The sequence below is a fragment of the Paenibacillus barcinonensis genome (genome assembly GCF_003217495.1).
Classification (GTDB): domain Bacteria; phylum Bacillota; class Bacilli; order Paenibacillales; family Paenibacillaceae; genus Paenibacillus; species Paenibacillus barcinonensis.
In genome coordinates this window covers 54274-111944 of sequence record NZ_QJSW01000009.1, presented here as the reverse complement: position 1 = coordinate 111944, position 57671 = coordinate 54274, and the positions used below count along the sequence as shown (strand labels likewise).

Sequence of the window (57671 nt, the reverse complement as noted above, 5' to 3'; positions counted from 1 at the left end):
ATGACCAGAAACAAAAAGACCATCGCTACACCGCTCTGGATCACATAACCGAGATAAGGCAGAATTCCATTCCAGAAACCTGTCCGACGTTGTTTCCATAACAGCTTGAGATCCATGTTAGTCCCTGCCTTGCACGAGGGAGTAGAACATGTGCTCCAGCGGTGTATCCGACTCCCCGAACTTGGCACGCAGCTCACTCAGTGTTCCTTGTGCAATAACATGTCCGCGATGCAGTACAACAAAGCGGTCACAATAGTTTTCGATGGTGGACAAAATATGGGAGCTCAGCAGAATGGAAGCTCCCGCTGCTTTCATCTCCAGCATGAAATCCAGCAGGGAACGGATACCCAGCGGATCAAGCCCCAGAAAAGGTTCATCAATAATGTAGAGTGGGGGCCCGGCCACAAACGCACACATGATCATGACCTTTTGCCGCATGCCTTTGGACAGATGTGTTGACAGACTTGTGCTCTTTTCATTCATGCGAAACAGATTCAGCAGCTTCTCTGTCCGCTGCTTGAAATCTGCCTCCGACACATTGTAAGCTCGCGCTGTAAACTCCAGATGCTCCATAACGGTCATCTCGTCATATAATTCGGGGGATTCCGGCACAAATGCCATCGCGGACTGATAGATCTGTGCATCCTCTTCCCGCTTTTTGCCCATCACTCGAACTTCTCCCTGTTGCGGAGTCATCAGGCCGAGAATATGCTTCATCGTTGTACTCTTGCCAGCACCGTTTAATCCGATCAGCCCGACCATTTCTCCGCGTCCCACTTCCAGGTTAATGCCGTGCAGCACGGGCCTTTTGGCACTGTACCCACCACTAAGCCCACTGATTTGCAGCACAGGCGATTGAACGTTCTCCATCTATCCCTGCACCCCTTTCATCCGATTATTCCTCAGAGCGCGGCGCTCTGTCTTTACTCCACTTGGGTGCACCCTTGCTTTTGCGATCCTGGTCGCGCTCTGTACGACCGCCGTTGCTTGCATTTTTGCCGCTTGCAGGACGCTGACCTGAATTTGAGATGGTCGCTTTCGCGCCCGGCTTCCGGCTGCCCTGACCTGGTTTGCGGTCACGGGACTGCCCCGGTTTACGAGAGAAGGAATGCCCTTCCGGACGAGTATCCGGCCTTGGATCAGCTTCCAACACTTTGCCGCCAAACAGAACACGCTCCTGCAGCTCAATGCCAAGTTCCCGAGCGAATTTGCGCATAATGAAGATCTGTGTCTCATCTACAATAGAGAGCACGATACCTGAACGCCCCATGCGGCCTGTCCGGCCTGCACGGTGAACGTAGTGCTCGGAGTCAAAGGCCGGATCATAGTTAATAACCATCGGTAAGCCTTCAATATCCAGACCTCTTGCTGCTACCTCGGAGGCAATCAGCAATTGAATTTTACCATTGCGAAACGCTGCCAGTACGTTGGTACGAGTCACCTTGTCCGCATCTCCGTAAAGCGCAGCTGCGGACAGCCCCAGATGATTCATTTTTGCTTCAACTTCACCAATGTCCTCGGTTGCATTGACAAATACAATGGCCCGATCCGGGTTATATTGTCTCACCAGACGGCGCAGCAGATCAATCTTGTTGCGTTCCTCTTCCACGAAGTAGAAATGCTCAAGTCCTGCTGCTGTTGCACGATCCGGTTCAATGCCGATATGCACGGGCTCTTTCATCTCGCGCTTCGCCAGCGCAGCCGTATGCTCATCAATTGTTGCCGAGAGGAAAATCAACTGACGGTCACGCAAAGCACTTTTCAGCACAAATTCCACATCACTTACGCCACCAAGCTGAAATACCTGATCCGCTTCGTCGATCACAATGGTGGATACGTTGTGCATTTTCAGCTTTTTGAGTGTAATCAGTTCCTTCAACCGTCCTGGCGTACCCACAACGAGCTCTGGATGCTCACGCAGCTTCTCGATCTGACGTTTCACAGCTGCACCACCAATCAGACCTTGAACACCAATGCCACGCTCCGCCCCATAACGCTGTGCCTCACGCACAATTTGCATGGCCAGCTCTTGCGTCGGAGCTATAATCAGTTTCTGCGTGCCTTTGATGTCAGTCTTGATAGATTGCAGCAGTGGTAGCAAATAGGCCAGCGTTTTACCAGTTCCCGTCTGCGATTTGGATACAACATCCCGACCTTCCAAAACGACCGGAATCGTCTGCGCCTGTACCGGGGATGGCTCGTTAATGCCATGCTGAGCCAGCAGCGCCTCCAAATCTTGTGCTACGCCTATTGATGCAAAAGTTTGATTCGTCATGTATTCCATCCTTTAAATTTATTCGTTTTGATGATTTATAGGCTGTGCTATTTCTGTTACACCAGACACTCCGATTGCAGAACAAGCTTCCGATGTAGCTTTCTTTAGAAAGCTGTCAGGCGACCGCACCGCTGCTTCAGCTTCTTTCTGCTCTCTTCGCTATCGTGTAAATATATCATTTCACCTATAATACCTGCTCGTACGCATAAAACAAAAACCTGTCATCACATTATCTTTCATTATATGCGAAAAAAGCCTGTGTACCAAATCTTATTCTGAAAACGTGCAAATCTGCGAAAAAAAAAGAAAAGCCCCTCGGCGGAGCCCTTCTTCATCCGATATATGGTGCTTGCTTGTTACATTCTACTTCTGATTCATCACACCGTGTGACAGTCGATCGGCAAGCCGCGGGAATAACTGATATAGCCATATGCCAACGGATGCCAGCCGCGGCAAATTAACTTCTTCCTTGCGTTTCTTCATTGCCCGAATCATATGGCCTGCTACACTCTGTGGTGTCAGCATCAGCCAGCGCACATTGTTCACATAATGTCCCGAAGGATCTGCGCGATCGAAAAATGGTGTATCAATCGGACCTGGATTAATCGTTGTGACCGTAATCCCCGTCTTGCGCAGCTCCTGACGCAACGCGTTGCTAAATCCAAGCACCGCATGCTTTGTAGCTGTATAAGAAGCCGATTTGGCCGTCCCAATCTTGCCAGCCATTGAAGCAACATTCACAATCTGTCCTTTGCCCCGTTCCAGCATATGTGGAAGCACCGCTTTGGTACACCGCACTATCCCCATATAATTCACGTCCATCATCTCGTCAAATTCCTGTACAGACATGTCCGTCATAGCGGCAAATTTCCCATAACCGGCGTTATTCAGCAGAATATCAATTCTTCCGTATTTATGTAACATCGCATCCACAGCCGTCTGAACCTGCTCACTGTCCGTAACGTCCAGCGTGAGCAATTCATGCCGTCCCTGCAGTGAAGCACCAATCTGTTCCAGCTTGTCCCTTGAGCGGGCAGCCAGAATCGGGATGGCTCCTTCCTCGATCAGCATTTGTGCGCAAAGTGCACCGATTCCGCTCGATGCGCCTGTAATAAAAACAACCTGATCTTTCAACATGGTTGATGTCCTCCCGTAATGAACACATTCGCCTCATGAAGGCTGTGCTTCTATTTTACGAGATCATCACCTGAATATCCATCTCGCCAATACCATCCATCAGCAGAGGAATACTTAGCGCTTTCGTTGCACTAAATGCCGTTAAATGCTCCGATTGCATCACTTGAGGCGGTGTAATATCCACAACGACGCCCTGGTTGGACAGAATTGTGCTGGCATTGCCACTGATCATATTCCCCAGCTCGGAGATTGCACTTTTACTCATATCATCCATCTCGGTGATCACAAAACCACCCATCATGGCCGAAACAATTTTCAAAGCAACCGTTTCCTGTATACCAAAAACAATATTTCCGCTCAGCTGCCCCGTCATTCCAATTACAATCCAGACATGGTCAGCAATGTACTCTACATTCTTCACGCCAAGATTCCCGGTGGAAGGCGAAACCTGGATGAGCTGTTCAAATACGTTACGTGCCGATTCCAGGAATGGATTTATCACTTCCGCTTTCACTTTCTATGTCCTCCTCACACTGGGTTATTGGTCACACACCAAAAGTCCCATATTGATTAAATTTATTATACTTTATCATGTACGAGAATTCATTAAGAATTCAGCAAATCAGGTGCACTATAATTTATCGTCATTCGAATAGCAAATGTTTATAGCTGTTTTTGTCCTTATTTCATTTCTTTGGAAAATTATTTCATTACATTCAAGCTACTAAAGGCTTGTAGGACTTTTATACCGATTTCAGATTTATGTAAAATTTAAAATAAAAGCTTTTCTTATGTTTGCAAGTCTGTTGAACTAGTTTCAATATCCCCCTTCCCCTTCATTGCTCTGATGCCCGTAATCCCCTATAATTTAATATAAGAAACTGTACCCGTCACGGACTTTTACAGCACGACACATGACATACAGAGACATTTAGCTGCAAGGAGGCCGTATATGAACATCAGCCAACTGGAAACGCTGATCACCATTTCCAAAACGATGAGTTTCCGCAAAGCGGGTGAACTCCTTAACCTGACCCAGCCGGCTGTATCAGCCCAGATCAAAAGCCTTGAGGACGAATTCAACACCGTGCTTGTTGATCGGAACCAGCCCGTAACGCTGACGGATCGCGGACAGGTTTTTCTGGAGCATGCAGAACGGATGCTTGATATTGTGGACGAGTTAAAACAGAAGCTGTCCGATCTTGATGAAACACCACAAGGACGTATTGTGCTCGGCACAACAACGTCCATTGCCATTCAGATTTTGCCAAGGGTGTTATCCTACTTTCAGGATCAATTTCCGCTCATCAAAACCAGCATTCAATCCTTGCCCTCTTCACAGATCTATACACAGGTCGAGAACGGTCTGGTGGACATCGGGATTGGATACCTGACCGAACGTAATCCGAACCTCAGTACCTCTGTGCTGTACTATGATACGTTTGAGCTGGTCGTCTCTCCTGCTCATCCACTCGCGAAGAAAAAACATGCAGCCGTGGACGTGCTGCGAAGCACACCTCTGATTCTCCTGTCGCCCGATACGGTAGGTCGCCGGTTTACAGAAGCTGTTTTCAAGAAATACAATATCGAGCCGAACGTTGTGATGGAGCTGTCCAGCAGCGAGGAAGTAAAACGTATGGTTGAGATTGATCTCGGGGCTGCCATCATCTCCAAACAATCCGTAGCACATGAGCTGCGGCAGGGGACACTGCGAATGATTCCTTTAAGTGAACTGGAGGTCAGTCATCCTGTAGGCGTCATCTACAAATCCAGTCGGTATCTCAACTCGGCGATGCATCAATTTCTGAGTGACCTCAAGGGCATGCCGGAAACTCAATTCATCAGCTCGGAATAAAAACAGACAAAAAAGAAAGGGCAGGGATTCCATATGAAATTTGATCTTCATACGCACCATTTCCGCTGTGGTCATGCAGATGGCAACATCAGAGATTACATTGAAGCAGGCATTGAGGCGGGACTTCAGGCCATCGGAATTTCTGATCATACCCCTTACTTTGGCAGTGAGCTGGAGCAGGCGCACCCTCGAATTGCAATGGGTAAATCTGAATTACAGCATTATGTTGCTGAAGTGCTCTCGCTTAAAGAAGAATATGCCGGGAAAATCGACGTCCTGCTGGGCATAGAATCTGATTATTTCCCAGTCCATGCCGAATTATATCGTTCGACGCTGGGACAATATCCGTTTGACTATATTATCGGGTCGGTTCATCACACCGAGGATATCAGTATTTTCAACAAGACACGCTGGAACGGATTATCCACTGCTCGCAAAATCGAAGTGAAGGAAGCATATTACAAGTTAATCGCACAGTCGGCCCGCAGCGGCATCTTCCAGATTCTTGGACATATTGATGCGATGAAAGGTAACTATCCCCCATTCTCCGAGATTGTGGCAGACGATGCTATTGATGCAACGCTTCAGGTGATTGCCGAGGCCAACGTTGCGATTGAAATCAACACCTCGGGCAAAACCAAGCTCAGCGGCGGCTGGTACCCGTCCGATGCCATTCTGGAACGTGCCCGGCATTACGGGGTAAACGTCACCTTCGGTTCGGATGCACATATCCCTGGAAGGGTAGCCGATGAGCTTGAGCAGGTGCGTACACGTTTGAAGGAAATTGGTTTCACCGAATGGGTTTATTTTAAGCAGAAGCAAATGCAGATGGTTCCCCTGTAAATCATAGCTGTCGAAATAAAAAGACCCTCACGTGAGGGTCTTTTTATTTCATTATCATATGCTGCTGGACTCATGAAACTTTACTGTACAAAAAAAATGAACCCGCTCATCGCGGGTCCCAACAGCATTATCTATTATCAAAAAGGGGGTCATGAGATCAGTTTACCCTCTGTCTGTTAGAGTTCAATTGCAGCTATATTTCAATTGTGTAACAAATGATTGAAGTTCGTTCCAGCCCTTGTTTCCTGTTATACTCTATGATATTTCAGGGTTGTCCCATGCTGCCGAATGTGAAGGTTTCGTGTCTATAGCCGATTGAAACTGTGCACGGCACATTCCGTACACCTTGACGTCCATGGAGATGGGGCCTTCACCAATTCCGTCGTCCTCTTCATTCAGCCCGAAGGCTGGAAGACTGCGCTCATAGAGCATGCCCATTTTAAGCAGCACCCTTTCTGAGGATCGGTTTGCCTCATAGCAGCGTGCTTCAATCCTCCACAGGTGGAGTTCGTCAAATCCGAATGTTAACAAGCGATGCACCGCTTCTGTTGCCAAGCCTTTGCCCCAGTATAATTTGTTGAGGATGTATCCAATCTGGGCTGTGCCTTTTTGATCATTCCAGTGCTGGAAGGACACAATACCAATAACCTGCTCGCTGCCTTTGCGGCAGATCCCGTAATGCAGGGAATCCAGCTTGGCACTGCTGCTTCGAATCTGGTTCAGCAATTTTCTCGCACGGACTGGGGGGGACTGGCTGCCCCGGTTCACGTATCGTATCACTTGCGGGTCGGACAAAAGCTCGGATAAGATATTGTAATCACTTTGACGTAATGAGCGCAGAACAAGGCGTTCTGTATCTAAGACAGGCAAGCCTTGAATCAACATATTTCGGGTAAGCATGGCACTCTCTCCTTTGCCTAACGGGTTTTAGTCCGGTAAGACAAGCATGCTCTGATGATGATCCGGCATCCTACCACCAATCTGATTCATTCACTATAGTACGTCATCTTTATCATGAAGACCATACTGCAATGTACCATTACTCCTGCAATCCACGGTAAATGCCTGAACGCAATTCACGAATGTAAGCATCCATTGCCGGAACTTGATGCTGCTGTGCAATCCGCACTTCCTGTTCGATGTCATACGGCACCCGAACAAACTGCAGGTTAAATGGCTTCTGCTTGTCTCCGCCCTCTTCTCCTTCAAGGATGCAGTACGAGGCTTGTGGAACATCCAGCGGGTTGCCAACGCTTCCTGTATTAAAAAGCATTCTTCCATCCAAATACTGCAAAAAGGCATTGTGCACATCGCCGTAACCAACCACATCCGCCATTCCTGAGCCTGTCTCGTCAGCTGGGGGCTCAAACATCGCAAGTCTCTTGCTCATCTCATCCCAAGGCTGAACGCGATGATATACACTTTGTGGTGAAGCGTGCACCAGCCTTATATTACGCCCACTTAGCTTCAATTCATAGCTAAAGGGAAGACTCGCCAAATAAGCCACTCGATCTGCACCCAGCCGTTCAGACTGCCACGTAAAGTCGAGCACCTCCTGATTCACAGCAACAAGCTCATCCCAGTTGCCACGAACGACCACTTCACATACCGCTCTGATCTGATCCACGGCTTCTGCTGGCTGCGGGCCCTTACCTACAAGGTCACCAAGACAGAACGTTCTCTCTATGCCGCGCTGCTGTATATCTTTCCATACAGCCTCCCAGGCAGTCATGTTGCCATGAATGTCGGATACAATTGCAATTCGCTCCATCACATTCCCCTCCATTCATGTCATATCGCTATATATTCCAATTCTTTCTCATATCTTTGCATTCTTCCTAAGAATGATTGCTTTCATGATCCGATTGCAGGTGAAGCACCGTCAACTCAGGTCGGCACAGAAAACGAATAGGTAGCTGTGTCATGCCAAATCCACGATTTACATACACCGGCATGTGATATCGGGGGGTGTAGTATAACCCCTGGATATATTTGCGTGAGCCTCGTGGAGTCGTCATCGCACCAATCCAGGGAAAACGAACCTGACCACCGTGACTATGACCTGAAAGCTGCAATCCGAAGCCATATGGAGCTGCATAATCGGCATAATCCGGTTCATGCATAAGCAGCATTTTCCAGACATGCTGTCCCAGTCCTGCAACTGCTTTTTCCGGATCAGGTCTGCCAGTTAATGCATCATCAAGACCTGTAACTGCAAGCTGATCTCCGTCTTTTTCAATAACAACATGCTGATTGCACAGCAGCGTGAAGCCTGCTTGCCGAAACATATTTTTTACTTCCTGCTGCTGCCGCCCCCGATAATCATGATTACCCAAAACCGCAAACTTTCCGTACTTTGCTGTCATGGAGGCCAGAACGGGTACACATTCGCGCATCGGCGCTGCCTGCCTCTCCACCATATCTCCTGTGAAACAGATGAGATCAGGCTGCTGCTCCTTTATTCGCACCGCCAGTCTACTCAATTCCTTCACCCCGGTGTGGAAACCCAGATGTGCATCACTGAAATGAACGATGCGCAATCCGTTAAATGATGCCGGGAACGACGGAAGCTGGAGATGAATATCGCTAATCTGCAAACGCCGTGGCTCCCATAGTGCGTATCCTAGTGTCAGCACACTTGCTCCCAGGGTCATAATCATTTTCCGCAGTTGAAAACTTCGACGAGAAGGATCATGATCCTTTTCTTCTCCAGGAAAAAGAGGTTCCTTCGAACTGTCTGGTCTGCTCGAATGCTGGGACGGCGAGCTGTTGCTGTGTGAACGCGGTGTCTGTCCCATCTCTTCCCCTCCTCGAATCGGGTTACTTCAGGACCGTTATCGGCCCATATCCATCCCTGTAGTATACCATATTCTGCACGAAACACCCGGTTCCTTCGGCGGATCACAAAAGAAGCCGTAATGCCGGCAATTGCTGCGCGGGATCACGACTTCTGAAGTAACAAAGCTGGACGCTGTTTCAGCGTAAGATTTGTTTATACACCTAACCAGCGTTTGAACATATGCTTGGTTGTCTGTTTATTCATTTCAGCAATAGAAGTTGTAAGCGGGATGCCTTTCGGACAAGAACGCACACAGTTCTGCGAGTTACCGCAGCCTTCAATACCGCCGTCTTCCATCAGTGCTTCCAAACGTTCCTCCGAATTCATCTCACCTGTAGGGTGAGCATTGAACAGACGAACCTGGGATAATGCAGCCGGACCGATAAAGTCCGTTTTTTCGTTCACGTTAGGACAAGCTTCGAGACATACACCGCAAGTCATACACTTGGACAGCTCGTAAGCCCACTGACGCTTCTTCTCAGGCATCCGCGGTCCCGGACCGAGGTCATAGGTGCCATCAATCGGAATCCATGCCTTCACACGTTTCAACGCGTTAAACATCCGGGAACGGTCAATGACCAGGTCACGTACAACCGGGAAAGTTTTCATCGGTTCAATTCGAACCGGTTGCTCAAGCTTGTCGATCAGAGCTGCACACGCTTGACGCGGTTTACCATTGATAATCATCGAGCAGGCGCCGCACACTTCTTCAAGACAGTTGGATTCCCAACATACCGGAGCGATGGACTTGCCATCCTTGTTCACCGGATTCCGCTGAATCTCCATCAGGGCGCTGATCACGTTCATGTTCGGACGATACGGAAGCTCAAACTCCTCTGTATACGAAGATGACTCCGGGCTATCCTGACGGGTGATAATAAACTTGACGGTTTTACTTGCTGTTGCTTGTTCCGCCATATCGTTGTCCCCTCCTCTGGTGACGATGATTGTAGTGCTGGTGCGCAAAGCTTAGCTGTTGGTGCTCAGGTGCACGCTTCGGTCGCGGAATGCCCTTCTGATCGCCATCATCCTCGAATTTTTTTGATCCACCCTTTTCAGGGTGAAAATTCGATGATAAACGCGAACGCTTTGCTTCTTGCGGGCATTTCCGCTTCCTCCGCTGTGCCATGCACCTTGGTTTACGCTTTGCTGGAAACAGCAATCCATTCACGCTGGATTGCCGTCAATATAATCAGCAGCTTAACGATTCATATACGGAATGATTAAGCTGAGTCGTGCAGATTAGTCCTTCGAGTAGTCACGGATACGCGGTGGAATCAGAGATACGTCCACTGGCTCGTAAGAGATCTGTGGACCTTCCTTCGTCCAGCTTGCGATCGTTGTTTTGAGGAACTCCTCATCGTTACGTTCCGTGAATTCCGGCTTGTAATGTGCCCCGCGGCTCTCGTTCCGCAGCAATGCACCCAGTGTCATCGCTTCAGCAAGCTCAAGCATGTTCCACAATTGACGTGTGAACGCCGCGCCAGGGTTGTTCCAGCCGGAGTTGTCATACATGTTGATTTTGCCATAACGCTCTTTCAATTCCTTGATTTTGCCGATGGTCGCTTCCAGCTTGTCGTTGTAACGTACCACCGTCATGTTGGCTGTCATCCACTCGCCCAGCTCTTTGTGAATCACATAAGCATTCTCGGTACCTTGCATGTTCAGGATACCTTCATATTTCTCGGTTTGACGCTTCGTATAACCGTCGAATACAGAGGAAGAAATATCTGCGGACGATTTCTTGAGTCCTTTGATATATTCAGCCGCTTTCGGTCCAGCCACCATACCACCGTAAATCGCGGATACGAGGGAGTTCGCTCCCAAACGGTTGGCACCATGATATTGATATTCACATTCGCCAGCTGCGAACAGCCCCGGAATGTTGGTCATTTGGTTGTAGTCTACCCACATGCCGCCCATGGAATAGTGGACTGCCGGGAAGATTTTCATCGGAATTTTACGTGGATCGTCACCCATGAATTTCTCATAGATTTCGATAATTCCGCCCAGCTTCACATCAAGCTCCTTCGGATCCTTGTGAGAGAGGTCAAGATATACCATGTTCTCACCGTTTACACCCAGTCCCATGTCCACGCAGACACTGAAGATTTCACGTGTCGCGATATCACGAGGTACAAGGTTACCGTAGGAAGGATATTTCTCCTCAAGGAAGTACCAAGGCTTGCCGTCTTTGTATGTCCAGATCCGTCCGCCCTCACCACGAGCAGATTCAGACATGAGACGCAGCTTGTCGTCCCCTGGAATCGCTGTCGGGTGAATCTGAATAAACTCACCGTTAGCATAATTCACGCCCTGCTGGTACACTGCGCTTGCAGCAGTACCTGTGTTGATAACGGAGTTTGTCGTTTTACCGAAAATGATACCAGGACCACCACTTGCCAGAATAACGGCTTCGGCCGGGAACGTCTGCACCTTCATTGTTTTCAGATCCTGTGCCACAATACCACGGCACACGCCTTCGTCGTCAATAACGGCTTGCAGGAACTCCCAGTTCTCATATTTGGTTACGAGACCCGCAGCCTCCCAGCGGCGTACTTGCTCATCCAATGCATACAGCAGCTGCTGCCCTGTAGTAGCTCCGGCAAATGCCGTACGGTGATGCTTCGTACCCCCGAAACGACGGAAATCAAGCAAACCTTCCGGTGTTCGGTTAAACATAACACCCATCCGGTCCATCAAGTGAATAATGCCAGGTGCTGCTTCACACATCGCTTTAACTGGCGGCTGGTTGGCAAGGAAGTCACCGCCGTATACCGTATCGTCAAAGTGTACCCATGGGGAGTCTCCCTCCCCTTTGGTATTTACCGCTCCGTTGATGCCGCCCTGGGCACATACGGAGTGTGATCTTTTCACAGGAACTAATGAAAATAAATGAACATGGACTCCGGCTTCAGCCGATTTGATCGCCGCCATCAAGCCTGCGAGACCGCCGCCCACAATAATTACATTCGATGATGCCATTGCTGTTCACTCCTTATAATCAGCGTCGTTCAAAAATTCAGATCAGAGAACGTTATTCACACAAAAATACAGATCAGCACGATTCTACAAGATTAAACCAGAACTGATTTTACCGCATCAATCATGGAGGTAGCTGTCTGGAAATCTACGTTCCGAAAAGCAAACAAGGATGCGATAAACATGATAGAAATAATAGCGAACAAGCTCATGCACACATACGAGGATACACGCTGTGCACGAGGTCCGACTGTGATTCCCCAGCTAACGAGGAACGACCAGAGTCCGTTGGCAAAGTGATACGATGCCGCTACAACACTGATCAGATATAAAATAAACGTTACCGGATTCATCACGATGTCATGGATCACACCGCCAAGCTGTTCGTGCGTGACATTACCGAGAGCTACTTGCACACGTGTCTCCCATACGTGCCAGATCACAAACACAAATGTGATCACACCACTGATGCGCTGCAGCGTGTAGCGCCAGTTGCGCTCATTGCCGTAACGACCCACGTTAGGCTTGGCCTGATAAGCAATGTACAGACCATATACACCGTGATAAAACAGCGGCAGCCAGATCAGAAACGTTTCCAAAACGATGACGAGCGGCAGACTGTTCAGGAAGGCAACCGCACCGTTAAAAGCTTCTTTGCCGCCTTCAACTGCCGAGAAGTTCGTCACCAGATGCTCAAGAAAAAACAAACTGAGCGGAATGACGCCAAGCAAGGAGTGCAGCTTTCTGGAGTAAAACCCTTTCATAAAATGTCGATCCCCTTTCGCTAAATACAACGTTTTCATAAAACCATTCACTTATTATGACACGAATCCTTCCTGCATAGGAAAATTCGACAAATTGTTCCGATTTGATCAGGTGTGAACAACTTGTGTCACAATTCATGTTACTCCTTTTTTTCTTATAAGGGAATTGCAATATAATTATTAAATGTTATAACCTATAGTTATAAGCTGTAAACAACCGACTTACAGGCCTTACAATTTTAAAACTACAAGTGTTAGGGCCATACATTACGCTGACAAAATAATCAAGGGCAAGGATCACACCCACAAAGAAGAGAGGTTTGTGTTCATGTTCGAAGAATTAAATGCATTTGCAACGGTTGTGGAGCAGTCCAGTCTGAACCGCGCTTCCAAGTTGCTAAATTTGTCACAGCCCGCACTATCCCGTAAAATCTCCAAACTGGAGGATGAACTGGGGGTGTCCCTCTTTCACCGCCGGGGCAAACGGCTGGAATTAACGAGCGTAGGTCAGGTCGCATACACCTTTGCCGTCGAGCAGAAGCAGCAACAGCAGAAATTTCTCACCATGCTGTCTCAATATAAAGATGAAGAACAGAGCATTATTACACTTGGCGCCAGCCTCACGACACTTCAGACCACTTTGCCTCCGCTGGTGAACGCTTTTATGGAGAAGCATCCCCATGCAGAATTGAAGCTGCTGACAGGCAAAACGCATGAGATTGTTTCTTTTGTACGTGATAAAAAAGCCGATGTTGGCATCGTCGCCTCCTCCATCAGTGAAGCAGGACTTAACTGTGTGCCACTGTTTGATGATCATCTGGAGCTGGTCGTGCCGCTGACACACCCACTGGCAGGCAAAGAGGCCGGCATGGAGCACCTGCAGGATCTGCCGATGATTACGTTCTCCAAAGGGACATGGTACCGCAAGCTGACAGATGACCTGTTTCAGCGCTGTACCGTTATGCCTGACATTCGCATGGAGATCGACTCCTTTGAGGCGATTATCCGCCTGCTCCCCACCTGTAAAGCCGCTGCCCTGCTGCCCAAATCCTATCTTCGTCCGCAGCTTCTGGCTGACAATGATCTGGCTACTGTGCATTTGCCGCAGCTCAAGCAGACCCGAAGAACAACCTGCATGATTTACGGGGAAAAAGAAGACCTCAGCGAAACCTCCAGACAATGGGTCCGGGAGACCGCTGCATTTTTTACCACAAAGGCGCCATTGCCCTCACGGAGAACAACAGCGCCTTGATGTTGCAAGGAGATTGCATGGGGGATAATAGATCCCCCTGTCAGGTCAGCTCTCCTCGCTGATAACCTCCTGCTCAAACCGGTCGATGTCATCATTATTACCAATGATGACCATTATATCCCCCATTTGCAATGAATCCATCGCTGTTGGGGCAATGATAACGCCAGCCTCCTTTTGCAGAGCTACAATGCTGCAGTTAAAGCGTACGCGGGCATTGAGGGTGGAGAGTGTTTTATTGTGCAGACACGCTGGCACCTTCATCTCCACAATGCTGTAATCATTGGATAATTCGATGTAATCCAGCAGGTTGGGTGTCACCAGCTGATGAGCGACACGGATACCCATATCCCGTTCAGGGTATACAACGCGGTCGATGCCCAGCTTGTCGAGGGCGCGTCCGTGAAGAACAGAGATGGCTTTGGCTACCACCGTTTTGACACCCAGCTCTTTGAGCAGGATGGCGGTCAGGATACTCGTCTGGATATCGTCGCCAATGGCAACGATGCCGCAGTCGAAATTGCGAATACCCAGCGAGCGCAGCACTTCTTCATCGGTGGCATCTGCCACGACAGTGTGAGTGAGCAGATCACTCATGTCTTCGACAAGCTCTTCATTTTTATCAATACCAAGCACCTCGTAACCGAGTTCCATTAACTCCTGCGCCAGACTGGAGCCAAAGCGCCCAAGCCCGATCACCGCAAACTGCTGTTTTTTCATTGCTCTTCACGAACCCCTCTATCCAAATAATCATCAACCAATATAAGCATTAACCTATAATCATCTTGCCTTCTGGATACCTGTACAGTTCTTTTTTGTTTTTCTGCCCCAGTGCATACGCCAGCGTTATCGGTCCAAGCCGTCCTGCAAACATCGTAAAACAGATCATCAGTTTGCCAAAGGTCGTCAGCTTCAGGGTCAGCCCGAGAGAAAGTCCTACAGTACCGAAAGCGGATGTCGTCTCAAATAAAATCATCAAAAAGTTACTATCCTCTGTTGTGCTTAGCACCATCGTGACCGTGATGATAAATAACAGTGCCAGTAATGTAATGGTGAGGGCCTTGAAGATACGTTCCTGTACAAGTCGATATCGAAAAAACACGATGTCTTCCCGTCCGCGCATCATGGCAATGACGGCCCCGGCCATAATCAGAAATGTAGTTGTTTTGATGCCTCCCCCGGTTGATCCCGGAGACGCACCGATAAACATCAGAATAATCATGAAAAATTGCGTGGCCTGTCGCAAACCGGCAATGTCCACCGTATTGGCTCCGGCGGTGCGCGGTGTTACTGACTGGAAGAACGAGCCGAGTATTTTCCCGCCCCAGTTCAAACCGCCCAATGTTCGCGGATTGCTGAATTCAAATACGAAGATAACCAGCGCTCCAAACACGATCAACACAGTTGTCATCAGCAGAACCACTTTGGAATGCAGCGACAGCTTTTTTGTTCTACGATAATCCACCAGATCAGACAGCACCACAAAGCCAATGCCCCCGGAAACAATCAGAAACATAGCAGTAAAATTAACAAATGGATCATAGACATACCCGGTCAGACTGCGAAAATCACCAAACATGTCGAACCCAGCATTGTTAAACATTGAGATGGCATGCCAGTATCCATAATAAATCGCCCGACCAAGCGGCATATCAAACGACCAGCGCAGAGCAAACAAGGTGCCACAGATCGCCTCCAGTATTAGCGAGTAGATGACGACCTTGCGGATCAGGCGCACAATGCCCTCCATCGTGCTCTGATTCATCGCCTCCTGCAAAATCAACCGCTCTTTGAGTGATATTTTCCGTTTGAATGCAATCGCCACCAGTGTAGACATCGTCATGAAGCCGAGACCGCCAATCTGAATCAGCACAGCAATGATTACCTGGCCCAGCACTGAAAAATAGGTTCCTGTATCAACAACGACCAGTCCTGTCACACAAACAGCTGATGTTGCCGTAAAGAGCGCATCTATAAATGCCAGGCTTTCCCCGTTGCGACTGGAGGCCGGCAACATTAGCAACAACGTGCCAAGGATAATAATGCTGGCAAACCCCAACACCAGTATACGGGGCGGTGATAATCGCATCCATTGAATATTCGCTTTCACTTCAGTATCAACCACCTCTGCTTAAATGAAAAATAAATAGAACTCCATTCGCTGAAGCACATGTATGAATGATAAACGAGCAACATATCATTTGAATTGGTACATATCATCTGTATATCCCGTTCGTTCCAGATGATACAATTCATTCTGTATTGTTCTATTCGTTCCCTTGTTTGACCCGAGACATGCGAATGATTCCATATTGCTTCAAAATTATACGCGCTACGGTCCATGCAGACAAAACGATTTTTGTGTAAATAACATCGAATTTGACCAAAACGGCAAAAACATGCATATCGGGACAGCTGAATCAAAGTGTTTCGATCATTTTCATTCATTTTCAAAGTTTTGCACCCGTTTTCGTTACGTCATTGGCATTGAGCACGTCCCCTGTGCTATCTTTACATTAATATGGAATTGGATAAAGGAGGAACTTGCTTTTATGAATCCCTTAGGGCAGCCTTTGCAGTCTAAGGCTAACTTTATGCGTTTGGGGTTGCTTGCGGTGATTGGCCTGATTTTATTTTTTGTCTTTCAGATCTTTCCTGCAACTTCATCCCAAACGACAGAAATATCATCTACAGCCTACATCAGTAAGGAGCAAGCAGTGCAGTCGGCACGATCATTCGCAGCTTCGGTGGATGACTATACGCTCCCAAGCAACGCCAATAAACCTCTTGTAACCTATCAGACCCATTCTGATATATATGGATACATGGCGAAAACCAAGCAGCTCGACACCTACAACAAGCAGTGGGAAAAAGAATATCCTTATGATGTGTATCGCGTGCGCCTGCCGGATCAGGACAAAGGCGGGTACCTTAACGTTGACGTACATATGAAAACAGGTAAGGTTGTCGCATTCAAGCATGTGCTGCCTTCCTCCCTGTATACAGCCGTTGAATCCCAACAAGAGCAGGGCCTACCGAGCACCTCTGAATCGGCGGCAGAAGGCCATATGCCTTTGAACGAGAAGGAAACGTTAGCCGCTGGAATCCTGAAAGATTTCGGTTATAATGTGCCCGCGCTTCAGCTGGATACACGCGATGGTGAACCCGGTCTGAAGTACACAGATACGACTAAAACCATCGGAGATTCCAGGCTGGAGCTGAAATTTACATTTGAAAATGGTGCCGTGCGTTCCTTCGATCCCGGATTCTCGGTGCCGAAGACACATACGAGTTATGTGAAGGACCAGACCAAACTGGCGAACTGGTTAACCTATGGTGGTTACGCATTTCTGACGTTTGTGCTCGGGGTGCTTGCCATCATCTACAGCATTCTGGCTCGTGCGAACACCTCGTTCAAACGAGGGATCGTGCTGTCACTGGTGTACTTCGCAGCTTCAGTGATCGGTACACTGAACATGCTGCCGCTGCTTCAGGCACAGGGACTTTCCAATTTCATGCTGGCATTCCTCCTGCTCATTCAAACAGGGGTTACAATCGTAATGAGTGCTACCATCTATATGTCCCTTGTGGCAGGGGATGGTATGTGGCGTAAAATCGGCTTAAATCCGTGGCCACGCGCCAAAGAGCAGGGTTATGGCAAATATGTGCTCCATAGCATGTATACCGGGTATCTGTGGGCTTTCATTCTACTGGGTGTACAATCGGTGCTGTTCTTTATTCTGGAGCGAAGCATAGGCACGTGGTCCACAACATCGGCCGATCAATCGACCTATAACATGACGTATGCCTGGATTTTCCCGATTATGGCCTGGATGGCCGGTATCGGTGAAGAGGCGGTATATCGCTTGTTCGGAATACGTATGATGCAAAAGGTGGTGCGCAACACGTTTATCGCCTGCTTGATTCCTACGATTATATGGGCACTGGGACATACGCTGTACCCGATCTACCCTGTCATGACACGCCCGATCGAGCTGACCGTTATCGGCTTGCTGTTCAGCCTGATTATGCTGCGTCACGGGTTCATTGCAGTTGTGTTCGCTCACGTTATCTTCGATAGTCTGTTGATGGGACTTAGCCTGATTTTCATGGGAGATGCACTAAACATGGGTGCTGGCCTCTTCTGGATCATACTTCCAGCCATCGTAGGATATGTGATCTATCGTTTCAATCCCAAACAAAAAGAGAAGCCGTATGTTACGACTCCTCATCACGAAGTGCTGCAATAATCTGATTTGCCAGCTTGTCACCAATAGATAGAGGCCGGAAGTCTTCGACGCTGGCCTCTTTAATTTTGCGTAACGAGCCAAAGTGCTTCAGCAGCAACTTACGCCGCTTCTCTCCAATGCCTGGAATGGCATCCAGCCTGGACGTAACCATAGATTTGCCACGCTGCTCGCGGTGAAACGAAATGGCAAACCGGTGAACCTCCTCCTGAATCCGCTGCAGCAGATAGAACTCCTGGCTATCCCGAGGCAAGGCGATAACCTCTGGTGGGTTGCCAATCATCAGCTGAGACGTTTTGTGTTTGGCATCCTTCACCAATCCGCAGACTGGAATAAACAATCCCAGCTCGTTTTCAAGCACATCCACTGCGGCCGAAATTTGCCCTTTACCCCCATCGACCACAATGAGATCAGGCTGGGTCAGGTTCTCCTTGAGCACCCGCTCATAGCGGCGGCGAATGACTTCCCTCATCGTTTCATAATCATCCGGGCCTTCAACAGAACGCACTTTATACTTACGATATTCCTTCTTGTCCGGCTTGCCATCCGTAAATACAATCATGGCCGACACCGGGTTGGTTCCCTGAATGTTCGAGTTATCAAATGCTTCAATTCGGCGTAGCTGCTCCAGACCGATCCAGCGTCCCAAACCTTCGGATGCTTTCGAGGTACGCTCCTCGTTGCGCTCAATCAGACGGAATTTCTCTTCAAGCGCAACTCGCGCATTGTCGAGCGCCATCGTAATCATCTGGCGTTTCAACCCGCGCTGCGGAATGTACACCTTAATCTCCAGCCATTCCTGAAGGGCAGCCGCCATCTGGGACGGGTCCTCCTGCTCGGATGGCAGCTTGGCATTAGCGGCTTCGGTTTCGGCTTCGGTATGCCGCTCATCGGCAGCATCACTCTTTGCTGCCTCTGCCGTACTCGCCTCGTAGGCCGCCCGAGTTTCGGCAACGAGCGGCTCAATCACCACTGCAGGATCGGCTTCTAACGGCTCTTCCTCCTGCGTGGATTCGGTTGTTACCGCAGCCTGCCCATGCTCAGGTTCATGAATATCGTGCAAATGTGCCTCATCGGTAACATGCTCGCCAATGAGAAGCTCCTTCGGCATCTCTGGCAGCAAAATCTCCTGCGGCAAGGCCGGGTTGTCACTATAATACTGTGTAACATAGGACATGAAATCGCTGTAGGCTTCACCGTAAAACGGGAAGGTGGATACGTGACGTTCAATCATTTTTCCCTGACGCATATATAGAATCTGGACACACATCCAGCCCTTATCAATTGCAAATCCAAAGACGTCGCGGTCTCTGGCATCCGCCATTGTAATTTTCTGTTTTTCCATAATTGCATCAATCGCAATTACCTGATCACGCAGCTCTTTGGCACGTTCGAAGTACAAATCTTCGGCAGCCTCCTGCATTTTACGCTGCAAATCCTTTTTGATCTCTTCATGTCCGCCGCTCAGGAATGATCCGATCTCCTGTGAGATCTCATCATACTGCTCTTTGCCAATCTCCTTCACGCAAGGAGCCAGACACTGGCCCATGTGGTAATACAGGCAAACTTCCTTCGGCATCACACCACATTTGCGCAGCGGATACATGCGGTCGAGCAATTTTTTTGTTTGATGTGCCGCATACGAATTGGGGTAAGGACCGAAGTATTTGGCTTTATCTTTCAGCACACGGCGGGTGACTTCGAGCCGCGGATGCTTTTCATTTGTGATTTTGAGATAGGGAAAGGTCTTGTCGTCTTTGAGCAGCACGTTATAACGCGGCATATGCTTCTTGATCAGGTTGCATTCCAGAATGAGTGCTTCCATATTGCTGCCTGTCACGATGTACTCGAAATCACGAATTTCGGAAACAAGGCGCTGCGTTTTTCCGTTATGGCTGCCAATAAAATAAGAGCGTACACGGTTTTTGAGCACTTTAGCTTTACCAACGTAAATGATCGTACCTTCGCTGTTCTTCATCAGGTAACAGCCCGGCATATCCGGCAGCAGTGCGAGCTTGTGACGAATCTGCTCCAATGCCTGCTCCTGCTCTTCTAACCTCTGCATATATGGGTCCATAATTCGGTGGGTCCTCCCTTCCGAAAAAATGAAGCCTTCACCTTACATGTTCCACTCCGATGACAGAATGAGCTTCCGATATAGCTTCCTTTCAGAAAGCTTTTAGCTCCGCTTCTCCAGCTCCTTTCTGTCCTCTCCGTTAATCATGTAAATTTCCAGTTTCATTTCATAATCATTTGTATAATTTTATATCATACTACATTACTTATATTGTCCTGCATACTGCTATTCGACGCAAAACGCCCCCGGTATTGTAAACCGGAGGCGATGTGTCAGCCTACACCTGATGGGTGCTTGTTGATAACTGATTAATGTTTATTGATGTTTTTCGATAATGCCTTTGAGCGCATCCTTCGAGTTCAGACCAACCACTTTATCTACTGGTTGACCATCTTTGAAGAAGATCAACGTTGGAATGCTCATTACGCCGAAGCGGGAAGCAGATTCCGGATTTTCATCTACGTTGACTTTCGCAATTTTAACGGAATCACCAACTTCTGCAGACAGCTCTTCCAGAATAGGTGCGAGCATTTTGCAAGGACCACACCAAGGCGCCCAGAAATCAACCAGAACCGTTCCTTCTCCTTCGACTTCCGTGTTAAAGGATTGATCGGATACATTAACAATAGCCATGAAATTGTCCTCCTTATATATACTTACGGTTTTATTTTAACCTGTAACGTCGTGAACGACACTTCCAGTATAACACATGTGCGTTAAACTTGTGAAATGAACGACTAATGTTCATCTTCCCAACATGAAATCTTCACAATTACAGGTGTAACACGCCTTTTTCAAAATCTTTACAAACGCTTTCTTTTCCAAGTATACTAAAATTACTCCGGGTTGCAGTCCTGTTTACAGGGCCAAGCTGTCAATCCTCATAAGGAGGCAATACGATGGACGCTAATATTCGGATGACCGACCCACGTGAGCATGTGAACGAGGAGCCCCGCAACGATCTATTCGATCTGATTATGGGCGTTGTCGGCATGGGTGGTCTGATGACTGTCATCTTCTTTGGTATGGTCATTTTCAAATTTCTGACCGAATAGGATGTACAGCGCAATTCAGGCAACCGAAAGCAGAAAAGCCCGGTTTTCGCATATAGCGAAAGCCAGGCTTTTTTGAGTGCACAGCTATTTTTGTCCAACCCGCTCAGCCTTTGCCTCGCTGGTTCTCGCCCCGCACCTGAATAACATCTACAAATGGACGAATCCGGTCCATCAGTCGCTGACCTTTATTCGTTTCCTCCCCATCCCGATTGGTGAAGCTCAGATGTTTCTCAAGCCCCTCCAGATTGTAGTTGGACGTGTAAAAGGTTGGCTTGCGATTCATTCTGTAGTTCAGAATGGAGCCCATAACATGATCCCGCACCCACGGATTGAGGTTCTCGGCACCGATATCATCAAAGATGAGCAGATCACAGCTTTTCAGAATATCCGTCATTTCCTTCAGCTTCTGTCCCTCGCTGATCATGGACTTCAAATCCTCGACAAAATCAGGCATATAGATGATGACACCCGTATGTCCCGCAACCGCGAGCTCGTGCAGCAGGTAACACATCAGAAACGTTTTGCCGGTTCCAAAAGAGCCTTCCAGATATAGCCCCTGCGTTGAAAGTCCATTCGCCTTCGTTTCACTGATGTAACGCAGCACACGGTTCACCGCTGGTGCACGCAGGCGATCCTTACCCATAATCTCCACATCATTATATCCCGCACTTAACGCGCGTTCGTCCACATAGAAGCTGCGAATCCGCTGCTTGATCATATGCTCGTTCTGACGGGCAATCTGCTTGGAGCAAGGTGCCTTGATATCTATAATTTCGGGTTTACCGTTGAAGTTCTCTACTTCCAGTTTGCAAAAATGACCCTGAAAATCGTTGGGACAGTTGTCCAATCCAGGACAATTCGCGCAGTTCTTCGAATCTTTGGCATACTGATAAAGCTTGCTCAGATCAGGCATGAGCTGTGCATCTTTCAGTTCGGGATGACCTGCGCGGAACTCGCGCACATACGGGTCCTCCAGCAAATCCGCCATTATTCGCCGCGACTGCTCACGAAAGGAAGGGTTCAGCTGCTGAAGCAGTCCTCCCAAGGATTCCATGGCTTCAAGCCCCCTTTGGTGGTTTAATACTGTTCATTCTATAGAAAAGCCACCAATAACTCAACTGATACAGCTGTAAAATTAAACGAAGCCTTACGCTTGGCGCAAACCCGCCGTTACAATCTCACAGGCTGATACGGGTATGCTCCACCCCTCACTTGCAAAAGATAACGGAGACGGATTTTTTTCATATGAACACGGCTGATGCTGTTCTCCCTCTTCCTCCAGAATGTTGCTCTGATAGGCTGCGGTAAACTTTTTAGGATTAGACTGTGTTGCAGCCAGCTTTATGGCTGTTTGTCCAGTGCCCATATTAAACCAGCGCAGCATGAGATCACCCGAATCTTCGTTAACTTTTAAGGAAGAAAAAGCAACGTCTTCCCCTTTCCAAGCGAGCAGTGTGCTGACAGGAGGAAGATATCCAGGGTGTGCTTCCGTTTGTACCAGCGTCCATGGCACCTGGAATTGGTAAGCCTCCTTGTATGCACCTGACCTGCTTCCATGGCCATCATGGGGAATCACCTGCATGTGGAACGTATGCGCTCCAAGACATTGTGCTTCCGGGGTTGGAAACAGCCCCCAATCCCCAAGCTCGCCTACGGCACGAAGCAGCGTAACCGCAATGGTATTGCGTCCATCCTGAAGCACTTCATATTCATTCAGACCGCGATTGGCAATAACGAGTCCAGCCTTGTCCTCACATACATCAACGAAGCTTTGCTGATGCTGTGTATTACTCGGATTCTGCCACTCGGGTGCAGGTGCGTTATCCCGTCTGGCAATTTCAAACATGGAGTCTGCATAATGCACATCAGTTTGCAGATCGGTCGGGAACAACATTCGAACTCGATGATCTCTGGCCTTGTTATCAAATGATGATTCGACCTCCACCCCTCTGCCGCTGTAGCTTAACGAAACGACCGTCCGTATGCGCATTGTCACCAGTTCCTGTGAACGCCGGGCCTGACGATGTGGATAATAGACCAGTTCACGCTGCTCCCGATCCAGCTGTTCATCCGCCGAGATCGGAATAGACCAATGATGAATGATCTCGAATGAAACCACATAGTCATTGCTTTGCAGGAGCCGGATAGCCGCCTTCAGCTCTTTGGTGGTCCTTGCCGTATCATGCTGCGGCTGTTTGAACATGTATTCATTGCCGATATCACCAACATTCTCATACATACCAAGATCACTGTACATCCGGCCTGTTTGTTTGTCGGTGACCGTGAATGAGCCATTGTCCGCAATCTGCACACGCAAATATTTATTTTCCATGCCACGTTCGCCGGTTAACACCAGAGAATTCTCAGGCTCCCTGTATGATTGTATAGGATCTGCATGATTATATCCTTGGTTCACTCCGTTGTTCTTCACAGCGGACACTTCAGGGGGACTGGCTGCTGCTTCGTCCGAGAGGGTCACATCCGTGAGTGCTGCAAGTGGAACCCAGGCATATGCCTTCCAGCCCAGTGCAGGCACACGCTGAGCCTCGAAGGTGACTCTGACCCGGCGACAGCTGTAAGGCTGACGAAAGCGATTATCCGGCAGGTCGTATCCAAATTGCAGACCCAGGTCCTCTACGGTGCAGGACACCTGCTCCCCTGAATCATCCACCAGCACTCGTCCAGACAGATCAACGCGGGTCATACGCTCGGCCATCTCTTCCAGCGAGAAGCCTTCACGGAAATACAGACGCGCGGCATCCAATTCAAGGTGCACTATCCCGCTTCGTTCCCAGCCTGTTGTATTAAATACGACTAATGGACGCACTTCTTCGCCATATGAATCGAAAATGGACGTGTCCACTACACTCGTTATTTGTCCCGTACTTTCCTCAATCATCGCTTCCGCTGTATGACGGCTTTTCTCGAAACGGGTGACCATCTCGCGATGCACTTCATCCACACTGCACCCACAAATGCTGTCGTGCGGATGATTCTGCATCAGCGTTTTCCATGCATACGTCAGCTGATCATGTGGATATGCATGGCCGAGCAGATGAGCAATCGCTGCGAGTGGTTCGGCTACCTTCTCAAGCAGCACCTGGCCATGCTGGTTCATCTGTTTCAGGTATACACGGGCTGAAGCTGTATTCACCAGCGTACCCCAGCCATCCGTCCGCTGGCTGCGCAGCTCACCTCTGATCGTAGACAGCTCCTGTGTGCACGAGGCTCTAAGGGCATGCAAATATTCTGGAAAGTTGGAGTGTACAAACTCTACCTCAGGGAACAGCTGCTCCGCTGTGCGGATTGCTTGTGGCAGGTCTCGCTGGATCGGCTGATGATCACAGCCGTTCATAAACAGCAATTCCGAAGTGGAGGCGTACTTCTCGGCATCCGCCAGTTTCTTTTCCCAAAATGCCTGTGCCGCAGCTTTGTCTGCCGGAACCTCATTGCCATTGGAATACCAGTTGGCAAACAGCACACCTAGCACCTTCGAGCCATCCGGCCCCTCCCAGATTAGCTCGGAATAGCTGGATTCGTACCCGTCATCCGACACCGTGTTATTAAAACCGGTAGGCTTGACACCTCGCCCAAAGAACACATTGTCTATACCGGATTGCAGCATCAACTGCGGGGTCTGTCCTACCAGACCAAAGGTGTCGGGAAAATAACCGATTTTCGCCGGAGTACCGTAACGCTTCGCATCGCGGTGACCTACCTGCATATTACGCACATTGGCTTCGCCGCTTGTCAGGAACGCATCCTGCAAAATGTACCATGGACCAATGACGATACGCCCGCTTCGAATATACTTCTCCAGCCGCTGCTTCTGCTCGGGACGAACCTGAAGATAATCCTCAATGATAATGGTCTGTCCATCCAGATAAAAGCTATGGTAATCCGGTCTCTTATCAAGCTGATCCAGCAGTGAATCCACCAGCTTCACCAGACGCATATGATGCTTCTCATACGGCAAATACCATTCCCTGTCCCAATGTGTGTGGGAGATAATATGTGCTCTTTTGGTTTTCGTTCCGGTTTCGCCCTTACCTGATGCTGGAATTGTTGTTCGTTGGGTCATGGTGTCATCCCCCCTCGTTCATCTTGTTGTGCATTCTCTACTTCTATTTCTACTTCGTCCGGGCGATATACCGCATGCAGCTTGCCTGAGACATCTGTCGCAAACAGCACCGAGCGATTGCTCTGGAGTTCAAAGGAATACGCTGTGCCTGTGCGTTGATCTCTAATTTGTACCTTCTGATGCCAGCCATATTCCGATACGAAAATATACAAGCTTCCCTTTGGAAAATGAAGCTTCCGCCCATAAACTCCGGCATTGTCTCCACCGGATAACCATTCCAGCTCCTGCTCCACACCAGCTGCTTCTGCGGCATACCGATACAGCGCCGCAAGCGGCTCATCCCGGCCATTCAATTCCAGCGGCAACGGGGTCCAGATCAATCGGCCTTTTCCCAGTGTTATGACGGTTAAGCCATCTGTCTCAGCACTTTCCGGTATCTGCGATGTATGGGCTGTACCGCCCACTTCAGGGTCAAAGGAAGCGGATGACTGAAGGCATCTGGAGGAAGCATCAGCCGGATATACTGGACTTTCCTTACTCACTTCGGCAATACGCCGTTTGCCATAAGTCACGCGATGGTTTACCCCGTTAATATGCAGCATCTCTTCACGCTGCACGTTAACCAGATTTCGTTTGCCGACCAGCATATCTGCTCTGCCGCTCGCTTTCCAGTATGCATCCAGTCCAAGCGGACCGGTAATCAGCAGACTTGCACCCTGCCGTTCCGTAAATTCAATCAGCCGCTGAAAGGCAGCCTCCTCGAGATTATGTGGACTGGGCACGATGATCAGCTTGGGCGGCTGCTGCTCCAGTGAATCCAGATGATACTCCGACAGTGCACGAAACGGAAGCTTCACCTCATAGGAGAGCACTCGCGTCAGCCTGGTTGTAGCTTCATATGCCAGCGAACGGTTGGAGAAATCATTAGAATACGGAAATACGACAGCAATCTGCTCCAGTTCCCTGTCTTCGAACAGATCTCGTGTCTCCTTCATAAAACGACCAAAATCATACGATACGTTCGCTTCCGGCTTCTCCGTACCATCTGCACGCAGCGCCCCGATATGGGATTCATTGGCGTTATCCATATAGTAGTTGGTATTCCAGATCCACTGCACCGCACCCGCACCGCCTGTCGCAAAAGCATAAGCATATTTGCGCTCCAGTATGCTGTGCAGTTCAGCCTCCGTGCGCTTGGCACGTCCATCTGGCGTTTCCACATACATAATCCCGGTTTCCTGAATCAAATTCGGCTTATACGGTGTTTTGGCAAAAATGCCATCCCACAGCAAATCATCATTCAGCCACCAGGAGTGTACAGTGGTATAATCCACTTCGCGCTCATAGAAAAACGGGGATGGACGCTGGGCACCCAGCGCTTCGTCCTGTCCAACAGTAACCAGATGATCAGGAACCAGATTTTTGATCGTACCCGCCAATTCGCGAACCCACACATTGTGCATCTCCATGGAAAACAGGCAATAATCCAGCCAGCGCGTGCCTTTTTTGGCTTTGTGCATATCCTGCACATCAAAATTAATCTCTTCCGGTTCGGGAATGACCGCCGCCGCGAAGTTCGGGAGCTGTGCCGGCGACATGTTCCATGCTTCCTGAAGCACTTCAATCGACGCATGACGCTGCTGAAGCCAGCTGACAAAAGCCTGCTGCTCATAGCTGTCTCTTGCCGAACGTGGACCGTTGGAGAAAATCCGAGCCGGATCAAACATCGACGGTTCATTAATGAGATCCCAATCCACATGAGTGCTGTGTATATGTCGGCTGACAATACTGCGAATGAATCGTTTTTGCGCCTCCACACTCTGCGGGTCCAGATAGGGATTACTGCCCTCCCAGGTCTCTGGTGTAAAAGAGAAGAACGTAAACGTTACCTGAAGCCCGTGCCGTTTTGCCGTCAAAAAGAACGCATCAATGGCACGAAGCACATCTTCCGCCATATGACCATCCACCTGCATCATATTGCGATACGCTGTCCAAATCCCGGTACGAATCCAGTTAATCCCGGCCTTCGCCATCTGCGCCATATCCCGGTCCCACACATCGGCGTTGGGCAGGAACAAAAACTTGCGCGCGACATCCGAGGTCATGTACGTCATGCCTACAACGGGCAACGGGCGCCCCTCTTTGATAAAATAATCCCTGCTGCGGGTGATTACTTCCCCTGCTGCAAGCCATGCCGCATCCTGCCCCCAGAACCCTTGCCGCAGAATACGAATCTCGCCGCCTGGCCCCTCTGCCCGGCATACAATTCGGTACAGTCCTGACTTCACAGGCTCCGGCATTGCCAAACGAACAATCTGCTGCTCTCCCGAAATCTGTATCTCCAGCTTGTGACTCCACACAGGCTCCATGCTGTCACGGAGACGATTTTCCCGTTCAATGTTGAATTCAAACGTCCATTTTTCCGCTGTGCTGCGTCTATAGCCTGTCCGCGTCAATATTTGCCCCTGCAGGGTCAGCACTGCCTGTTCCCCCGGTTCATAGGCTGCATAGTTCGGTTTTAGCGACAGCTCGGTTACGCCCTGAGCGCAGAATTCGCCCCATTTTGCAATCTCGGCCGCACCGTTTTGTGTCCAGAAGAACGGTGTTAACGACAAATTAACAAATAACCAGCGGGAACCGCCAAAGGTGCCGCGCGAGTTCTCCCAGAGAACAATAGGAGCGGTGGTGCTTCGCCCATCCTTGTTGATGCCTTTCAGCATCGCATGAATCTGTGTGCTCATTGGACCGGCTGAGCCCATCTGGTGAGGCAGGTCACTTGCCCTGGTCGTATGAGGCACCAGATTCCATGTATCCGCAGCCTCAAAAAGCGTTTCTGTGCCTGCAAATAACGGAATGCATTCGGAGGAAACATAGGACTGCACATCCACCGAGGATACGCTGAGCATTTCATGAATATACAGTTCCTGATGATAGGCCGTCTGCTCTGACTCAACGCTCCATCCCTCTCCGGCTGCACGTACGGGTCGTTTGAAGGGAGCGCCACCGATACTGAGCAGGCCGCCCCCCTGATGCAAATAATCTAAAATGGCTGTCCACGCCGGTTTCGGAAAATAAGGGGCATGCAGACTGATGAGGCATCCCTCGCCTCCAGCCTCCTGCAATGCAGCAGACAATCCGTCTGCGTCCGTCATCAGAATATTCTCCATAGACTTCCAGACTTCCAAGTTCTGACTTGAGGGACGCTGCCCTTCGATGGGAAAGATAGGATCATAGAACAGAATCAGCTTACTCTCTTGCGCCGCAACCATACTCATAACAGGCCATCCTTCATCGCCTTGTAGACCAGTTGGGAGAACAAGCTGTTCGACCAGGCGAACCATTTTCGCGTAAACAGGGTGGGATCATCTGCATGAAAGCCTTCATGCATATAACCTGTGTCTGCATCGGTCGCTTCGAGCATACGAATGATCTCCAGCTTCTCCTCAGCCGATTGTGCAGTAAGGCCCTGCATCGACAAGCCCATATGCCAGATGTAATCCGGCGGCGTATGCGGGCTTCCGATTCCTTTGGCGGCCTTTCCCTCATAGTAGAACGGATTCTCCTTGCTCAGTGCAAAGCGGCGCGTATTTTGATAGATGGGATCATCCGCCGTTACATATCCCAGATAAGGAATCGACATCAGTCCCGGTGTACCTGCATCATCCATAAGACAATAGTTGCCATATCCGTCGGTCTCGTACGCATAGATCGGTCCAAATTCAGGGTGACGATAGATGCCGTATAGCTGAATGCCGTGATGCACATCCTGCTCCAGCTCTTTGAGCTCCCGCAGCAGCTCCATATCCCGGAACACCCACTCCGCAAACTCCTGCATCTGGCGCAATGCCACTACAGCAAACATATTGCCCGGAATGTTGTAGTGAAAATCACAGGCATCATCGCTGGAGCGGAAGCCCGACCAGATCATCCCCGTATAATTGACAGGCATGCCCATGCCATGATTGCGCAGCGAATCGGTTGCGATCCCGTTATTGCGGGTGAAGCGGTACGGCGACTGCTCCTGATGATGCTGTTCGACCTTGAACAAATTCACGATGATACGCATCGCTGCCTTGAAGCTGTGATCAAAAATATCAGTCAATTCGGTTTCTTTCCAGTATAAGTAGGCCAGCCGGATCACAAAGCAGAGCGAGTCAAGCTCGAATTTGCGCTCCCATACCCAAGGGGACATCTCGGTTTCATCTGTTGTATTCCAGTGCCAGTCGTTCGCATTTTCGTTGAACGCATTGGCATACGGGTCAATATGCACATACTGAATATGTCGTTTAATTAATCCGCCAATGATTCGTTGCAGCTCTTCATCCTCTCTGGCGAACGGAATATAATGAACAACTTGCTCTACGGAGTCTCTTAGCCAAGAGGCCGGGATATCCCCCGTAATGACAAAGGTAGTACCATCCTGCATAAGCTTGGTGGTCGTCTCAAGAGTATTGGGGAAGCAGTTTTTAAATAATTGAAGCAGCTTGGGCCGATGAACCAGCTTCTCTTCTGCCTCAGCAAGCACAGCCTTAATGGATCGTGGTAAAGGGACTGGCGGCATCGGTATTTTGGGTAAACGGAATTGTTCCATAGATAAGTGCACTCCTTAAACTGGTTTGATGGGATATGTTTCCGAAGCATTGTGACAAGGTTTACCGTAGTAATACGGTCTGAATCTGGTAGGGTCTGAAGAACAGAGTAAACTCGCCGCCGTTGCTGCCAAGCAGCTCGCCCTCATCCTCCAGTGCATTAGAGTGATACGCCTGTTCGAAGGCATGCGGCCACTTCAAGGTTATGCGTTCACGTTTACCTGAAGACTCATAGAAACGAAGCACAGTCCCCTGACCATCTTCTGCCCGCTTGACTGTATCCAGAATGACATGCTCACTGTCGAAGGTGATCCATGCTCCTGTAGCTGGAAGCGAGCGGGTGAGAGCACACTCGTTCTCGCCTTCGTTTGATCGCCATCGTGGAATGTCATGTTTCTGCTGGATGATCTCCTGCACAAGCCCTTCATGATTCAGTTCCGCTGCATGCCGTACCGTGTGCGCCTCTCGCCAGTCGCCATTGTGCGGGTACAGGGAATATGTGAATTCATGTTCTCCCTGATCAGCCGTGCGGTCAGGCCATTTGGAGGCACGCAGCAAAGATAAGCGAATGGTGCTTCCCTGCACGTCATATCCATATTTGCAATCGTTAAGCAAGCTTACGCCGTAGCCGTGTTCGGAAACGTCTGCAAACCGATGCCCACAGACTTCATACTGGGCCTGCTCCCAGCTCGTATTGCGATGTGTCACACGTTCCAGAGCACCAAACGGAATTTCGTAGGTCGCTTTGGTGGTCACTACATCTATTGGAAAACCGACCTTCAGCAGCTTGTGATGCTCATGCCAGTCCACATGCGTCTTGAAGTCAATCCGTCGTGAATCATGATAAAAAATGATATCCTGTGTAAGCTCCGATTGATGAAGCTGCCAGCGGAAACGCAGAACATCCTTCGTCCTTCCTGCAAGCACCAGGCTTTTCTCCAGAAGCTGAACTTCACCGGCAGTCTGTTGCTCGTAACGATCGTCGATGTCCCATGCATCCCACAGCGTCGGACGGTCGTGAAAAAAGTGAAACTGATTGCCTGGCTCATCCGGCTTTAATACATCTCGCTCCGAGGTTTTATCCCATATTCGAGTCATTTCCCCTCGTTCGTTAAACTGCACATGATAATATGCGGTATCCCACGTATCATTGAAAATGGGCGCACTCTCTAGGCTTGCAATGGCAGCTGCTGGATGAGGTTCAGGCATCAGCCAGATCGTCCTGTATCCGAAGGCGGGAATGTCCTTCACAAGAATAGACCAGCCATCTCCTTCAGGGTCCACCAGCAAGTGTTGACCTGTTTCATCCACGGCATAGCAAGCAGACTCGCCCCTCGCAGGAATGTGGATCACCGCACTGCGTTTCCAGCCCAAGCTGTTCAGAACCATGTACATGGACGAATCTTCCGCGCCCTGTATCTGCACCTGTTCAGCCAGGCGGGCAGCACTCTGTTCCAACACGAACCTGCCCTGCTGGAACACATCCTCATACTCCTTGCTGGAGGTGATATACGACTCGGTGATGGCAGACCCTGGAATAATATCGTGGAATTGATTCAGCAGAATCAGCTTCCAGCCTGCATGAAGCGCATGATGCAGCTCGGATTGAGTCTCGGCCTTCATCCCAGGGTGAGCAAGTGTGCTCCAGAGCTCGGCTTCACGATACAACACCTCCGCTTTCCGATTGCTTCGCTTGTTGCGCGCGTGGGTAGTATATGTGCCCCGATGCAGCTCCAGATACAGATCTCCGTGCCACTTGGGCAGTTGCGGCTGTGCTGCTTCAATTCGGGCAAAGAAGGCTCCTGCTGTGCTGTATCGACTCTCGGGCTGTCCAACCATCAGCTCGGAACGGTCGATATACTCCAGCATTTCGCGAGTTACTCCGCCGCCTCCGTCTCCATGTCCGTAGAGCAGCATCTGCTCGGGATGGGTTGCCTTCTGACGGTAAGACTGCCAGTGATCATTGATATCCTTGGGCAGCGTATGCTCATTCACACCATGATTGAGATAAGACAGCATTGAGGTACCGTCGATGCCTACCCAGTGAAACAGATCATACGGGAATACATTTGTATCATTCCATCCCAGCTTCGTTGTCATAAAATAATCCACATTGCCATGCTTCAGAATCTGAGGAAGCGATGCGCAATAGCCAAATGTGTCGGGAAGCCATTCAATCCGGGAGACTATGCCGAATTCTTCCCTATAGAAGCGCTGACCGTATAACATCTGCCGAATCAGGGACTCCCCGCTCGGAATGTTCAGATCCGGTTCAACCCACATGCCGCCAACGAGTTCCCAGCGTCCTTCTGCAATACGCTTTTTTACCCGAGCGTACAGCTCAGGATCATTCTCCTTCAAAAAGGCATACAGCAGCGGCTGACTTTGGGAATACACATAATGCGGATACTCGTTCATCAGTGCGTCTACCGTAGAGAAGGTACGGCTCGTTTTACGAACCGTTTCCCGCACAGGCCATAGCCAGGCGATATCAATATGTGACTGGCCCACCATATGCTCGAGCCCTTCAGCATTACCGCCAATCTCGCGTGTACGCCTTTTCAAACGTTCCTCCAGCCGACGGATGTCCGCCTCCTGCCTGATCTCTTCCAAGCTCATGCCTGCGTATTGGTCCATCGCCTGATGGATCGCTTCCACCAATCTCACTTGCCTCAAGTCACTCTCTGGCAGCAATGCTGCTGCATCCCTGACCATCGTCACCGTATGCATCAGACTGCGCACAGCCTCGTTAGGTCTGACCAGCAAGCTCAGGATGGAGGTGATCGGCGGCTGAATGACCGCCTGTTGATTCAGCGGGTCCACAGGCTCCGGCACCGGATCAAATAATTCAATCTCTAATTGCGGACGAACACCCACGCTCGCTGGATCAAGTGTGACATACGTATGGTTGCGATCCAGTCCCTGATAAGAGTGACCATTCACACGTAACAACCCTTCTCCCCCGGAATTAAATATCAGTCCGTACGGCGCATGCTGCCACGAATTCGGAACCTCCAGCTCCGTTCTGAAAAAATAGGTATTCCCCTGTGTACTCGGAAAACGTTCAAAATCATGCCCTTCCGGGTAATGCCCATAATCCTCATATTCTCCCGGCATACTATAATAAGCGCGAGTAATGTCCCAGCTTCGAAGCTGCTGCTGCTCCAGCCACTGCTGCTCCGACAATTCCCGGATAAACCGCCTGATTCGTTCCATCAGTCAGGCCTCCTCTACCATCAGTTCAACCCACTGGGTATCATTCACATGACGTCCCACATGAAGACGGAATTGCCCCGGCTCCACTACCGCTTTCAGATCACGACCAATATATTGCAGCTGCTCTGCCCCGATCTGGAATGTTGCCGTGCGAGTTTCTCCAGGCTCCAGCCTGATTTTGGAAAATGCCTTCAATTCCTTGGCCGGACGTGTCAGCTGGCTGTTCACATCCGTAATATACAGCTGCACAACCTCTGCACCGCTGCAAGCACCTGTATTGGTTACCTCCACGGATACGGTCACGAATTCTTCCGGGGTCATGGATGCACGGTCAAGCCGGGGCACACTGTATTCAAACGTAGTGTAACTAAGCCCATATCCGAACACGTATTGCGGTTCCAGGTCCTCTTCAAGATACCGTTTGCCCCGTGATCGTTTCCCGTTGTAATAGACGGGCAGCTGACCGACATGCTTCGGAATGGAGATCGTTAACCGTCCCGACGGATTCACATCACCGAACAGTATATCTGCAATGGCATGCCCGCCCTCCTGACCCGGATACCAGGCCTCCAGAATGGCATCGGCATGCTCATCCACCCAAGGCTCTGCAATAGGACGTCCATTGATATAGACCACAATCAGCTTTTTGCCCAGCTTGTGAATTTCCTGCAGCAGTTCCAGCTGCACACCGGCAAGTCCCAGTGTCATCCGATCTATGCCCTCGCCACACTCCATGTCATTCCATGAATGATCGGATACGTTGGAGGCACCTGTTCTCAGATCAATCGTGCCTTCTCCAAAGTCACGGGCACTGGAGCCCCCCATCACCATAATGACCGTATCTGCCTGACATGCGGCTTCAATGGCTCGCTCGAAGCCTTCCTTCGAGTCACCTTTAATCCGGCAGCCCGGCGCATACAGAATTTGCTCTTGCTCAGCATGAGTCTGGTTTCCGCCTACAATGTCCCCATGCCCATCGCTTGCAAAGTCAGCCAGCTTCCTGCGGATGCCGTCCAGCACTGTAACCACCTTCACCCTCGGCTGTGGAGAGGTATAATCGCCAAGCTGATTATAGGCATGATCAGCATTGGGGCCAATGACAGCAATACGCCCTGCAGCGGGTATCGACAACGGCAGGCAAGCTGCTTCATTTTTAAGCAAAATTACACCTTCTCCAGCCAATTGGCGTGCCAGCTCCTTATGCTGCCTGCTGCCGATTACTTCTGCCGCCCGTTCTGCCTCCACATATGGCCGCTCGAACAGTCCCAGCCGGAACTTCAAGGCCAGCACACGGCGCACCGCCTGATCCAGCACCTCCATCCCCAGTCTGCCTTCCTCCACCGCCTGTACCAGATAACGAGAGAACATTACACCCGACATCTCCATATCAATGCCAGCCTGAATCGCCTGAACCGTTGCGTCCAGACCATCCACGGCAACATCATGCCCGCTGGCCAGCATGTCAATCGCTCCGCAATCTGTGATGATCAGACCGTCAAAGCCCCACTCTTGCCGCAAAACGCTGTCCAGTAGCTCCTCATTTACAGTGCATGGCGTGCCATCAATTTCGTTGTAGGCCGGCATGATAGACGCTGCACCAGCTTGAACTGCTTTACGGAAAGGGTACAGATCCACTTCCAGCAGCTCGCGCCAGCCCATATGCACAGGCCCTGCATTACGTCCCCCCTCCGAGCTTCCATATCCAACAAAATGCTTCAGTGTAGCAGCTACCGTATCGGTAGAGTCAAGCCGCTCTCCCTGTAGCCCTTCTACCGATGCAGCGGCAAGCTCACCGATGAGATAGGGGTCTTCGCCAAAGCATTCCTCCGTACGTCCCCATCTGGGGTCCCTTACAACATCCAGCACAGGCGAATAGGTGACCGCTCCGCCTTGTGCCCTGGTTTCCCGCGCAACCGCCCGGCACATCGTCTTGTACAGTTCAACATTCCAGCTGCTGCCAAGCAGCAGGGGAACCGGAAAAACCGTTCCGTCTATCGCCATATGTCCATGCGAGCATTCCTCTCCAATCAGAATCGGAATGCCCAGTCTGGAATGCTCCACCGCATAACGCTGAATCAGGTTGACAGCCTCTGCTCCCTCCTTGGCAGACAAGCCATTCTCCAGAGTGACCCCGGTCCACGGATCCGCTCTCAGCGTACCGTATAACGCTCCCATGCCTCCCTCCTCCACCTGTGTCTTGAAGGCTTCGGTCAGCGTAATATGCCCCCGATCATTGCTGTATGCTTGCCAGCCGAAGGGCTGTGCAAGCTGTCCCGCCTTTTCCTCCGTGGTCATCAGGCTTAACAGATGCTCCACGCGTTCTGGGATGGATTTGCTTGTATCCTTATATATCATCATTGTGTAACTCTCCAATCCTGTAGAGGAATCCAATTATTCTTTGACCGCACCCACCGTAAGTCCCTGCACAAAATAACGCTGGAAGAACGGATATGCGAATATAATCGGCAGCGTTGCCAGCACAACCATCGCCATGCGGGACGTATCCTGCGGAATGGATTGCATAGCTGCCAGGCTCATGGAGCTGTTGGCTGAGTTCTGCTGAATGAATTGAATGCTCGACTCGATTCGCATCAGCATGGACTGCAGCGGTACCAGATTCGGATTATCAATGTATAACAGGGCATTAAACCAGTCGTTCCAATAGCCCAGCGTACTGAACAGACCGATGGTTGCCAGACCGGGAAGAGACAACGGAATGACGATTTTCAGAAACGTATAAAATTCTCCGGCACCATCAATTCTCGCGGATTCAATAATGGCATCCGGTACACTCGTCGAATAAAATGTACGCAGAATCATAATGTAGAAGGCATTCATCGCCAGCGGCAGAATCAAAGCCCAGATGGTATCCTTCATGCCTAGCAATTGGGATACAACCATATACGTCGGGATCATGCCTCCATTGAACAGCATCGTCAGAATGGCAAAGATGGAGAAAAATCTTCGATAACGAAAGCTCTTGCGAGAGATTGCATAGGCATAGAGTGACATCAGAATCAGGCTGATAATGGTACCCAGCACGGTGACAAGAATAGTCACCCCGTACGCTCGCAGCAGGGTATCCCCGCTTTGCCAGACAAACTGATAAGCCGCGAGGCTCCATTCCGCCGGGATCAGGCGATACCCGTCGCGAGCCAGCACCTTTTCGTCCGTAAAAGAGATAATGACGACAAAAATAAAGGGAAATACACAGATCAATGCAAACAATCCGGCAATGATATTCATAAACACGTTCCAGCCAGCGGATACGTGGTGGAAGTCACGTTTTTTGACAAGCCTAACTTGAGCCACAGAGGTTCGCTCCTTTCTCGTTATCCTAGAATAAGCTGCTGTCTTTATCTATTTTGCGAACTACATAGTTCGAGATGATGACGAGCACAAAACCTACAACCGATTGATACAAACCTGCTGCTGTGCTCATGCCGATCTCGCCGCTTGTTTTCAGACCCCGATAGACATACGTATCAATTACATTTGTAACGGAATACAGTGTCCCCGAATCTCTCGGCACTTGATAGAAAAGACCAAAGTCAGCATAGAAAATGCGGCCCACGGCCAGCAAGGTCATTATCGTAATGATGGGAGACAGCAGCGGTAAAGTAATGTTGCGAATCTGCTGCCATTTGCTCGCACCATCAATCATGGCGGCTTCATACAGCGACTTGTCGATGCCCAGAATAGAGGCAAGGTAGACGATGCTGTTGTATCCAATCGTTTTCCACAACGCAACAAAAATCAGAATGTATGGCCAATACTTGGCCTCCGAATACCACTGGATCGGTTCGAACCCGAACCACCCAATGATCTGATTCAGCATACCGCGATCCATGCTCAGGAAGCTGAATACAAAGTAACCGACGATAACCCAGGACAGAAAGTAAGGCAGAAACATCCCGGTTTGATACAGCTTGGCAAGACGCTTGTTAATCAGCTCGGAGAGCAGAATCGCGAGTCCAACGGCAAAAACCAGACCCAGAAAAATGATGGCAATGTTATAAAAAAGGGTATTGCGTGTAATCAGCCAGGCATCATTTGTACTGAAGAGAAATTTGAAGTTGTCCCAACCCACCCATTCACTCTTCATAAGACTGGCCCAGAAGCCTTCACGACTAAAGCGATACTGCTTAAAGGCAGCGACGGTGCCCACCAGCGGCAGATAAGAGAAGAAGAAAAACCAGATGGCACCGGGCAGCACCATGAGCAGCATGACTCGGTTTTTGATCAGATTTTTTAAAAATGTACTCATTGCGGATATCCTCCTTCAGGCTGTGAATGAAAAAGGATCGAACGCTACAAGCAGCCGCCCGATCCCATCTCTCGTATCCTTACTTGTTCTCTGCTCTCCAGGCATCCAGCTGGCTTTGGGCTTCAGCCATCACTTTTTCCAGTCCAGCCTGATTGAATTTCTCAATCACTTGATCCAGATTGGTTGCCGGGTCAATTGTGCCTGTCATCAATGCTGCCCAATACTGCTCTTTCACGTTCTGTACCGCTGTCAGTTCGGCGGATACTTTGCTTGAATCAAAGTTAAAGCTGAGGATTGGCGAGTCCACGCCTTCTGCATTGAATTTTTTGAACTCCTCCCATTTATTATCCGGGTCTTTGCTGTTGAGATAGAGCAGCATGTTATTTCCGAGGGAGTAGGAAGGCATGTCATAGTTTTTTGATTCAGGCAAATTTTCCATATGCGTAGCATCCACTTTTTTGTAGTGTGTGCCCTCAATGCCTGAGTCCACCATATTGCGTAACACAGGGTCTGTATTCAGCAAATTCAAGAATTCCATTGCTTTCTCCGGGTATTCCGAGTTGGCCGAAATCGCCATGATGGAGCCTTGTACGGATGTGTTTGTAATAATGGCATCACTTGCCGGGGTAGATACGACAGGATAACCATAACTTGCTGACCATTGATTGTCCGCAAGCGGCTGCGTCTGAGCACGATCCAGGAACCAGTTACCCGATGTTGTCAGATCGTTGGTAGAGCCGGTTGTTGCTGCTTCTGGTGACACATAACCGGCTTTATAATATTTGCTCATCGTGGTAAGCGCTTCCTTCATTTCTGGTGTCTCCAGAATGTTCACAATCTTGTAATCGGTTGTGTCCAGCTTTACAGCCATCGGCAGGTTCTGAATCACATAATCATACGGCACATACGGCACGTAGTTTTTATCCATTGCAAACGGGGTAACACTTGGCTCATTTTCCTTGATCGTTTTGAGCAAAGGCTCCAGACTGTCCAACGTCCGAACACCCGAAATATCCAGTTTGTATTTATCCAGCAGCGTTTTGTTAAAGCGCCAAACCTCCTGCTGCGGCAGCTCCTTGTTGGCAGGAATACCGTAGTTGTGACCGTCTACCTTGGAACCACTCAGGAAAGCCGGATCTATCGTTTTGGTAAGGTCCTGACCGTATTTGGGCAGCAATTCATCCAGTTCCAGAAATGCGCCTTTTCTGGCATTTTGCACATAGTCAAAACCTCCGGCAGAAGTAAAGATAATGTCCATCGGTTCACCAGATGCTACGTTCACCTGCATCTTCTGAGGGTAATCACCCCAATCCACCATTTTCATGGTCACAGTGGCGTTAATTTTCTCTTTGGTGTACTTGCTAACTTCCTCCATGACTTTATTGACATCCTTCTGCGGGGTGCCAATGGTGTACCAGATCAACTGCACAGTATCGTCCTTTGCTTCGCCGGATTCCGAAGCCTCTTTGCTGCCACCGCATGCACTAAGCACAAGCGTAACAGCCATTAACAATGAAAGAACGAGCGAGAAACGTTTCTTGCCTTTACTCATTTGCGTGATCCTCCCTTTTTGTGTTTCCTTCTTTTGTTCCCTTGCTGTTATCAACTAACTGCTTTAACCTTATCGAATGAAAGCATTTACAAAAAGAAGATAAACTTAAGGTTTCGAGGTACAAATTAAAGAGAAATGTCATCTGGTCAACCAAACACTTTATAGTCCGTCGGTGAGATGCCTACATATTTGCGGAATTGCTTATAGAAATACCCTGTCTCCCAGTACCCTACATTCCGGGCGATCTCATGGACCTTGAGATTGGAGGTGCGTAATTGCTCTTTGGCACGCTCGATTCGGTACTTGTTGATATATTCGGCAAATGTTTCTCCTGTCTCTTTATGAAAAAGCTGACCCAAATAAACGGGGTGAAGATGATACTGCGCACCAAGCAGCTTCAAGGAAAGCTCTTCAGCATAATGCTTTTCAATGTGTTGCAATACCTGACTCACAATGGGATTCCTCAAGTCCTGAATCAGGGATTCCACCGTCCGGGTCGCCACCTGCTGCAATGCATGTACCAGTTCCTCAAAGGATATGCTATCCAGCACCAGACGAAGTCCCTGCTGATAGATTGCTGTTTCCTCCGCATGTTTAATGCTTTCCAGCTCCATCTTGAAACGAATTACCACTTCCAGAGCTGTATTTTGCAGCTGCTCGGGGGTTAGTTCATGACGGTGCTGTTCAAAATCGGTGCGGATTCGCTCCGCGAGCTGCTCCGTACTGCGGGACAAAATGAGTTTGACGTAGGCCTTCCAATCTATAAAAAAGGACACTCCCGCATAACCTCGCTGGTCCAGCATTGCATAATCTATCACCCGACGATCAGGATAGATCATTACGTACTGGAGCGCCTTTTTGGCTTGTTCGTAACTGGCCGGCGCCTGATAAAGTCCTTGCACCAGGCGGCCTGCACCCATGTGCAGATCAGGATACGTCAATGCAAGTCCGTCTGCCAGCTCCTGCAAGCCTGACATCAGCCTGCCTGTTTCCTCCGCACTGTCTCCTATGTTGGCTACAACAACGACATCTCCATCCATATCCTGAAAGAGATTCAGGTGGGGATGCTCGGCAACCAGCTGTTCAACTTGTGCAAACAGGAGCTCCGACCTCTGCACCTGACCTTTATGACCTTGATCACGCAGCACGGCAACGGTAACATAAGGTGCAGCCAATGAAAGATTCATGAACCGGGCACGCTCCTCAAATTCCGCGGCCGCAATCTGCCCGGTAAGCCAACGATGCAGAATATTGTCCTTTAATATCTGAATCCCGTATTTCTCTTCCAGACGCGGTGTAACGAGCTGATCCAGCTTCGCTGCTGTATTACGAAGCGTGGATTCCAGCTCGTCTACGTTAATCGGTTTGAGCAGGTAGTTTTCGATACCCAGCTTCATGCCTTCTTTTAGATATTCAAATTCATTAAATCCACTGAGAATAATCACCTTCAGCTCCGGCTGCAGCCGCCGGGCTTCCCGGATGAGCTCAAGTCCGTTCATCAAGGGCATGGAGATATCCGTTATCAGAATGTCCACCGGCTGACAGGGAAGAGCTTGCAGAGCAGCTTGTCCGTTGCCCGCATGGTTTACAATTTCCATTCCAAATGCAGCCCAATCCACAATATCGTATAATCCCTCAATGATGAACGGCTCATCGTCCACAATAAAAACCTTGTACATGTCATACACCCTTCCCTTCCGAATGGCATTGATGGAAAAATCTCAAGAATGGTATTGATAAGAAAGTCTCAAGAATCGTATTGATAAGGAAATCTCACTCTGATCATAGTCCCTTCTCCAAGAGTGCTCTCAACCGTGATACCGAACTGTGGACCGTACAAATATTTCAAGCGACTGTGTACACTTCGCAGTCCAAACATCTGGCCGGATTCTTCTGCACGTTCCAGCTCCTCCTGAATTTCCGTGAGCCGGGAAGGCTCAATTCCTTTGCCATTGTCACACACCTCGATCTGCAAAATGTCACCGCTCTCCTCCACCTTGATCGACAAGCGATTGTCACTACACTCTGTTCGCATCCCGTGGACCACATAATTTTCAATAATCGGCTGCAGCGAAAGCTTCACGACAGGGTGCTCGTAATACTTGTTATCAATCTGTATCGTATATATAAAAATATCCTTGTAGCGGATACGGAACAGCTCCAGATACAAGCGGCAGGCCTCCATCTCATCTTTCAGCGTGTAATTCGGCTTCTGCTGCACCAGACTTTTGAACAACACCGACAGGCTGTAGATCATCTCCCCTACATCTCTTGCCCCCTGCGAAATGGCCCTCATGCGGATCACTTCAAGTGTATTGTACAGAAAATGCGGATTTATTCGTGCCTGGAGTGCTACCAGCTCGGTCTCCTTTTGCCTGATCTCCGCTTTGTATACTCGTTCAATGTACAGATTCAATTCATCCAGCATATCGTTAAAACTATGCGATATTTGTCCCAGCTCATCCTCTCTGGCATCATCAATGCGTGCAGACAAATTGCCGTATTTTACTTTTTGGGTGAAACGAATGATTCTGCGCGTACGCTTGGCAAAGTTAATAATGAAAAAGGCAGGCACAAGCACGGCAAACAGCAAAGAAATAAAGCTAATAGAAATGATGGTATTCCGAATGCCTGCATACGATTCTGCCATCTCTCTCACAGGCACTGTGCCAATGACGACATACCCCTGATCCGCAGACACAAATCGGTTCACATACATGTTCTGCTCCTTTTTCATCGCATCCATATCGGTCTGGTCAAACAAGGAATCTGCCGCTTCTACATAAGGGTACTTCTTCCCGTAGTACATGCCGCTGGAATCAAATAATACCGTGCCCTTAGCGGACAGCACCACGATGTCCCCCTTCAGATTCCGCTCATAGTTATCCAGTGCACTGCCGATGCCTTTTGAGTCAAAAAAAATGAGAAACTGCCCCATATTGCGCAAGGTCTGTGTATTGTTAATGGGCACACGAATGGCATACAGTTCTGGGTCCCATAGATTGATGGCCTTGCGAATCCAGTAATTGGGTGCACTGATATTGGGCATCTCCATCGCCATCACATCGGGAATATACGATCTCGCTACGTTGGCGTCCAGCTTGCGAAACTGCTTGTACTGATTAAACATCAGCAAGCTCTGCTTCTCGGCACTGTATAACATCAACTGATGAATGTCCGAATTGCGGTCGATAATGTTCTGAAAATGCTTAAGCACCTCGGCCGAATAGTCATCGCGATTGGCGTAATACCCGTTCGTCATATGCTGAGCATATTCGGCATACGAGTGATTCAGCAGATACGTGATGTTGGCCGACAAAGCCTCATTCTGATGCATATCCCGCACCATGTTCTGCACCGACTCATACTGTTGATGCATGTAGCGGTCTACATGCTCCATCGCCGCCTTCTGAATGGCCAATTCCCGGCGAATGGTGGAATCCGATACGGACAGAAAAATAATATAGGATAGTGTAATAATCGTAACGATCGAGATCAGCGAAAAGATTAGCAGCATCTTCATAAACATGTTATTTTTGAAAAAATTATTGTAAACGCTAACAATTTTCAAGCTGGCTCCCCCTTTGCTGCTTCTTTTTCTGTCTTGCATTATATCACCCACCCTCTGACATATACGTGTCACGCAAAATTTTTCTTTAATTTATACCTCGAAATCTTTAATTTGGCCTGTAGAGCACAGGTTAGCTTTTATAACGTATCCATACATGCCCAGGAGTATATTTGCGAATGCAAAAACAACCCTGTCTCTTCCCCGGAGGGAATGGAGTGAGGGCTGTGGAGCTTTTAACAATATATTTATTCCTTGTATTCCGAATGCCCCTGCCTGGAGCAACTATAAGGAAAGTGTGAGGTCGGATTCAAATTCAGCGCTTCTTGGAGCAGCTCCATCGCTGCCTCCTTACATCCATAACACCTGTATACGCTCTGCCTTTGAAAAAAAGCGAGCCACCTGTGTATAGGGGACCCGCCTATTTATAAGATTATGAAGTTCCTTTTTGCTTGCTGGCCTGCATCTGCTGGGCAAAACGCATCATCTCTTCAAACTCTTCCTCGGATACGCTGTCCTCGTCATGGCTTATGTCTTGTACAATCGGAATTTCGGGTTTGGCCTTGGTTCCTTTGCCGTATGTACGGGTACGGGTTCCAGCTGCTCCTGCAGCCTGCTTGCCTTTTACCTTCGCCTGATCACGAATATATTGCACAGCCTTCTCATACGTATTCACCTGCTTGAGCAGCATATTAGAGGCAATCGCCTCTACAAAATTCCGGTTAATTCGCTGCTCTCCGCCCGATACAAGCAATGCCATCAAATAGTGAATCAAGACGTTGATCACTTCTCCAGGCAGCTTGTAGCTCAGATCTATTTTCGCAAAAATATCAATCAGATTATCCGGCACAGCTCCTGGGAAAAACGTCTGAAGCAAACGGGTGTACGGCTCATTGCGCAGCATCATGTTGTACTGGTGAATATCACACTTGGTTGCAAACTGCGGCGGAACCTCAACATAATACTCCATCTGCACGACATGCTCTACCGGCGGCTCACCTGCATCAGCATAAGGCTCTGGCTCCTCCATATGCTGCCTGAGTGCAACCACTTTGGCGGCTTGTACCGTCTGTTGCTCCTGGCGCTTCTTCGTCTGTCTGAATTGCATGCTGGCTTTGTGCTGCAGCTCATCCAACAGCAGTTGGCCCTGCGGATTAAAAATATCATCCTCATCCAGCAGTCGGCATACATCCTGCACACTCAGATTAAACTTGTTCACAACATAATTGACAATGCCAAGCTGATCATGATCAAATCGCAACTGCTCCACATAACGACGGTTCACAGACTCCCGCGGGAATCGTAAAATAATGTCGGCATAATTCAGCGTCATCTCTTCTGCCGCATCATTGGTGCCTGTTCGCTGCGCTGAGCTGGATACTTCGGACAGTGCCTGTTCCAGTTCATAATCAATAACGTGGGTGTTCAATTCAAATATATCGTAGAAGGGAACCGAAATATTTTCTTTATTCGCAGCAGTATAAGGCACTTCCCCATTCTCGACAGCCGAAAATCCGGCTCGCAGGGAAAGCACTGCAAACTTGCCAATTTTATCGCGAAGCAGCAGTGTCAAATGCTGCGTACGGAAAAACTCTGACGGTGAGAGCGGAGGCTGCAGCTCATACTCGTAGATGTAATCATCATTCTCGGGAGTATACACCCGTGACGTCTGAAGAAGGCCTACCGCCTCCAGCTTGGACGCCTGCTCCACCAGATATTTACGCCCCTTCTCACTAGGCTCCAGCCCCAGGGTCATAAATAATCTACGCTGCTGCTCCAGCGGGGAATAACCGACCTGTTCTCCGGGAAGATGCTGAAAAAACAGCCGATACAAGCCGACCGCAAAAGCACCTACCATAGGCTGGTAAGCTCCTGTAAGCATGCGGTCGTCCAGGGCGCTTAGTCCAAACTCCCTGTATACGCAGTAGCGATGATGTTCGGTATAATGATGCAAATTCTTCATGCGCATAACTTGATCTCCTCTTTCCCAAAGACTGTTTATCTATTCTATCATAAAAGTCTGATCCTCAAATGCTCAAAAACAGGTAAAAAACAGACTTGTTCTCACTCCGTTTCGTCCTAGATCGACATCGTTCACGTTTTCGCAGAATTGGGCGAATTTTCAAATAAAAATAAATCACTCCATAGCGCAACTAGTTTACTATAAAAGCTGTGCTCGCGGATTACAAGTGAAAATATAGTCCATTCATTACTTCATATATATGAGAAAAAGCGGACAGACATTCCCCTGCTTAACGATGTATATAAACAAAATCACATAAGCAAGCATGCAAAAAAAGCCTTTCCTTTGCACGCGTAAGCGTTTGCGTCAAAGACAAGACTTTCTCCAACCCAGTGTGGCAGCTGCCCCCACTTTCCATCCATCAGAACATCCGATATCCGCCCAGACGTAGCTTCTGAATCGCCCATCCGCTAATAATGGCCCCCGCCAATCCGGCAACGCCTGTCATATAGTCTACAAGCTGGAACGATCCCAGATGTGACATCAGCGTAGACGAGTGATCCCATAAGGAATACACCACCACAGGTAAAATAACGATCACAAACAAATAGGAAGGAAACCAGGTGGTCTTCATAAGCATATTCAAAATGAAACCGATACCAAACATCATAACAAAAAATAATACCATTAACACAAGCACCGGTATAAATTGCATTGGCTGACGTTCACCTCTTCTTTCACACATTCGGTTTTCTCTTCTGGATAGTAGTAAGTTTACCGCAAAAAATGTGGCGAAGCAACGAACTTTCTGGACAAATCTGCCGATTTTCACGAGAAGATCATTTGCCCTTCTGCTTCATGATGGGATACAATATAACGATAAAGCATTTAACCATCCCTTACCGGGATTTGGAAATATAACCTGCAGGAGGAACAAAACCCATGAACGAAGCAGCATCAACCCTGGAGGGCTGGTATGCCCTGCATGATTTTCGCTCCATGAACTGGACCGCATGGAAAGCAGCCGATGATGAAGAGCGCGCTGTTGCCCTGGACGAGCTCCAGGAGTTTTGGAACGATTGGAAAAACGTTGAGGAGACTTCCCAAGGCAGTACCGTTGTTTATACGGTGATTGGCCAGAAGGCAGACTTTGTCATGATGCATCTGCGCGAAACGCTCGAAGACCTGAAGGCAGTAGAGAACGCTTTCAACAAAACGACATTTGCCAAGTATACAACGAAAGCCTACTCATATGTCAGCGTAGTGGAATTGAGCAACTATCTTGGCAAAGAGGGCGAAGATCCGATGCAAAATCCGGAGATTGTGGCCCGTCTCAAGCCGGTGCTGCCACAGCGCCAATACATCTGCTTCTACCCGATGAACAAAAAGCGCGAGCTGAACGATAACTGGTACATGCTGTCCATGGATGAGCGTCGTACGATGATGCGCAGTCACGGCATGATCGGCCGCAGCTACGCGGGTAAAGTAAAACAAATCATTACCGGCTCCGTCGGTTTTGATGATTGGGAATGGGGCGTTACTTTGTTCGCAGATGATGCGCTTCAATTCAAAAAGCTTGTATATGAAATGCGCTTTGATGAAGTGAGCGCACGTTACGGCGAATTTGGTTCATTCTATGTGGGAAGTCTGCTGAATGAAAGCTCACTGGAAGAAATGCTGAAGCTGTAAAAATAGGCTATTGATCTAATTCCCATAAATAAAGCACCGCGGATATATCCTTTAAGGATTGCTCCGTGGTGCTTTTTTTGCATACCTATTACGTACTAATCTGGGGATAACAGCGATTGGAGGGTTGTTCTGTCATCGGCGTGTTTCGTGTAAATTCATCTCTTTCAACTTGACTCAATCCTGCTCCTCATCATCCACAGCCTTCAAAGATTCCAGAAACTCGGCGGTCGCACGGTCACGATCACGACTCTTTTCCTTCAGACGCTCAATTGCTGGCAGGATGAGAATGTCTACTTCCTTCTGTACGATGTAGGCGAGGTCATACTGATTCTGTTCCTCCAGATAACCGCCGACCTGCATCAGTCCGTTGTAACGATCCAGTTCATCTCGCGTTAACAGACCGCGAACCTGCACACTGCAATGTCTCATCCGAAAAACCGTCCTTTCCTCAGGACCAGCGGAATGCCTCCGATAATGAACAAGTAGCGGAGATCCACCAGCTTCTTCAATTGCGCTGCCTTCCAGCCTTTATATTTCTTATCCCCAACGACAGCAATCGCTTCCCCTTTACCCAGGGAGGCTACGGTACCTTTACTTGTAAATTCAAAAGGTTGAGCCTGCTTGCTGCGAATGGCAGCAACGATGTTCCTCGCGCAGTTCACACCCTGCTGCATCGCAATCTGTGCTGTTGGCGGATAGGGTCTGCCCTCCTTGTTAAATACAAGGGAGTTGTCCCCAATCACATATACATGCTCATGACCGGGAGCACGCAAATATTCGTCCACTTTCACACGTCCGCGCATTACTTCAAGCCCGGCCTGTTCAAGCAGGGCATTGCCCCGAATTCCGCCAGTCCATACCACTGTAGCGGCATCAATCTTCTCGCCTTCTCCGACAATAACCCCGTCAGGGAGACATTGCTTGATTGGCACTCCGATTTTGAACGTAACTCCTTTTTTCTTCAGCACATTCATGGCATGCTCGACCAGTTCGGGATCAAATCCCGGCAGTGCTGATGGAGCCGCTTCCACATTGTAGATGTGTACATGCTTAGGGTCCACATCAAATTCCCTGCATAACTGCGGGATGCGGTCTGCAAGCTCGGCAACAAATTCAACTCCGCTAAACCCTGCACCACCCACAACGAACCGAATACGGTTTCGTTTGTTGTCGTTTTTGTACATTGCAAATTGATATTCGATATGTTCACGGATCAGTCTTACCGAATTGATGCTGCGAATGGTCATTGCGTGCTCAAGCATACCTGGTATACCGAACGTTTCAGGCTCCCCGCCAAGTGCAATAATCAGATAATCATAAGACAAGGTACCGTCTTCCAGAATGACCTTACGATCCTGAAGCCGAATCTCCTTGACGGAGGATTTCACCAGATCAATCTTGAACTCGTCAATCAGTTTGGAAATAGACACTCTCGCGTGTTCAACTTTATCCGTACCAGCTGCCGGCATATGTAGGTGTGTTGTAATATAATGATAATCATGCCGATTCACTAATGTGACGTCAGCTTCGTTATAGTTCAGTTCCTTCTGCAGCCGCTGGGCTGTCAGAATTCCGCCATATCCCGCTCCGAGGATGACGATTTTGGGAATGCTACTCATGTCTGTACCCCTTCCGGTTTTGCTCGCACCCTCCCTTCAACAGGTGGAATGCAACACACTTCCTTAGAATGCTCTTACTTACAAGTATTGATGAGGTCTTATCCATTATGACGAGATTTGTAAACTTCGTGAATGTATTTAAATTCTATACGCATATTATTGATTCAAGTTGTGAAATTAACCACAAGATTCCACAAAACGCGAGGTTGTATTGACCTGACATCATCACTCTAATTTTGACAAAAAAAATACACAGTACAGGTCAAGGATATCTGTATTTCTCGCAAAGATCAAGGTTTTTTTTGTTATTTTTCATAACCTTTCATTTCCAATTTCACCCTATTCTCATCTGATCTTCATCAATTATTCTCAGATTCATGATGCAGCTAACTTTGCAACCCTGATTACACCGTTTATAATAGGAAGGACAGTTTGACACCCATGCAGATTATGTGACGTAATTTGCAAAATAAATACTGGTCTTTACCTATTAAAATAAGAAAGGTGTTGTTGATTGTTGACTGCACAAACTTCCGGTCATGAAATGACCGATTTGCTTATTATCGGCGGCGGTCCTGCTGGCCTATTCGCTGCATTTTACGGAGGTATGCGTCAAGCATCCGTTACACTCGTTGAAAGCATGCCTCAGCTTGGCGGACAGCTTGCAGCTCTCTATCCGGAAAAATACATTTATGATGTAGCCGGCTTCCCGAAAGTAACAGCTCAGGAACTGGTGAATAACCTGATTGAGCAAATGAGCCATTTTAACCCGAACATCCGTCTGGAAGAAAAAGTGGTATCGGTCGAGAAAAAAGAAGAGCAGCATTTCATCGTAAAGACAGATGAGAATGAATATCATGCCAAAGCGGTTATCATTACGGCTGGCGTAGGTGCATTCGAACCTCGTCGCCTTGAACTCGAGGGTGCAGCCAAGTTTGAAAAAACAAATCTGCATTACTTCATCAGTGATTTAAACGCTTTTGCAGGTAAAAAAGTTTTGATCAGCGGCGGCGGAGATTCCGCAGTGGACTGGGCGCTCATGCTGGAGCCTATTGCTGAGCAGGTTACCCTTATTCACCGCCGGGACAAGTTCCGCGCCCATGAGCATAGTGTGGAAAACCTGATGAATTCCAAGGTTAACGTAGTAACACCGACCGAGATTACCGAGCTTCACGGAGATGACACCATTACCAAGGTCACTCTTGCTCATGTCAAAACCAAAGAAACTCAGGACATTGAAGTGGACGATGTCATCGTTAACTTTGGGTTTGTTTCCTCCCTCGGCCCGATTGCTGAATGGGGAATCGAAATTGACAGCAATTCTATCGTTGTTGACTCCCGTATGGAAACGTCCATTCCTGGCATCTTTGCGGCGGGCGATATTACGACCTATCCGGGCAAGCTGAAACTGATCGCTGTCGGCTTCGGTGAAGCGCCTACGGCAGTGAACAATGCCAAAGTATACTTCGATCCTGAGGCGAAGCTGTCCCCTGGACACAGCAGTAATATGAAACGTTAATTTGACGATAAGTACATTATATCGGTTAGATCCAATCGCATAATTGGTACAAAAAAGGGTATCTTACTCCTGAATGATTCCATAATCAGGAGGGATACCCTTGTCTTATATATGCCCGCTGTGTAACGGTCTGGTTGTACCGGAGCAGGCTTGTCCCCACTGCCTTCAGGGACTGTCAGAATGCGGCAAATTGGACGACTACACCGGACCATACAGCCCCTACGAACTTCAGGCTTCCTCTGACATGGCAGACGAAACCGAGAGCGTTTGCAATCACCTGATGTATTGTCACCATTGTCAGACAAGCATCGTACAGCCTGTCTCTTTATGGGACTTGTCCGGAAACCTGTAACATTGCCTGCAATGAGGATCTCTAGTGAAGAATGGCAGATACGTTGGTATCCAGTTTGCGCTTATGGATTTCTGCCAATAGCAGCGCGATGAAATCTCCTTCGAGATCCAGTTCGATCGCTTTATGGTAGGAATCCAACAACATCTCATCGGATAACATAGCCATTTCCCGCCACAACCTTTCCTTTTTTTTCCTCAAAACTATCATATCAGAGATTCACAAAGAGAACAAGCGTTCTTGTTATCCACAACGACATGTGGAAATCCTGTGTATAGATTGTTGATAATTGGAAAAAACATAGAATATATAACAGTGGATACTGTGGACATTATTTATACACAGGACGTATGAGCAGCCTGTAGAACTATGAATAAACAAAAATTTAGAACTATTTTCATATTTTCCAGCGTTTCTCGGAATGTATTACCCAAGCTTGAAAATTTTCAAACGCTTTCCTTACCATTCCTCTTGTATATACTATCGGTTTTTCCTGAATTTCCTTTAGTCTTTTCTGCTATTTTCATTGAGGTCTTGTATTCACTTCCAGAATCCATATTTTTCCTGAGTGATCCAGCCCGTAGTCAAAGCCCAGCTGACCTATACCCGGAAGCTGACTCTCCATAATATGTGTGCATGCTAGCGTCAATGAACGCATCTCCTGCCGTTTGTACCGATTCGCAATATGAGGCAGTGACAATGCCAGTGCTCTTTTGCCGGACAGCATCGTTCCTCCCTTACTCAGATTGGTTACGCAAAGACCCGGACGAGCCCATCTGCCAACCAAAGAACGAAACACCCAGCCCTGCTCGGTCTTGACCACCTTCACTCGATAGTCCACAGGTCTTCCGTGAATGGTGGCAAGATGAATGCCCTGCTGAATCATATACTTGCGTCTTGCCTTCACACGTAAGAGGGAACGATACATCTGATCAAAATTAACGAATGAACGACTAACCTTCATATGTGTATACCTGTAGACTCCACCGCTTCGGGATACTCTGATCACACCATATCCACCGCCGCCAACAATCGGCTTAATAAATACCATTCCATAATAGTGGAGCATGTGGAGCAGATTGGATGAATTAAATGCTTTGGTCTGCGGAATATGGGCGGCAGCAACCGGATATTTCATTAAAAGCGCCGTCTTGCGCCATTTGCTTGCTAACTGTCTCGACATCAATTGATCTCCTCTCTTGAAACAATGCTTCTACCTTATACATACTCAATCCATGCTCCGTTTTCTTGGATGATTGTCCAAGGCAGGGGCCCCTTTTCCGGGGAACCTGTCCCGCTTTGAATCGAGAATACGAGACAACAGCCACTCTGCTTTTCAAACGCTTCAATCTGTCGTATGCTACTAAAGAATGACTTGTAAAGGCAAAATGAGGATTTAAGGAGCGTTCAGAAGACATGGAAGCATTTTTCAAATCACTGTACGGCATAGCCTATTTCGCAATGTCCATTGTTCTGGTTGCGGTGACGGTACTTCTCTTTGTCATCGGTATTCGTCTGTTTATCAAAAAACGCAATCGCGGCTTTGCCCTGAGCTGTATTTTGTTCGCCTGTTTCATCGTCTTTATCATCGTTGTTATGCTGACCACGCCCTTCTCCGCCACGCCTCCAGGCTCACCGGAAGCGATGGCTGCCCTATACCGTTACGGGTAACCGAACCTTTGTAGAAGGGAGAAATTTATGACACAACATAAAACACTTGGCATTGTTGATATCGGCTCGAACTCCATTCGATTGGTCATCTATGAGTTACATGAAGAGGGAGCCTACCGCATCATTCATGAAGACAAATATGCCGCCAGGCTCAGTGGAGTTGTCGAACCTGACGGTACCATCCAGCGATCCTCACTGAATACGGCCGTAACGATTCTGCGTCAATTCAAAGCTACCTGCGAGTCTTACCAGACCGTGGACATTCGCGCCGCTGCTACGGCTGCCATTCGCAATGCGGTCAATGCAGCTCATATTATCGAGTGGCTGGAGAGTGAAACGGGACTTACGATTGAATGTGTCTCCGGTGACCGGGAAGCCTACTACGGATTTTTGGGTGTCATTCAGTCCATTGAGCTGACAGACGGATTTGTGGTAGATATCGGAGGCGGCAGTACAGAAATCACCGTATTCCGCAATCGCGAACGACTGCACAGTGTCTCTCTGCCGATCGGTGCTGTGAATTCACATGCCCGTTATGGAGGAGAGGACGAATGGACCGAAGCAAATGAAGCAGCGCTGTGCAGCGAGGTCATCGCTGCTTTGCAGGATCAGGACTGGATTCGCGAGCACCCCGGACTGCCGCTGGTCGGGCTGGGCGGTACAATGCGTACACTGGCAAAAGTGGAGCAAAAGCGAATCCAATACTCTCTTCCAATCACACATCATTATGAAATCGGTAAGGATGCGATGGAAAATATCGCACGCTCCCTGCCCTACATGACCTCTGCCCAGCGTAAAAAAGTACCTGGACTCGCCAAAGATCGGGCTGACATTATCGTGCCTGGTGTATTGATTCTTCGAACCGTCTTTCGTCTTATACAAGGGGACCGTTATGTCGTAAGCGGAGCCGGGCTTAGAGATGGACTGTTACGGGATTACCTGGCTTCGGGTCAACCTGCCGCACCAGATGCACTGAAGGATAGCATTCGTAATTTCCTTCACTTCGGTCCGCCGATTCCGCAGAAGCGTCTGAAGCATATTTATCAGGATATGCTCACACTGTACACTGCTTTGCAGGGAGCTGCTCCTGATGCTGCGGAAGAACGAATTCTTTACACTGCCTCCATGCTGCACATGGCTGGCAAACAGATTAACTATTTCCGCTACACCCAACACTCGGCATACTGGATTATGAACGCCAGCATTTACGGACTGTCTCATCGGGAAACGATTCTTAGTGCCATTGCCGCCGACTATCACCCGAAAAAAAGAACACCTCAGCTGATTCAGAAGCATGAGGACATTCTGAACGATTCGGATGTACAGCTTGCTCACCGAATCGGCTCGTTGCTACGTGCAGCCGAAGCCATGAACCGCGCTGAGAGCATCGCCACCATGCATGCACACAAAGAAAAAGACTCGCTGCAGGTAATGTTAACCTGTACAGACGAGCCTCTTCTGGAATTGAACGGCCTGGAAGATGCCGTCAAAGATGTACAAGAAGCTTGGGGAGTTACGTTAAAACACTCCATTCAGCAGGCTTCCAAGGGATAATGCCCATCGCCTCCGTCTGACTTCTCAGCGGGGGCTTTTCATTTTTTACGAATACATAGTTTCCATTGGGCATAAGCTGTCTGGCCTTCACATTGTCGTTCAGAGACAGATTCAGAATGTCCACCAGCATCTTCTTCAATGTAGGATCAAATACAGGACACATCAGCTCAATACGCCGGTTCAGGTTGCGTGACATCCAGTCTGCACTTGAGATGAAAACGTCCGGGTTGCCATCATTCTCAAAATAGAACAGCCGCGAATGCTCAAGGAAGCGATCCACGATGCTGATCACACGGATGTTCTCGCTCAGCCCTTCTATGCCTGGACGCAGACAGCACACACCACGCACAATCAGATCAATCTGCACCCCTGCCTGGGAAGCAGCATAGAGCTGATCAATAATTTCCTGATGGGATAAGGAATTGATCTTCGCAATAATTCTCGCACGTTTGCCCTTCAAGGCATGCTCGGTTTCACGCTGGATGAGAGAAAACAACTCGTCCTTCATGCCATCCGGGGCAACTCGGAAGGCCTGCAGCGCCTTCGGACCGGAATAACCGGTAATCTCATTAAACAGCTCTGATGCATCTTCCCCGATAATAGGGTTAGCGGTGAACAGTCCAACATCCGTGTATACTTTGGCTGTGCTTTCGTTATAGTTCCCTGTCCCAACGTGAACATAGCGACGCAGCCCTTGCTGCTCCCGCCGTACAACGAGAATGATTTTGGCATGTGTTTTCAGCCCCACCAGACCATAAACGACGTGACAGCCTGCCTTTTCCAGCTTTCGTGCCCAAGCGATGTTACGCTCTTCATCAAAGCGTGCCTTCAGCTCCACCACGACGGTGACCTGCTTGCCGCTCTCTGCTGCAAGAGCAAGTGCCGGGATCAGTCTTGAATCACCATTTACCCGATATAGTGTCATTTTAATGGCCAGAACCTGTGGGTCCTCCGAGGCCTCCAGAATGAAATCTGTCACTGGTTCGAACGATTCATAGGGATGATGAACCAGCACATCTCTTTTGCGTAGCAGTTCAAAATGACTCTCTCTTGGCACAAACTCTGGTGGATAGACGGGCTGCACCGCACCGTACTTCAGATGGGAGAATCCGTCCAGACTGTCTACAAATCCAGAGAGGAAGCTGAGATCCAGTGGTCCGTCAATTTCGAAGATCGGGTCCTGAATCTCAAATTCCTCCTGCAGCTCCTGTAATGCGTCACTGCGGAAATCCTTGCATACCTCCAGCCTGACAGGTGCTCCGCGCCGTCTGCGTCGCAGCTCCTTTTCAATCGCCTCCAGCAGATCCTCAGCTTCCTCCTCGTTAATCGAAAGGTCCGCGTTACGAGTCACTCTGAACTCCTGCACAGCCAGCGACACATATCCGCTAAACAGGGTATGCACATGCTGTTTGATCAGATCCTCAATCAGAATGAAGGTTTTCTTCTTGCTATTCGCCCGCAAAGGAACCTTTACGATGCGAGGAAGATTGGAGGGAACCTGCACGATGGCCATAAAGGGCTCACCATCCAGCTCGTCCTCCTTCTGCAGCATAACTGATAAATAAACGGACTTGTTATGTACCAGCGGAAACGGGCGGCTCTGGTCAATCGCCATCGGGGTCAGCACGGGGAAGATAATGTCATGATAATATTGGTCCATCGCGCGCTGCTGTGTCACATTAAGATCGACATATTCCTGAATATGCACACCCTTCTTGGCGAGAAGACGAACGAGTTCACGATACGTTTTATATTGCTCCGCGACCATGGTCCCGGTTCGTTTGATTAATCTGCGGTATAGCCCGGGAGGGGTGTACCCTGTGAAGTCTTTTTGCGTAAATCCAGCCTTGATCTTCTCCTTGGTCTCTGCCAGTCTGACACTGACAAACTCGTCCAGATTGCTGGCAACGATGCCAAGAAATCTCATCCGCTCCAGCATCGGCGTCGTAGAATCCTGAGCCTCCTGGAGCACACGTCTGTTAAATTCAACCCAGCTCAAATCACGGTTAACATAGTTGCCTGTCTTAATATCCTTATGCATGTCTGGCCTCCGAATGTGATGCATGTGAATTCTTATTCGAACTTCTTGTATATGATTGTGTTCTTGCGAAACTCTTCTATAATTGTACTATTCGTAATCCACTACAAGCGTCATCGGAATGTTAACGGAGTGTTAAATTTATGTAAATGATAACTCATGACCGTAACTTTTTCCATCCCTTTACAAAGGGCAATAGACAAGGTAAAGTGAACTAGAGTGTGACTTGAACGGCTGTTGTTATTATCCCACATTATAGTTATTTTAAAGGAGTATTCTATTCCATGAAATCGAACAAACCTAGAACACTGCAAAAAAATATTGAATTTTTCACCGCTGCCCTGTCTCAATGTGTAGTTACAGCATGGCAGGAAGATCCGGCAGGTGTATATTGTGAAGTTGGTCGCGGCATCGTTGAGCGCATCAGCGATGAAAGTGTGCGAATCCGTAATGAGGATGGCACAAAGAGTCATTATGCACGGGAAACGACGATGTTTCAAACCGAGAAATAATTTTTGCGTAAACATGAAAAAAAGACTAGCTTTTCGAAATAGAGTGTTATATACTCTTGGCACAAGGAAAGGAGGTGCGTCAACATTTCTAATCACATGTTGAACGTGTCCCTTACCCGATCCACTAGCTCCAATTAACAGGAGGCTGATGGAGGCGCGGGATACGGATCAATGTTTCAAAAAGCGCCACGGGTAGAAAAGCCGTCTTCGGACGGCTTTTTGTTTTGCCTTTTTTGTCTTTGATGCAGAAGCCAGGAAGACAGAGTGGTTAATAAAACAACCAAAATATTGCAAACCGACCCTTTAGCAGTTTGAATCCAGACGGCTATAATGAGGATGCAGTTCCAATATATAACCGAGGAGGCATGTTGTAATGTTTAAAAATGTAAGGGGTTTCAAGGTTAAGACAAGCGTTCTGCTGGCATTGGTTTTGTTATTTACTTCTATTCTGCTGCCTGCAGGCCAGCACGCCAGCGCCGCACCGAGCTTTGCCAAGGGAGCTGACATCAGCTGGGTTCCCGGCATGGAGGCTCAAGGGTACAAATGGAAGGATAAAAACGGGGTACAACGTGATATTATTGATATTTTGAAAAAGGATTACCAAATTAACTCCGTTCGTATTCGGGTATTCGTTAATCCATCGAACGATTATGGTAACGGTTACATGAATAAGGATCGCGCGGCTGCTCTTGCACAGCGTGCCAAAAATGCAGGCATGAGTGTCATGCTCACACTTCACTACAGCGATTCCTGGGCAGACCCAGGCAAACAAAGCAAACCAGCGGCATGGAAAAATTACTCCTTCCAACAGCTCATGGACGCTGTCTGGAATTATACACGTGAAGTGATGACAGCTATGCAAAACAAAGGGGTTACGCCGGACTGGGTACAGATCGGTAACGAAACAAGCAACGGCATGTTATGGGATGACGGGAAAGCCTCTGTTAACATGAAAAACTATGCATGGCTCGTGAACACAGGACATAATGCGGTAAAATCCATTAGCAGCGGCACCAAAACGATCGTTCATCTGGCCGGTGGCGACGACAATGCGCTGTATGTCTGGAATATTGGCGGCCTGATCAACAACGGCGCTAACTTTGACATGATCGCTATGTCGCTTTACCCTTCCGCTTCCGGCTGGAATACTGCGGTGACCAACACGGTCAACAATGCAAAGGATATGATCAATCGGTACGGCAAAGAGATCATGATCTCCGAAATTGGCATGGACAACAATCAGGCGGCGGCAGGCAAAAGCTTCGTAGCTGCGATGAAAAATCAAATTCGCAATCTGCCAAATGGCAAAGGAAAAGGCGTATTCTACTGGGAGCCGCAGGCTACACCTGGCTATAACGGTGGATACGGTAAAGGCGCTTGGCAGTCCAACATGATGCCAACAGCCGTCATGGAAGGGTTTATTGACTAAGGCACGGGGTTAGGAGCCTCTACATGTGGTGAGAGCTGCGGGTGGACGCTCCGGGGGCGGGGTGTTCTTCCGATCGCTGGTTGTCCTCGGATTTACTTGAACTCCACTTTATAGGGGAAAATCCGTGGACAAACGCGAGCGCTTCGCTTCTACAGAATCACTCCCGCCCCCTCCACTACGCGCTGCTCCTTGGAAAGCTTCTAAAACGTGCTCTGACTTGGCACAGGAGCAGGGTAAAGCAAGACGAAAAGCGCTGGCCCTTTGGGGATAGTGCTTTTTTTGCGTTGAATTGACTTGAAGCTTGGTAGGCGCCTGATGGTGCAGGGCACTTCAGGCGTTTAGGGCCGGAGCTGCGGGTGGACGCTCCGGGGGCGGGGTGTTCTTCCGATCGCTGGTTGTCCTCGGATTTACTTGAACTCCACTTTATAGGGGAAAATCCGTGGACAAACGCGAGCGCTTCGCTTCTACAGAATCACTCCCGCCCCCTCCACTACGCGCTGCTCCTTGGAAAGCTTCTAAAACGTGCTCTGACTTGGCACAGGAGCAGGGTAAAGCAAGACGAAAAGCGCTGGCCCTTTGGGGATAGTGCTTTTTTTGCGTTGAATTGACTTGAAGCTTGGTAGGCGCCTGATGGTGCAGGGCACTTCAGGCGTTTAGGGCCGGAGCTGCGGGTGGACGCTCCGGGGGCGGGGTGTTCTTCCGATCGCTGGTTGTCCTCGGATTTACTTGAAC

General features: G+C 48.9%; 45 protein-coding genes (1 of these 45 running past the window's edge). 12 read left to right on the top strand and 33 right to left on the bottom strand.

Annotated elements, in window-relative coordinates; all coding sequences use genetic code 11:
• The 5 genes from DFQ00_RS15550 to DFQ00_RS15530 form a co-directional block, all read right to left on the bottom strand.
• Positions 1-116 carry the 5' end (the start) of an ABC transporter permease gene (locus DFQ00_RS15550; RefSeq protein ID WP_110897400.1) on the bottom strand. It extends 1102 nt beyond the left edge of the window, so only the first 116 of its 1218 coding nucleotides appear in the window; its start codon is at positions 114-116; its stop codon lies off the left edge, out of view.
• Position 117: 1 nt separating this feature from the next.
• Positions 118-870: an ABC transporter ATP-binding protein gene (locus tag DFQ00_RS15545; RefSeq protein WP_110897399.1), complete on the bottom strand. Its 753-nt coding sequence runs from the start codon at positions 868-870 to the stop codon at positions 118-120.
• 25 nt (positions 871-895) lie between these two features.
• A complete protein-coding gene (locus DFQ00_RS15540; protein ID WP_110897398.1) occupies positions 896-2275 on the bottom strand; it encodes a DEAD/DEAH box helicase in 1380 nt (459 codons plus the stop codon).
• Positions 2276-2638: 363 nt separating this feature from the next.
• Positions 2639-3412 (bottom strand): SDR family NAD(P)-dependent oxidoreductase, encoded by a 774-nt coding sequence (locus tag DFQ00_RS15535; protein ID WP_110897397.1) that lies wholly within the window; start codon positions 3410-3412, stop codon positions 2639-2641.
• 55 nt (positions 3413-3467) lie between these two features.
• On the bottom strand, positions 3468-3926 hold the full coding sequence (locus DFQ00_RS15530) for a chemotaxis protein CheX (protein WP_110897396.1): 459 nt from the start codon (positions 3924-3926) through the stop codon (positions 3468-3470).
• Between the two features lie 438 nt (positions 3927-4364).
• Here DFQ00_RS15530 and DFQ00_RS15525 point away from each other — a divergent pair, with 438 nt between their 5' ends.
• On the top strand, positions 4365-5267 hold the full coding sequence (locus DFQ00_RS15525) for a LysR family transcriptional regulator (RefSeq protein ID WP_110897395.1): 903 nt from the start codon (positions 4365-4367) through the stop codon (positions 5265-5267).
• A 33-nt stretch (positions 5268-5300) separates the two neighbouring features.
• On the top strand, positions 5301-6110 hold the full coding sequence (locus DFQ00_RS15520; protein WP_110897394.1) for a histidinol-phosphatase: 810 nt from the start codon (positions 5301-5303) through the stop codon (positions 6108-6110).
• A 255-nt stretch (positions 6111-6365) separates the two neighbouring features.
• Here DFQ00_RS15520 and DFQ00_RS15515 read toward each other — a convergent pair whose 3' ends face one another.
• From DFQ00_RS15515 to DFQ00_RS15490, 6 genes are all read right to left on the bottom strand, one after another.
• Positions 6366-7010 (bottom strand): GNAT family N-acetyltransferase, encoded by a 645-nt coding sequence (locus DFQ00_RS15515; RefSeq protein ID WP_110897393.1) that lies wholly within the window; start codon positions 7008-7010, stop codon positions 6366-6368.
• Between the two features lie 139 nt (positions 7011-7149).
• Positions 7150-7881: a metallophosphoesterase family protein gene (locus DFQ00_RS15510; protein ID WP_110897392.1), complete on the bottom strand. Its 732-nt coding sequence runs from the start codon at positions 7879-7881 to the stop codon at positions 7150-7152.
• A 67-nt stretch (positions 7882-7948) separates the two neighbouring features.
• Entirely contained in the window at positions 7949-8908 is a 960-nt protein-coding gene (locus DFQ00_RS15505; protein WP_110897391.1) for a metallophosphoesterase, read from the bottom strand.
• A gap of 194 nt (positions 8909-9102) precedes the next feature.
• On the bottom strand, positions 9103-9867 hold the full coding sequence (sdhB, locus tag DFQ00_RS15500; RefSeq protein ID WP_110897390.1) for a succinate dehydrogenase iron-sulfur subunit: 765 nt from the start codon (positions 9865-9867) through the stop codon (positions 9103-9105).
• A gap of 324 nt (positions 9868-10191) precedes the next feature.
• Positions 10192-11934, bottom strand: a complete 1743-nt coding sequence (sdhA, locus tag DFQ00_RS15495) for a succinate dehydrogenase flavoprotein subunit (protein WP_110897389.1) — start codon at positions 11932-11934, stop codon at positions 10192-10194.
• 92 nt (positions 11935-12026) lie between these two features.
• Complete coding sequence (locus DFQ00_RS15490) at positions 12027-12695, bottom strand: succinate dehydrogenase cytochrome b558 subunit (protein WP_110897388.1); 669 nt, start codon at positions 12693-12695, stop codon at positions 12027-12029.
• Positions 12696-13023: 328 nt separating this feature from the next.
• Between DFQ00_RS15490 and DFQ00_RS15485 the strand changes: the two genes are divergently transcribed.
• A complete protein-coding gene (locus DFQ00_RS15485) occupies positions 13024-13947 on the top strand; it encodes a LysR family transcriptional regulator (RefSeq protein WP_110897387.1) in 924 nt (307 codons plus the stop codon).
• A 45-nt stretch (positions 13948-13992) separates the two neighbouring features.
• Here DFQ00_RS15485 and DFQ00_RS15480 read toward each other — a convergent pair whose 3' ends face one another.
• Positions 13993-14664 (bottom strand): potassium channel family protein, encoded by a 672-nt coding sequence (locus DFQ00_RS15480; protein WP_110897386.1) that lies wholly within the window; start codon positions 14662-14664, stop codon positions 13993-13995.
• Between the two features lie 49 nt (positions 14665-14713).
• Entirely contained in the window at positions 14714-16033 is a 1320-nt protein-coding gene (locus DFQ00_RS15475; protein ID WP_425271030.1) for a TrkH family potassium uptake protein, read from the bottom strand.
• A gap of 463 nt (positions 16034-16496) precedes the next feature.
• On the opposite strand from DFQ00_RS15475, the gene DFQ00_RS15470 reads away from it, so the two are divergent.
• Entirely contained in the window at positions 16497-18194 is a 1698-nt protein-coding gene (locus tag DFQ00_RS15470) for a CPBP family intramembrane glutamic endopeptidase (protein ID WP_110897384.1), read from the top strand.
• Here the strand turns inward: DFQ00_RS15470 and uvrC are convergent.
• Positions 18163-20268 (bottom strand): excinuclease ABC subunit UvrC, encoded by a 2106-nt coding sequence (gene uvrC / locus DFQ00_RS15465; protein ID WP_110897383.1) that lies wholly within the window; start codon positions 20266-20268, stop codon positions 18163-18165. The genes DFQ00_RS15470 and uvrC overlap by 32 nt on opposite strands.
• Before the next feature lie 315 nt (positions 20269-20583).
• Positions 20584-20901 (bottom strand): thioredoxin, encoded by a 318-nt coding sequence (gene trxA / locus DFQ00_RS15460; RefSeq protein WP_110897382.1) that lies wholly within the window; start codon positions 20899-20901, stop codon positions 20584-20586.
• Between the two features lie 266 nt (positions 20902-21167).
• On the opposite strand from trxA, the gene DFQ00_RS15455 reads away from it, so the two are divergent.
• Positions 21168-21323, top strand: a complete 156-nt coding sequence (locus DFQ00_RS15455) for a YqzM family protein (protein WP_110897381.1) — start codon at positions 21168-21170, stop codon at positions 21321-21323.
• 103 nt (positions 21324-21426) lie between these two features.
• Here the strand turns inward: DFQ00_RS15455 and dnaI are convergent, their stop codons facing one another.
• From dnaI to DFQ00_RS15390, 13 genes are all read right to left on the bottom strand, one after another.
• Complete coding sequence (gene dnaI / locus DFQ00_RS15450) at positions 21427-22377, bottom strand: primosomal protein DnaI (RefSeq protein ID WP_110897380.1); 951 nt, start codon at positions 22375-22377, stop codon at positions 21427-21429.
• A gap of 93 nt (positions 22378-22470) precedes the next feature.
• Positions 22471-25404, bottom strand: coding sequence for an alpha-mannosidase (locus tag DFQ00_RS15445; protein WP_110897379.1), 2934 nt, complete (start codon positions 25402-25404; stop codon positions 22471-22473).
• Positions 25401-28679, bottom strand: a complete 3279-nt coding sequence (locus tag DFQ00_RS15440) for a beta-galactosidase (protein WP_244213857.1) — start codon at positions 28677-28679, stop codon at positions 25401-25403. The genes DFQ00_RS15445 and DFQ00_RS15440 overlap by 4 nt, the downstream gene beginning before the upstream one ends.
• Positions 28676-29995: a glycoside hydrolase family 125 protein gene (locus DFQ00_RS15435; RefSeq protein WP_110897476.1), complete on the bottom strand. Its 1320-nt coding sequence runs from the start codon at positions 29993-29995 to the stop codon at positions 28676-28678. The genes DFQ00_RS15440 and DFQ00_RS15435 overlap by 4 nt, the downstream gene beginning before the upstream one ends.
• A 61-nt stretch (positions 29996-30056) precedes the next feature.
• The gene (locus DFQ00_RS15430; protein ID WP_110897377.1) at positions 30057-33209 is read right to left on the bottom strand and encodes an alpha-mannosidase; all 3153 of its coding nucleotides are present in this window, start codon (positions 33207-33209) and stop codon (positions 30057-30059) included.
• Between the two features lie 3 nt (positions 33210-33212).
• Positions 33213-35567, bottom strand: a complete 2355-nt coding sequence (locus DFQ00_RS15425) for a glycoside hydrolase family 3 N-terminal domain-containing protein (protein ID WP_174812159.1) — start codon at positions 35565-35567, stop codon at positions 33213-33215.
• Positions 35568-35600: 33 nt separating this feature from the next.
• Positions 35601-36521, bottom strand: coding sequence for a carbohydrate ABC transporter permease (locus DFQ00_RS15420; protein ID WP_110897376.1), 921 nt, complete (start codon positions 36519-36521; stop codon positions 35601-35603).
• A gap of 25 nt (positions 36522-36546) precedes the next feature.
• On the bottom strand, positions 36547-37476 hold the full coding sequence (locus DFQ00_RS15415; protein ID WP_110897375.1) for an ABC transporter permease: 930 nt from the start codon (positions 37474-37476) through the stop codon (positions 36547-36549).
• Between the two features lie 79 nt (positions 37477-37555).
• Positions 37556-39028 (bottom strand): ABC transporter substrate-binding protein, encoded by a 1473-nt coding sequence (locus tag DFQ00_RS15410; protein ID WP_110897374.1) that lies wholly within the window; start codon positions 39026-39028, stop codon positions 37556-37558.
• Between the two features lie 146 nt (positions 39029-39174).
• On the bottom strand, positions 39175-40707 hold the full coding sequence (locus tag DFQ00_RS15405; protein WP_110897373.1) for a response regulator transcription factor: 1533 nt from the start codon (positions 40705-40707) through the stop codon (positions 39175-39177).
• A gap of 68 nt (positions 40708-40775) precedes the next feature.
• Positions 40776-42599, bottom strand: coding sequence for a sensor histidine kinase (locus DFQ00_RS15400; protein WP_110897474.1), 1824 nt, complete (start codon positions 42597-42599; stop codon positions 40776-40778).
• A gap of 430 nt (positions 42600-43029) precedes the next feature.
• Entirely contained in the window at positions 43030-44565 is a 1536-nt protein-coding gene (locus tag DFQ00_RS15395) for a replication initiation and membrane attachment family protein (RefSeq protein WP_110897372.1), read from the bottom strand.
• Positions 44566-44980: 415 nt separating this feature from the next.
• Entirely contained in the window at positions 44981-45274 is a 294-nt protein-coding gene (locus tag DFQ00_RS15390; protein ID WP_110897473.1) for a YuiB family protein, read from the bottom strand.
• A gap of 227 nt (positions 45275-45501) precedes the next feature.
• Between DFQ00_RS15390 and hemQ the strand changes: the two genes are divergently transcribed.
• Positions 45502-46248, top strand: a complete 747-nt coding sequence (hemQ, locus tag DFQ00_RS15385) for a hydrogen peroxide-dependent heme synthase (protein WP_110897371.1) — start codon at positions 45502-45504, stop codon at positions 46246-46248.
• A 174-nt stretch (positions 46249-46422) separates the two neighbouring features.
• Here the strand turns inward: hemQ and DFQ00_RS15380 are convergent, their stop codons facing one another.
• Positions 46423-46677: a hypothetical protein gene (locus DFQ00_RS15380; RefSeq protein WP_110897370.1), complete on the bottom strand. Its 255-nt coding sequence runs from the start codon at positions 46675-46677 to the stop codon at positions 46423-46425.
• A complete protein-coding gene (locus DFQ00_RS15375) occupies positions 46674-47867 on the bottom strand; it encodes an NAD(P)/FAD-dependent oxidoreductase (RefSeq protein WP_110897369.1) in 1194 nt (397 codons plus the stop codon). The genes DFQ00_RS15380 and DFQ00_RS15375 overlap by 4 nt, the downstream gene beginning before the upstream one ends.
• Positions 47868-48384: 517 nt before the next feature.
• Here DFQ00_RS15375 and DFQ00_RS15370 point away from each other — a divergent pair.
• Positions 48385-49386, top strand: a complete 1002-nt coding sequence (locus tag DFQ00_RS15370) for an NAD(P)/FAD-dependent oxidoreductase (RefSeq protein ID WP_110897368.1) — start codon at positions 48385-48387, stop codon at positions 49384-49386.
• A 100-nt stretch (positions 49387-49486) separates the two neighbouring features.
• Complete coding sequence (locus DFQ00_RS28840) at positions 49487-49738, top strand: hypothetical protein (RefSeq protein WP_145405376.1); 252 nt, start codon at positions 49487-49489, stop codon at positions 49736-49738.
• 21 nt (positions 49739-49759) lie between these two features.
• Here the strand turns inward: DFQ00_RS28840 and sda are convergent, their stop codons facing one another.
• Both sda and DFQ00_RS15360 read right to left on the bottom strand, forming a co-directional pair.
• Positions 49760-49903 carry a sporulation histidine kinase inhibitor Sda gene (sda, locus tag DFQ00_RS15365; RefSeq protein ID WP_110897367.1) on the bottom strand — a complete coding sequence of 48 codons (144 nt, stop codon included), beginning with the start codon at positions 49901-49903 and terminating at the stop codon, positions 49760-49762.
• 355 nt (positions 49904-50258) lie between these two features.
• Positions 50259-50921, bottom strand: a complete 663-nt coding sequence (locus DFQ00_RS15360; protein ID WP_110897366.1) for a YheC/YheD family protein — start codon at positions 50919-50921, stop codon at positions 50259-50261.
• A 230-nt stretch (positions 50922-51151) separates the two neighbouring features.
• Here DFQ00_RS15360 and DFQ00_RS15355 point away from each other — a divergent pair, with 230 nt between their 5' ends.
• Positions 51152-51406 carry a hypothetical protein gene (locus tag DFQ00_RS15355; protein ID WP_110897365.1) on the top strand — a complete coding sequence of 85 codons (255 nt, stop codon included), beginning with the start codon at positions 51152-51154 and terminating at the stop codon, positions 51404-51406.
• A 27-nt stretch (positions 51407-51433) separates the two neighbouring features.
• Positions 51434-52960 carry a Ppx/GppA phosphatase family protein gene (locus DFQ00_RS15350; protein ID WP_110897364.1) on the top strand — a complete coding sequence of 509 codons (1527 nt, stop codon included), beginning with the start codon at positions 51434-51436 and terminating at the stop codon, positions 52958-52960.
• Here the strand turns inward: DFQ00_RS15350 and ppk1 are convergent.
• Positions 52920-55001: a polyphosphate kinase 1 gene (gene ppk1, locus DFQ00_RS15345; protein ID WP_110897363.1), complete on the bottom strand. Its 2082-nt coding sequence runs from the start codon at positions 54999-55001 to the stop codon at positions 52920-52922. The genes DFQ00_RS15350 and ppk1 overlap by 41 nt on opposite strands.
• A gap of 281 nt (positions 55002-55282) precedes the next feature.
• On the opposite strand from ppk1, the gene DFQ00_RS15340 reads away from it, so the two are divergent.
• Together DFQ00_RS15340 and DFQ00_RS15335 are read left to right on the top strand one after the other, a co-directional pair.
• Positions 55283-55510: a hypothetical protein gene (locus DFQ00_RS15340; RefSeq protein ID WP_110897362.1), complete on the top strand. Its 228-nt coding sequence runs from the start codon at positions 55283-55285 to the stop codon at positions 55508-55510.
• Positions 55511-55883: 373 nt separating this feature from the next.
• On the top strand, positions 55884-56939 hold the full coding sequence (locus tag DFQ00_RS15335; RefSeq protein ID WP_110897361.1) for a glycoside hydrolase family 53 protein: 1056 nt from the start codon (positions 55884-55886) through the stop codon (positions 56937-56939).
• Positions 56940-57671 lie beyond the last annotated feature (732 nt).

Coding starts and splice junctions, on each gene's coding strand:
- DFQ00_RS15505 (WP_110897391.1), bottom strand. CDS start 8,908: ATGGGACAGACACCGCGTTCACACAGCAACAGCTCGCCGTCCCAGCAT.
- DFQ00_RS15415 (WP_110897375.1), bottom strand. CDS start 37,476: ATGAGTACATTTTTAAAAAATCTGATCAAAAACCGAGTCATGCTGCTC.
- sdhB (WP_110897390.1), bottom strand. CDS start 9,867: ATGGCGGAACAAGCAACAGCAAGTAAAACCGTCAAGTTTATTATCACC.
- dnaI (WP_110897380.1), bottom strand. CDS start 22,377: ATGGAATCCTTGGGAGGACTGCTTCAGCAGCTGAACCCTTCCTTTCGT.
- DFQ00_RS15535 (WP_110897397.1), bottom strand. CDS start 3,412: ATGTTGAAAGATCAGGTTGTTTTTATTACAGGCGCATCGAGCGGAATC.
- ppk1 (WP_110897363.1), bottom strand. CDS start 55,001: ATGCATAAGGATATTAAGACAGGCAACTATGTTAACCGTGATTTGAGC.
- sdhA (WP_110897389.1), bottom strand. CDS start 11,934: ATGGCATCATCGAATGTAATTATTGTGGGCGGCGGTCTCGCAGGCTTG.
- DFQ00_RS15515 (WP_110897393.1), bottom strand. CDS start 7,010: ATGCTTACCCGAAATATGTTGATTCAAGGCTTGCCTGTCTTAGATACA.
- DFQ00_RS15350 (WP_110897364.1), top strand. CDS start 51,434: ATGACACAACATAAAACACTTGGCATTGTTGATATCGGCTCGAACTCC.
- DFQ00_RS15405 (WP_110897373.1), bottom strand. CDS start 40,707: ATGTACAAGGTTTTTATTGTGGACGATGAGCCGTTCATCATTGAGGGA.
- DFQ00_RS15395 (WP_110897372.1), bottom strand. CDS start 44,565: ATGCGCATGAAGAATTTGCATCATTATACCGAACATCATCGCTACTGC.
- DFQ00_RS15470 (WP_110897384.1), top strand. CDS start 16,497: ATGAATCCCTTAGGGCAGCCTTTGCAGTCTAAGGCTAACTTTATGCGT.
- DFQ00_RS15425 (WP_174812159.1), bottom strand. CDS start 35,567: ATGATGATATATAAGGATACAAGCAAATCCATCCCAGAACGCGTGGAG.
- uvrC (WP_110897383.1), bottom strand. CDS start 20,268: ATGGACCCATATATGCAGAGGTTAGAAGAGCAGGAGCAGGCATTGGAG.
- DFQ00_RS15355 (WP_110897365.1), top strand. CDS start 51,152: ATGGAAGCATTTTTCAAATCACTGTACGGCATAGCCTATTTCGCAATG.
- DFQ00_RS15435 (WP_110897476.1), bottom strand. CDS start 29,995: ATGGAACAATTCCGTTTACCCAAAATACCGATGCCGCCAGTCCCTTTA.
- DFQ00_RS15510 (WP_110897392.1), bottom strand. CDS start 7,881: ATGGAGCGAATTGCAATTGTATCCGACATTCATGGCAACATGACTGCC.
- DFQ00_RS15455 (WP_110897381.1), top strand. CDS start 21,168: ATGGACGCTAATATTCGGATGACCGACCCACGTGAGCATGTGAACGAG.
- DFQ00_RS15540 (WP_110897398.1), bottom strand. CDS start 2,275: ATGACGAATCAAACTTTTGCATCAATAGGCGTAGCACAAGATTTGGAG.
- DFQ00_RS15390 (WP_110897473.1), bottom strand. CDS start 45,274: ATGCAATTTATACCGGTGCTTGTGTTAATGGTATTATTTTTTGTTATG.
- DFQ00_RS15430 (WP_110897377.1), bottom strand. CDS start 33,209: ATGGAACGAATCAGGCGGTTTATCCGGGAATTGTCGGAGCAGCAGTGG.
- DFQ00_RS15475 (WP_425271030.1), bottom strand. CDS start 16,033: ATGCGATTATCACCGCCCCGTATACTGGTGTTGGGGTTTGCCAGCATT.
- DFQ00_RS15545 (WP_110897399.1), bottom strand. CDS start 870: ATGGAGAACGTTCAATCGCCTGTGCTGCAAATCAGTGGGCTTAGTGGT.
- DFQ00_RS15410 (WP_110897374.1), bottom strand. CDS start 39,028: ATGAGTAAAGGCAAGAAACGTTTCTCGCTCGTTCTTTCATTGTTAATG.
- trxA (WP_110897382.1), bottom strand. CDS start 20,901: ATGGCTATTGTTAATGTATCCGATCAATCCTTTAACACGGAAGTCGAA.
- DFQ00_RS15340 (WP_110897362.1), top strand. CDS start 55,283: ATGAAATCGAACAAACCTAGAACACTGCAAAAAAATATTGAATTTTTC.
- DFQ00_RS15490 (WP_110897388.1), bottom strand. CDS start 12,695: ATGAAAGGGTTTTACTCCAGAAAGCTGCACTCCTTGCTTGGCGTCATT.
- DFQ00_RS15480 (WP_110897386.1), bottom strand. CDS start 14,664: ATGAAAAAACAGCAGTTTGCGGTGATCGGGCTTGGGCGCTTTGGCTCC.
- DFQ00_RS15375 (WP_110897369.1), bottom strand. CDS start 47,867: ATGAGTAGCATTCCCAAAATCGTCATCCTCGGAGCGGGATATGGCGGA.
- DFQ00_RS15520 (WP_110897394.1), top strand. CDS start 5,301: ATGAAATTTGATCTTCATACGCACCATTTCCGCTGTGGTCATGCAGAT.
- DFQ00_RS15485 (WP_110897387.1), top strand. CDS start 13,024: ATGTTCGAAGAATTAAATGCATTTGCAACGGTTGTGGAGCAGTCCAGT.
- DFQ00_RS15525 (WP_110897395.1), top strand. CDS start 4,365: ATGAACATCAGCCAACTGGAAACGCTGATCACCATTTCCAAAACGATG.
- hemQ (WP_110897371.1), top strand. CDS start 45,502: ATGAACGAAGCAGCATCAACCCTGGAGGGCTGGTATGCCCTGCATGAT.
- DFQ00_RS15445 (WP_110897379.1), bottom strand. CDS start 25,404: ATGACCCAACGAACAACAATTCCAGCATCAGGTAAGGGCGAAACCGGA.
- DFQ00_RS15380 (WP_110897370.1), bottom strand. CDS start 46,677: ATGAGACATTGCAGTGTGCAGGTTCGCGGTCTGTTAACGCGAGATGAA.
- DFQ00_RS15335 (WP_110897361.1), top strand. CDS start 55,884: ATGTTTAAAAATGTAAGGGGTTTCAAGGTTAAGACAAGCGTTCTGCTG.
- sda (WP_110897367.1), bottom strand. CDS start 49,903: ATGGCTATGTTATCCGATGAGATGTTGTTGGATTCCTACCATAAAGCG.
- DFQ00_RS15440 (WP_244213857.1), bottom strand. CDS start 28,679: ATGAGTATGGTTGCGGCGCAAGAGAGTAAGCTGATTCTGTTCTATGAT.